At 62.4% G+C, this 56475-nt stretch carries 54 protein-coding genes, 1 tRNA gene and 1 pseudogene (2 of these 56 only partly in view); 21 read left to right on the forward strand and 35 right to left on the reverse strand.

The genetic code is table 11. From position 1 onward, the window contains the following. Positions 1 to 4013 carry the 5' portion of a beta strand repeat-containing protein gene (locus tag LB556_RS01175; protein WP_224562269.1) on the reverse strand. The gene continues 361 nt to the left of window position 1, outside the view, so only the first 4013 of its 4374 coding nucleotides appear in the window; its start codon is at positions 4011 to 4013; the stop codon falls past the left edge of the window. Positions 4014 to 6299: 2286 nt separating this feature from the next. Beyond that, positions 6300 to 6533 (reverse strand): hypothetical protein, encoded by a 234-nt coding sequence (locus LB556_RS01180; protein ID WP_224562271.1) that lies wholly within the window; start codon positions 6531 to 6533, stop codon positions 6300 to 6302. Positions 6534 to 6857: 324 nt separating this feature from the next. Here LB556_RS01180 and LB556_RS01185 point away from each other — a divergent pair, with 324 nt between their 5' ends. The 6 genes from LB556_RS01185 to rimO all read left to right on the forward strand — a co-directional run bounded on the left by LB556_RS01185 (position 6858) and on the right by rimO (position 12237). After that, a complete protein-coding gene (locus LB556_RS01185; RefSeq protein WP_411908557.1) occupies positions 6858 to 7715 on the forward strand; it encodes a sterol desaturase family protein in 858 nt (285 codons plus the stop codon). A 120-nt stretch (positions 7716 to 7835) separates the two neighbouring features. Beyond that, positions 7836 to 8642 carry an alpha/beta fold hydrolase gene (locus tag LB556_RS01190; protein ID WP_224562273.1) on the forward strand — a complete coding sequence of 269 codons (807 nt, stop codon included), beginning with the start codon at positions 7836 to 7838 and terminating at the stop codon, positions 8640 to 8642. A gap of 100 nt (positions 8643 to 8742) precedes the next feature. Beyond that, a complete protein-coding gene (locus tag LB556_RS01195) occupies positions 8743 to 9441 on the forward strand; it encodes a DUF2161 domain-containing phosphodiesterase (RefSeq protein ID WP_224562274.1) in 699 nt (232 codons plus the stop codon). A gap of 55 nt (positions 9442 to 9496) precedes the next feature. Next, the gene (locus tag LB556_RS01200; protein ID WP_224562275.1) at positions 9497 to 9904 is read left to right on the forward strand and encodes a DUF930 domain-containing protein; all 408 of its coding nucleotides are present in this window, start codon (positions 9497 to 9499) and stop codon (positions 9902 to 9904) included. Positions 9905 to 10088: 184 nt separating this feature from the next. Continuing rightward, on the forward strand, positions 10089 to 10775 hold the full coding sequence (locus tag LB556_RS01205; RefSeq protein ID WP_224562277.1) for a TerC family protein: 687 nt from the start codon (positions 10089 to 10091) through the stop codon (positions 10773 to 10775). A 148-nt stretch (positions 10776 to 10923) separates the two neighbouring features. Further along, the gene (gene rimO / locus LB556_RS01210) at positions 10924 to 12237 is read left to right on the forward strand and encodes a 30S ribosomal protein S12 methylthiotransferase RimO (RefSeq protein ID WP_224562279.1); all 1314 of its coding nucleotides are present in this window, start codon (positions 10924 to 10926) and stop codon (positions 12235 to 12237) included. On the opposite strand, the pseudogene LB556_RS01215 reads toward rimO, so the two are convergent. Both LB556_RS01215 and LB556_RS01220 read right to left on the reverse strand, forming a co-directional pair. Beyond that, positions 12234 to 12341: pseudogene (locus LB556_RS01215) on the reverse strand (IS5/IS1182 family transposase); the annotation flags it as partial. The gene rimO and the pseudogene LB556_RS01215 overlap by 4 nt on opposite strands. Positions 12342 to 12469: 128 nt before the next feature. Next, positions 12470 to 12790, reverse strand: a complete 321-nt coding sequence (locus tag LB556_RS01220; RefSeq protein WP_224562280.1) for a YdhR family protein — start codon at positions 12788 to 12790, stop codon at positions 12470 to 12472. 218 nt (positions 12791 to 13008) lie between these two features. On the opposite strand from LB556_RS01220, the gene LB556_RS01225 reads away from it, so the two are divergent. Continuing rightward, positions 13009 to 13962 carry a LysR family transcriptional regulator gene (locus LB556_RS01225; protein WP_224562281.1) on the forward strand — a complete coding sequence of 318 codons (954 nt, stop codon included), beginning with the start codon at positions 13009 to 13011 and terminating at the stop codon, positions 13960 to 13962. A 506-nt stretch (positions 13963 to 14468) separates the two neighbouring features. Here the strand turns inward: LB556_RS01225 and LB556_RS01230 are convergent. From LB556_RS01230 to LB556_RS01265, 8 genes are all read right to left on the reverse strand, one after another. Continuing rightward, the gene (locus LB556_RS01230) at positions 14469 to 15512 is read right to left on the reverse strand and encodes a BMP family ABC transporter substrate-binding protein (RefSeq protein ID WP_411908558.1); all 1044 of its coding nucleotides are present in this window, start codon (positions 15510 to 15512) and stop codon (positions 14469 to 14471) included. 74 nt (positions 15513 to 15586) lie between these two features. Further along, the gene (locus tag LB556_RS01235) at positions 15587 to 16507 is read right to left on the reverse strand and encodes an ABC transporter permease (RefSeq protein ID WP_224562291.1); all 921 of its coding nucleotides are present in this window, start codon (positions 16505 to 16507) and stop codon (positions 15587 to 15589) included. Next, positions 16507 to 17637: an ABC transporter permease gene (locus LB556_RS01240; protein WP_224562293.1), complete on the reverse strand. Its 1131-nt coding sequence runs from the start codon at positions 17635 to 17637 to the stop codon at positions 16507 to 16509. The genes LB556_RS01235 and LB556_RS01240 overlap by 1 nt, the downstream gene beginning before the upstream one ends. Continuing rightward, on the reverse strand, positions 17634 to 19211 hold the full coding sequence (locus LB556_RS01245; RefSeq protein WP_224562295.1) for an ABC transporter ATP-binding protein: 1578 nt from the start codon (positions 19209 to 19211) through the stop codon (positions 17634 to 17636). Before LB556_RS01245 ends, LB556_RS01240 begins: the two co-directional genes overlap by 4 nt. Before the next feature lie 215 nt (positions 19212 to 19426). Continuing rightward, on the reverse strand, positions 19427 to 20404 hold the full coding sequence (locus LB556_RS01250) for a quinone oxidoreductase family protein (RefSeq protein WP_224562297.1): 978 nt from the start codon (positions 20402 to 20404) through the stop codon (positions 19427 to 19429). Positions 20405 to 20431: 27 nt separating this feature from the next. Beyond that, positions 20432 to 21250 (reverse strand): phosphatidylcholine synthase, encoded by an 819-nt coding sequence (gene pcsA, locus LB556_RS01255; protein ID WP_224562299.1) that lies wholly within the window; start codon positions 21248 to 21250, stop codon positions 20432 to 20434. Next, complete coding sequence (locus LB556_RS01260; RefSeq protein ID WP_224562300.1) at positions 21247 to 21861, reverse strand: DUF1326 domain-containing protein; 615 nt, start codon at positions 21859 to 21861, stop codon at positions 21247 to 21249. The genes pcsA and LB556_RS01260 overlap by 4 nt, the downstream gene beginning before the upstream one ends. A 14-nt stretch (positions 21862 to 21875) precedes the next feature. Beyond that, positions 21876 to 22763: a DUF2182 domain-containing protein gene (locus LB556_RS01265; RefSeq protein ID WP_224562301.1), complete on the reverse strand. Its 888-nt coding sequence runs from the start codon at positions 22761 to 22763 to the stop codon at positions 21876 to 21878. 113 nt (positions 22764 to 22876) lie between these two features. Between LB556_RS01265 and LB556_RS01270 the strand changes: the two genes are divergently transcribed. Both LB556_RS01270 and hspQ read left to right on the forward strand, forming a co-directional pair. Continuing rightward, complete coding sequence (locus LB556_RS01270) at positions 22877 to 24091, forward strand: UbiH/UbiF family hydroxylase (protein ID WP_224562302.1); 1215 nt, start codon at positions 22877 to 22879, stop codon at positions 24089 to 24091. Between the two features lie 148 nt (positions 24092 to 24239). Continuing rightward, positions 24240 to 24563, forward strand: a complete 324-nt coding sequence (gene hspQ, locus LB556_RS01275; RefSeq protein WP_224563821.1) for a heat shock protein HspQ — start codon at positions 24240 to 24242, stop codon at positions 24561 to 24563. A gap of 86 nt (positions 24564 to 24649) precedes the next feature. Here hspQ and LB556_RS01280 read toward each other — a convergent pair whose 3' ends face one another. Continuing rightward, a complete protein-coding gene (locus LB556_RS01280; RefSeq protein WP_224562303.1) occupies positions 24650 to 25279 on the reverse strand; it encodes an invasion associated locus B family protein in 630 nt (209 codons plus the stop codon). Positions 25280 to 25512: 233 nt separating this feature from the next. Between LB556_RS01280 and LB556_RS01285 the strand changes: the two genes are divergently transcribed. The 4 genes from LB556_RS01285 (at position 25513) to mgtE (ending at position 32022) form a co-directional block, all read left to right on the forward strand. Further along, complete coding sequence (locus tag LB556_RS01285; RefSeq protein ID WP_224562304.1) at positions 25513 to 27333, forward strand: extracellular solute-binding protein; 1821 nt, start codon at positions 25513 to 25515, stop codon at positions 27331 to 27333. Between the two features lie 15 nt (positions 27334 to 27348). Beyond that, complete coding sequence (locus tag LB556_RS01290; RefSeq protein ID WP_224562305.1) at positions 27349 to 28029, forward strand: DsbA family oxidoreductase; 681 nt, start codon at positions 27349 to 27351, stop codon at positions 28027 to 28029. Between the two features lie 464 nt (positions 28030 to 28493). After that, on the forward strand, positions 28494 to 30386 hold the full coding sequence (locus tag LB556_RS01295; protein WP_224562306.1) for an ABC transporter ATP-binding protein/permease: 1893 nt from the start codon (positions 28494 to 28496) through the stop codon (positions 30384 to 30386). Between the two features lie 271 nt (positions 30387 to 30657). Then, positions 30658 to 32022, forward strand: a complete 1365-nt coding sequence (mgtE, locus tag LB556_RS01300) for a magnesium transporter (RefSeq protein WP_224562314.1) — start codon at positions 30658 to 30660, stop codon at positions 32020 to 32022. Between the two features lie 49 nt (positions 32023 to 32071). Here mgtE and LB556_RS01305 read toward each other — a convergent pair whose 3' ends face one another. The 4 genes from LB556_RS01305 to rpiA form a co-directional block, all read right to left on the reverse strand. Then, positions 32072 to 33229 carry a serine hydrolase domain-containing protein gene (locus LB556_RS01305; RefSeq protein ID WP_224562317.1) on the reverse strand — a complete coding sequence of 386 codons (1158 nt, stop codon included), beginning with the start codon at positions 33227 to 33229 and terminating at the stop codon, positions 32072 to 32074. 51 nt (positions 33230 to 33280) lie between these two features. Further along, entirely contained in the window at positions 33281 to 34672 is a 1392-nt protein-coding gene (gene gor, locus LB556_RS01310) for a glutathione-disulfide reductase (RefSeq protein ID WP_224562319.1), read from the reverse strand. Positions 34673 to 34792: 120 nt separating this feature from the next. Then, positions 34793 to 35389, reverse strand: coding sequence for a DUF2059 domain-containing protein (locus LB556_RS01315; protein ID WP_224562321.1), 597 nt, complete (start codon positions 35387 to 35389; stop codon positions 34793 to 34795). Further along, on the reverse strand, positions 35376 to 36107 hold the full coding sequence (rpiA, locus tag LB556_RS01320; protein ID WP_224562323.1) for a ribose-5-phosphate isomerase RpiA: 732 nt from the start codon (positions 36105 to 36107) through the stop codon (positions 35376 to 35378). Before rpiA ends, LB556_RS01315 begins: the two co-directional genes overlap by 14 nt. Before the next feature lie 255 nt (positions 36108 to 36362). Here rpiA and LB556_RS01325 point away from each other — a divergent pair, with 255 nt between their 5' ends. Next, positions 36363 to 37046: a phosphoglycolate phosphatase gene (locus LB556_RS01325; RefSeq protein ID WP_224562325.1), complete on the forward strand. Its 684-nt coding sequence runs from the start codon at positions 36363 to 36365 to the stop codon at positions 37044 to 37046. 139 nt (positions 37047 to 37185) lie between these two features. Beyond that, positions 37186 to 37260 (forward strand) — tRNA-Val (locus LB556_RS01330). A 123-nt stretch (positions 37261 to 37383) separates the two neighbouring features. On the opposite strand, the gene LB556_RS01335 is transcribed toward LB556_RS01330, so the two are convergent. Continuing rightward, complete coding sequence (locus tag LB556_RS01335; protein ID WP_224562334.1) at positions 37384 to 37674, reverse strand: hypothetical protein; 291 nt, start codon at positions 37672 to 37674, stop codon at positions 37384 to 37386. Between the two features lie 77 nt (positions 37675 to 37751). On the opposite strand from LB556_RS01335, the gene LB556_RS01340 reads away from it, so the two are divergent. Then, positions 37752 to 37991 (forward strand): DUF982 domain-containing protein, encoded by a 240-nt coding sequence (locus LB556_RS01340; protein WP_224562335.1) that lies wholly within the window; start codon positions 37752 to 37754, stop codon positions 37989 to 37991. A 33-nt stretch (positions 37992 to 38024) separates the two neighbouring features. Here LB556_RS01340 and LB556_RS01345 read toward each other — a convergent pair whose 3' ends face one another. The 15 genes from LB556_RS01345 to LB556_RS01420 form a co-directional block, all read right to left on the reverse strand. Then, positions 38025 to 38978, reverse strand: a complete 954-nt coding sequence (locus LB556_RS01345; RefSeq protein ID WP_224562336.1) for a hypothetical protein — start codon at positions 38976 to 38978, stop codon at positions 38025 to 38027. Beyond that, positions 38975 to 39619: a DUF2793 domain-containing protein gene (locus LB556_RS01350; protein ID WP_224562337.1), complete on the reverse strand. Its 645-nt coding sequence runs from the start codon at positions 39617 to 39619 to the stop codon at positions 38975 to 38977. Before LB556_RS01350 ends, LB556_RS01345 begins: the two co-directional genes overlap by 4 nt. A 1-nt stretch (position 39620) precedes the next feature. Beyond that, positions 39621 to 43118: a phage tail protein gene (locus LB556_RS01355; protein WP_224562338.1), complete on the reverse strand. Its 3498-nt coding sequence runs from the start codon at positions 43116 to 43118 to the stop codon at positions 39621 to 39623. Next, positions 43118 to 43960: a hypothetical protein gene (locus LB556_RS01360; protein ID WP_224562339.1), complete on the reverse strand. Its 843-nt coding sequence runs from the start codon at positions 43958 to 43960 to the stop codon at positions 43118 to 43120. The genes LB556_RS01355 and LB556_RS01360 overlap by 1 nt, the downstream gene beginning before the upstream one ends. Beyond that, positions 43957 to 45255, reverse strand: a complete 1299-nt coding sequence (locus LB556_RS01365; RefSeq protein ID WP_224562340.1) for a hypothetical protein — start codon at positions 45253 to 45255, stop codon at positions 43957 to 43959. The genes LB556_RS01360 and LB556_RS01365 overlap by 4 nt, the downstream gene beginning before the upstream one ends. Before the next feature lie 3 nt (positions 45256 to 45258). Next, positions 45259 to 45627 (reverse strand): hypothetical protein, encoded by a 369-nt coding sequence (locus tag LB556_RS01370; protein ID WP_224562341.1) that lies wholly within the window; start codon positions 45625 to 45627, stop codon positions 45259 to 45261. A gap of 6 nt (positions 45628 to 45633) precedes the next feature. Next, on the reverse strand, positions 45634 to 48735 hold the full coding sequence (locus LB556_RS31970) for a hypothetical protein (RefSeq protein ID WP_411908554.1): 3102 nt from the start codon (positions 48733 to 48735) through the stop codon (positions 45634 to 45636). Between the two features lie 6 nt (positions 48736 to 48741). Further along, positions 48742 to 49032 carry a hypothetical protein gene (locus tag LB556_RS01380; protein WP_224562343.1) on the reverse strand — a complete coding sequence of 97 codons (291 nt, stop codon included), beginning with the start codon at positions 49030 to 49032 and terminating at the stop codon, positions 48742 to 48744. A 56-nt stretch (positions 49033 to 49088) separates the two neighbouring features. Beyond that, the gene (locus LB556_RS01385; RefSeq protein WP_224562345.1) at positions 49089 to 49541 is read right to left on the reverse strand and encodes a hypothetical protein; all 453 of its coding nucleotides are present in this window, start codon (positions 49539 to 49541) and stop codon (positions 49089 to 49091) included. 2 nt (positions 49542 to 49543) lie between these two features. After that, complete coding sequence (locus LB556_RS01390; RefSeq protein ID WP_224562347.1) at positions 49544 to 49756, reverse strand: hypothetical protein; 213 nt, start codon at positions 49754 to 49756, stop codon at positions 49544 to 49546. Further along, complete coding sequence (locus tag LB556_RS01395; protein WP_224562348.1) at positions 49753 to 50343, reverse strand: DUF3486 family protein; 591 nt, start codon at positions 50341 to 50343, stop codon at positions 49753 to 49755. Before LB556_RS01395 ends, LB556_RS01390 begins: the two co-directional genes overlap by 4 nt. Positions 50344 to 50583: 240 nt before the next feature. Next, positions 50584 to 50970, reverse strand: a complete 387-nt coding sequence (locus LB556_RS01405) for a hypothetical protein (RefSeq protein ID WP_224562350.1) — start codon at positions 50968 to 50970, stop codon at positions 50584 to 50586. A gap of 106 nt (positions 50971 to 51076) precedes the next feature. Next, positions 51077 to 51883, reverse strand: a complete 807-nt coding sequence (locus tag LB556_RS01410) for a lysozyme (protein ID WP_224562352.1) — start codon at positions 51881 to 51883, stop codon at positions 51077 to 51079. A gap of 123 nt (positions 51884 to 52006) precedes the next feature. Then, a complete protein-coding gene (locus LB556_RS01415; RefSeq protein WP_224563823.1) occupies positions 52007 to 52810 on the reverse strand; it encodes a Mu transposase C-terminal domain-containing protein in 804 nt (267 codons plus the stop codon). Positions 52811 to 52876: 66 nt separating this feature from the next. Next, entirely contained in the window at positions 52877 to 53098 is a 222-nt protein-coding gene (locus LB556_RS01420) for a helix-turn-helix domain-containing protein (protein ID WP_224562354.1), read from the reverse strand. Positions 53099 to 53119: 21 nt separating this feature from the next. On the opposite strand from LB556_RS01420, the gene LB556_RS01425 reads away from it, so the two are divergent. Then, the gene (locus LB556_RS01425; protein ID WP_224562355.1) at positions 53120 to 53548 is read left to right on the forward strand and encodes a helix-turn-helix domain-containing protein; all 429 of its coding nucleotides are present in this window, start codon (positions 53120 to 53122) and stop codon (positions 53546 to 53548) included. Here LB556_RS01425 and LB556_RS01430 read toward each other — a convergent pair. Then, complete coding sequence (locus LB556_RS01430; RefSeq protein ID WP_224562356.1) at positions 53526 to 53807, reverse strand: hypothetical protein; 282 nt, start codon at positions 53805 to 53807, stop codon at positions 53526 to 53528. The two genes, LB556_RS01425 and LB556_RS01430, sit on opposite strands and share 23 nt — an antisense overlap. Before the next feature lie 204 nt (positions 53808 to 54011). Between LB556_RS01430 and LB556_RS01435 the strand changes: the two genes are divergently transcribed. The 4 genes from LB556_RS01435 (at position 54012) to LB556_RS01450 (ending at position 55819) form a co-directional block, all read left to right on the forward strand. After that, positions 54012 to 54230 (forward strand): Arc family DNA-binding protein, encoded by a 219-nt coding sequence (locus LB556_RS01435; RefSeq protein ID WP_224562357.1) that lies wholly within the window; start codon positions 54012 to 54014, stop codon positions 54228 to 54230. 30 nt (positions 54231 to 54260) lie between these two features. After that, positions 54261 to 54707 (forward strand): hypothetical protein, encoded by a 447-nt coding sequence (locus LB556_RS01440; RefSeq protein ID WP_224562358.1) that lies wholly within the window; start codon positions 54261 to 54263, stop codon positions 54705 to 54707. Positions 54708 to 55209: 502 nt separating this feature from the next. Beyond that, positions 55210 to 55431, forward strand: coding sequence for a hypothetical protein (locus tag LB556_RS01445; RefSeq protein ID WP_224562359.1), 222 nt, complete (start codon positions 55210 to 55212; stop codon positions 55429 to 55431). A 130-nt stretch (positions 55432 to 55561) separates the two neighbouring features. After that, positions 55562 to 55819 (forward strand): PepSY domain-containing protein, encoded by a 258-nt coding sequence (locus tag LB556_RS01450; RefSeq protein ID WP_224562360.1) that lies wholly within the window; start codon positions 55562 to 55564, stop codon positions 55817 to 55819. A gap of 253 nt (positions 55820 to 56072) precedes the next feature. Here LB556_RS01450 and LB556_RS01455 read toward each other — a convergent pair whose 3' ends face one another. Continuing rightward, positions 56073 to 56475 carry the end of a murein L,D-transpeptidase gene (locus LB556_RS01455; protein ID WP_224562362.1) on the reverse strand. The gene runs 1487 nt beyond the window's last position, so the window shows 403 of its 1890 coding nt (coding positions 1488-1890); the start codon falls outside the window, past its right edge — the gene reads right to left on this strand; its stop codon occupies positions 56073 to 56075.

Genomic DNA, 56475 nt, shown 5'->3' on the forward strand with positions numbered 1-56475 from the left:
GTGTGGACCCATTCCAGGCTGGCCTGCGGTTCGACGAAGCCCCAACTCGTGGCGACGCGGTAGCCGGTGTCAAGACGCACGCCGATGTTGGTGGCATTGGTGCTCGTCTTGTCGCTGACACGGCCCTGGTCGTCGTTGATGTCGACGTTGAGGAAGTCCGCCTTGACGAGGCCGTCGAGGTAAAAGCCGCCGTTCAGATAAGTGGCATAGGCGCCGACCGTGCCGCCCTTGTAGTCCCAGCTGTCGTCCGTCGCCTTGAAGTCGAGCTTCGAGGTGACGTAGCCGGCCATGACGCCGAACAGCATGTCGCCGCCGGCCACACCTTCCAGGCCCATATCGATGCCGCCAAGGAAGGCGCCAGTGCGCTGCCTGCGATCGAGATTGAGCGTCTCTGTCTGCTGCGAGATCGGATCGGTGTAGCTGGTGTCGCCGTCCTGGCTCGACCAGTTGCCCGAGGCGCGGGCCCAGATGCCGCCCATGCGCGTTTTCAGGTTTTCCTCAGGCATGTCGGCATTGTGCGTGCCGGCCGCCTCCGTGCGCAGATCGGCCATGCGGTCCTGCCAGAAGCCGGTCGTGTCCTGCCAGACATTCTGCGCGCCGGTGATGCCGGCCGGCAGTTCGAAGGCTGCGTTGCCGAGACCGACATAGCGCAGGCCATGCGTCTGGCCTTGCAGGAAGAGGTCATAGGCGAAGAGGCCTGCATTGACCGGAGCAGGGACATCGAAATTGCTGTCCGATGTCGTGCCGGTGACGGTGACGACCGGAATGAAGACTGCGGTAGGGACACCGGGAGCGATAGCGGTGACGTTCACCACAAGATTGGTGTGGCCATAGGAATTGCCGCCGATCGTCAGCGTGTCCGCTGTGTTGTTCGAGAAGTTGGCGTCGACACCGAGTTTCGAATTGCCCTGGCCGGTGAAGTTGCCGCTGGTGGTCAGGCTGTCGCCGACCACGCCATCGATCATCGTCGTCAGGCCAGGGCCAGACCCGAGGCTGCCATTGACGAAGTTTTCGAGGCCGGAAAGGGTAACCGTGTTCGGTGATGAACCGAAATAGCTGCCCGACGCATTGACGATGCCGGCATTGTTGAGCGTGTCGTTGCCGGCGCCGAAAGTGCTGTTGGTAAACGCCCGGAAGGTGCCCTTGTCATCAATATTCATGACGTTGCCGGCGTCGCTCAACTCGACCCTGCCGGCAATTACGCCATTGTCGTTGATCTCGACCGTTCCGATCGTCGATTTGATGGCGAGGTAGTTATCAGCGCCGACATAGCCTGTCGTGCCGACATTGACAGTCGCGCCACCGGTCGAATTGACCTTGATGCCCCCGAGCTCGCCATACACTTCACCGTCAGTGGTGACAGTGATGATGCTCGCCGCGCCGGTCGTCTCGGCAATCACGCCGAAGCCGACACCATAGAGGTTGGAATTCTTGTTGTTGGTGATAACGATGTTGCTGTCGGCGCCACTTGTATAGGCGGCAAGTCCCGCCACGCCGCCATAGGCGTTGACGGATCCTGAATTGGTGACGATGACGTTGCTGTTGTCGCCATTCGATTTGGCGTAGATGCCTTCCTCATTTGTCGAATTGATATCGCCGCTGTTGGTGACAGTGACCGTGCCGTTCGAACCGTAGGTATAGGCGCCGATGCCTTTGCCGCCGGAATTGATGGTCGCCGCATTGGTGACGGTGACGGTGCCGCCATTGTCGGCGTTGGGGCTCTGGTTCTGTGGGTTGACGCTGCCGGCCTGGGCGAAGATGCCAAAGGCGTCGCTGCCCGTAGTGGTGATGTCGCCGCCGGCCTTGTTGTTGACGACGACACTGCCATTGTTGGTGGGGACGATGACATTGCCGCTGCTGACGCCATAGTAGTTTGCGATCGCCGAAATGCCCGCCGCAGTGGTGCCGCTGGTCGTGATCGCCCCACTGTTGGTGACTTTCACCAGGCTGTTGTCGCCGTTGACATCGGCGAAGATACCGGTCGAGCCGCCATTGGTGGTAACGCTGGCCCCGGTCTGGATGGCACCGCTGTTGTCGACCGTGACGATGCCATTGGCGCCGGTCGAGGCGGCCTTGATGCCCGCCGATTCCGCGGCCGTCGTGATGTCGCCTGAATTGGTGACGGAGATGACTAGGCCGGTGTCGTCGAACCCCGGGCCGTTGACGGCTTCGATGCCGACCGACTTGTCGCCACCGCTGGTGGTATCGATGTTGCCGGTGTTGGTGATGGTGATCGTCGAGTCACCGCTGTTGGCCGATGCCTTGATGCCGTCGGAACCACCGGCGCCGCCGGTGCCGGAGGTGACATTACCCTTGTTGTCGATGGTGATGTTGCCGCCGGTGCCATAGGTAAAGCCGGCGACGCCGATGTAGCCGGCGCTGACGGTAGCGGCGTTGGTGATCTTGACCGTCCCGCCGTTGTTGGGGTTAGGAATGTTGTTGCTCGGCGCGATGCTGCCGGCCTGCGCGAAGACGCCATAGGCATCGTTGCCGGTCGTGGTGATCGTGCCGCCGGCCCTGTTGTTGACGACAACGCTGCCATTGTTGCCATTGTAGTAATTGGCGATCGCCGAGATGCCGGCCGCGCTGGTGCCGATCGTGGTGATGGCGCCGCTGTTGGTGACGCTGACCTTGGTGTTGTCGCCATCGGCATCGGCGAAGATGCCGGTCGAGCCACCGATGGTCGAAACGCTGGCGCCGGTCTGGATGGCGCCGCTGTTGTCGACCGTCACCACGCCGTTGGCGCCGGTCGAGGCGGCCTTGATGCCGACCGATTCCGCGGCCGTCGTGATGTTGCCCGAGTTGGTGACGGAGATGTTCAGGTTGGAGCCGGTGAATCCAGGGCCGTTGACGGCCTCGATCCCGACCGACTTGTCGCCGCCGCTGGTGGTATCGATATTGCCGGCGTTGGTTATGGTGATCGTCGAGTTGCCGCTGTTGGACGACGCCTTGATGCCATCGGAACCGTCAGCGCCGCCAGTGCCAGAGGTGACGTTGCCCTTGTTGTCGATGGTGATGTTGCCGCCAGTGCCATAAGTGAAGCCGGCAATGCCCATGTAGCCGGCGCTGACGGTGGAGGCATTGGTGATCTTGACGGTGCCGCCATTGTCGGGGTTCGGCGGGGAGTTGGTTGGTGCGATGCTGCCAGCCTGCGCGAAGATGCCATAGGCGCTGACGCCGGTGGTGGTGATCGTGCCACCTGACTTGTTGTTGATGACGATGCTGCTGTTGTCGCCATGATAGTAGCTGGCGATCGCCGAGATGCCGGCGGCGCTGGCGCCTGTCGTGCTGATCGCGCCGTTGTTGGTTACGTTGACCTTGCCATTGTCGCCGTCGACATCGGCGAAGATGCCGGAGGAGGTGCCGTTCATCGAGGCGCTGGCGCCGGTCTGGATGGCGCCGCTGTTGTCGATCGTCACGGCATTGTTGGAGCCATAGCTGGCGTTGGCGAAAATGCCCTCGGCATTGGGGCCTGCGGTCAAATTGCCCGAATTGGTGATGCTGATATGCGTGTCGCTGCTCGACACAGGGCCGCTCGTGGCGGCGCTGACCGCCTTGATGCTGTCGCTGTAAGAATTGATCGTACCGGTGTTGTTGATGGTGATGTCGGCGCCGATGCCGTTGGTGCCGGCATAGATGCCGCGAGCGCCTTTCGATTGCGAGAAGCTTGGACCAGGAATGAGCGAGGTCGGATTTGTCGTCAGCAGGCCACTGTTGGTGATGTCGACGGTGTTGCCGCTGCCCGTCGTCACAATACCGATCGCGTTGTCGCCGGCCACGGTTGCCGTACGGGCAGCGGTGTTGGTGCAGGAGATCGGTGTCGCCGCACCTGTGACGGTGATCGGGGTCGGTGAAAGTGCCTGCGTGCAACTCCCCGCGAAGGATGGAGAAGCAGAGAACGCTATGAGTGTCGAGCCCAGCGCCGTGCCCAGAAGGAGCAGCCGGCGACGCCTTGGACACAGTTGAACAATGCCACGAGTGAACGCGACTTCTGAACCCGACGTATAAGCCATTGAAAGCCCTCCCGCAGCCATGCCTATCCGTATGGATGGAAATTGCAACGGAACAGGCCGGCGAATTCTTCAATTATACGTTATCTGGATCTTTTTTGTTGCAATCTAGCCACACATTTACTCCAGGCAGGAAGTAGCCATTTTTTTGATCTCCCGATTTGCCTGAATTGGCAAATCTTGGCACGATAATATATTTGCAATAAGATTACACAAAAAATGACTTCGTATTTGTCTACCCAAGGTTGTATCAGATGTACCGCAGAGAAGATCTTTATCTTCGTGGCGGTAAGCAGTCGCCGCTCGAATACAATTGACTGAAAGTCATACAGGCCGGAAGGTTCCGCGCTTGAGCGCGCGCCGGGCGAATAGCCAACGTAGGTCAGGGGACTTTAGGACGACTCCGAATTGCTGCCTTTGGATAGCGTTGGACTGGAGATTCGCTTGGGTAGATAGAGCTGCCCGGACCTCCACGACCTTTCCAAGTCGGATGGATCGTTTCCCATTCAACATGCCTTTGGAACGAGGCCGTCGGCGTTTTGGGGTTCGGATCGGCTTGGCTCAAACAGTTCGATCCAGACTGGAGCATGGCCACTCGCCTTTTCCCAGCCCCGGACATGGCGATCGACATCCGTTGCCAGCAGACGCTTGACTACGGCCAGGTTAAGCACGAAGTGACAGCTTCGAAATTGGCGCACTCAGATCCTTCGTCGTCGAGAAAGACCTCGCCGTTGTCGTCGACATACAATTAGTAGCGTGACATGTCTTTCCGGCGACCGCCAGGACACCATCCAAAGCAGCGTCCCTGACGAAGGTTCCCGCCAATCCCGGCTGGTACTGTCCGGCTTGGCCGCGCCTCTGCGCGACCTCGCACCGTATTTAGAACACGCATGGGTACAATTGCGACTGGTGAACTTCTTGCCGACTTTTGGTTGACAAGCCAGCATACCTTCCCGCCTTGTCCCGTTTATAGAGTCCCTTCGACAGCGGGCTTCTGGGCGAAGTGGGACCTGCAGCATTTGTTATCCGTGATGTCTGCTTCCAGGCAGAGACGAGTTTGCCTCTATGGCCGACCTGTGTTGCGAAGCTGTCATTCGCGTCGTGGAAACGTTCGTCGGCTTCGGGTCAGACTTTCCTGCTCCCCCACCGGTCGTTGCAAACCACCGGTCTTTTCAGCACCAAGACAGGTCCATCACGCCCAACACCGTAGAAAATACTGCAAGTCTTCTGAGGGGGGAAAGGCGGTAGCGCTCTACCGACTCGAACCCCAATAGATGCTTGGATCAAGGTTGCACCACAGCGGATCCAGACACCCCGACTTCCTTCAGTAGCGCGCGCATCTCGACGGGAGCCGCAAGACAGAAAGTTCGAAAAGCTTCCAGGAACCCCAGCCGATGGTCAATTGTAGAACTGTCCGAAGCCCGCTTGGGGGGCCGATTGTGGGAGTTCCGTACGCGCGTTTGCTCGCTGGAACGAATGCAGGATTGGCCGCACGAGATACTGGAGCAGTAGTTCGTACCCCACTCGATCGGAACTTCCCAGGCAGGCGCCTACGGGTTGATCGGCCGTACAATGTCGCGGGGTATTTTTCGGGGTATTGATCCGATATCTATAAAGAATTATGCGTTAAGTTCAATGTGTTAGCATAAATAAAGTGACAGTCACTCCCTCCGCCACAGGTCAATAAAATCAATACGTTTAGGGTGTTTTTCAGGTCTTGCCATAACCGATGACACGCACATGGGATGCCCGCAAATGACGTAGACCGTCCCACGGCTGCGAATGGCGTCGGCGATGGTTCTTCGACCTGATGCGGCCTCAGAATTGAGAAAATTGCCGCGAACGGAATATGTTCCTATTGGCTGAGATTTGGCAAGAGCTGTCCACCCACGGAACCGGCAGCCATCCACCGCGTTCTCTCGCATGCTCAAGAAAATCGCCTTTGCCGCCGTGCTGATCCAGGTCGCCGCCTTCTCGGCCCTCTTGACGCAAACGTTCCTTATGGGATCGACCGCCACGCAAGCGGCCAGTGTGCTAGGCGAGCCCGTCGTGGCCGTTACGGCCACCGAATGCGCCAAGGCTACGTGGCCTGACATTCCTGCTCAATGCCTTGAGAGGGTTGAGGCGAGAGCGCAATAAAAAGACCCGGAAGCTGAAGCATTGTTTCGGCGGCGAGCAAGGGCGGCTATCTGCCCAAGCCCACGCAATCCTGGGGGACGTTCGATGCTGATCAAGGATGACCTTTTCAACCTCGAACCAGACACAAGGGCATTTACCTTAGTCGGTCGGTCAGTCGGACTGCTGCGTGCGCTCCGCGATGGCAAATGCCTGCAGGTTCTTGGCCTTGCCGACGTCCTGATCGGCGTTTGCGATGATCGTGAAGAAGGCTGCTCTGGCAATATCCTTCTTGGAGGCGTTGGGGTGCGCCTTCTGGGCGGCTTTGACAAGCTGCTTGGGAGACATGTCGGGCGTGACGAGCCTCATGAGGGTGTCGCCGATCGCACTCATTTCACTTGCGTTCATGATGCGTCCCTGTGCTGACCGTGTGCCACAATAGCAGGGACAACTCGTCACCGGCAATATGGCTCTGAAACGAAAAACCCCACCGGCAGGGACCGGAGGGGTTAGTCCTGGGAGGACGCGCGTTGCGCTGCGTTCGACAAGCGCGCGTCGAAACAACTACCGCCAGATCGCGACACGGATGTGACAGCGGGTGCGTTTGTCACGTGACAGCCAGGAGCATGACACAAGCGGCCGGCATCAAGCCTTTGGAAAGGAGAAATGTGGTTCTGTTCGGAAGCTGAAGCGCGGGTGGCGCTGGCCAGGGGCAAGGCGACAAGCGGTCGAATGGATATCTTTGGCATCAAGGGACTGTTGATCTGCGCGCTGATCTTCATTCCGTTCGAGCATCTGTTTGCCGAGCGCCCGCAGAAGATCCTGCGCAAGGGCCTGGGTGTCGACCTGATCTATGTGCTGTTGAACGGCCTCATCGTGAAGGGAGTAATCATCCTGATCGCGGCCAACACGCTCGAAGCCGCTGCCATGCTGGTCCCGCGATCGGTATCGCGCGCGGTCGGCGGCCAGCCCATCTGGCTGCAGGTCGCCGAAATCATCCTGATTACCGATATAGGCGTCTACTGGGCACACCGCGCGTTCCATGAAATCCCCGCACTGTGGAAGTTCCATGCGGTTCATCACGGCATTGAGGAACTGGACTGGCTCGGCGCATTTCACTCTCATCCGGTGGACGCCATGGTGACGAAGGCAATTTCGCTGACGCCGATCTTTTTTCTCGGATTCTCGGAAGCCTCGATCGCGGTTTTTTCCGTCATCTACTTCTGGCACACGCTGCTTGTTCATTCGAACTTGCGGATTCCGTTCGGACCCTTGAAGTGGCTCATCGCCAGCCCGCAGTTCCATCGCTGGCATCATGCCAACCAGCGCGAAGCCTATGACAAGAACTTCGCCGGACAGTTGCCTTTCCTCGACGTGGTGTTCGGCACCTACAATGCGACGGGAAACAGGGTGCCCGAGAAGTATGGCGTCGACGATCCAGTCCCCTCCAGCTACTTCGGACAGATCGGCTATCCGCTGCTGCCGCGCGCAAAACGATCGAATCGGGCAGTGCCTGATATCGAAGCGCTCCAGCCGGCGCGAACCAGCCAGGATCAGGCGGCGACAGGTGCGGTCGATATCGTCCGCTAGGCAACACAATCTCCCCTATCGTGTCGCCTGATGGCAGCAGAAATCCCCTCGTGGGTTGGCGTTGGCGTGTCCCGGCAATAAACGTGGGGGCCCGCAGGTTTGCCACGAGGCTGTTTCGGCATGGATTATCGCGACGACGACCTGACGAAATTCGAAGCTCACGGCGCCGCTCCTTTGCCGGACGCGGCGGACGAAGGCCAGGTGGAGCACGAGGGTGCAAAAATCTGGTACGCCACGTTTGGAACCGGCTTTCCCGTGATCTTGTTGCATGGCGGTCTCGGTCATAGCGGCAATTGGGGATTTCAGGTCCCTGCATTGGTCAAGCACGGCTATCTGGTCGTCACCATCGACAGCCGCGGCCATGGGCGCAGCACCCGCGATGGACGGCCATACAAATACGAACTGATGGCCTCGGATGTCCTGGCGGTAATGGACCGCCTGCGATTGGACAAGGCTATCGCGGTGGGTTGGAGCGACGGCGCCTGCGTGGCCTTGATCCTTGGCATGAAGGCCGCCGATCGCATCGCGGGTGTGTTCTTCTTTGGCTGCAATATGGATCCCAGCGGCACGAAGGAATTCAAGGCCAGTCCGGTCATTGAGCGGTGTTTTAGCCGACACAAAAAGGACTATGCCGAGCTGTCCGCCACGCCAGGTCAATTCGATGAATTTGTCGAAGCCGTCGGCCTGATGATGAAGACCGAACCCAATTATGGCCTCGCCGAACTGGGAGAAATCAGGGTGCCCGTGGCGGTCGTGCAAAGCGAGCAAGACGAGTTTATCAAGGACGAGCACGCCGCCCACTTGGCCCGCAGCATACCGGCATCGGAACTGGTCATGCTGCCTGACGTCAGTCATTTCGCACCCTTGCAGCGTCCCGAACGGTTCAACCGCGCGCTGCTGGCTTTCCTGGCGAAAATCCATTCCTGAGCCCTGCCGCACCCCTGCGGAATCCCAGCCCAGGGCTGGTCATGTGGTACACCATTTCGCCCGGGAGGCTTTTCACGTCGAATCGGCTAGACCTTGCCGCATGAACGAAACCTCACTTTACGCGCCGGTGAAGCGGTTCCTGGAAAACCTCGACTTCGTCGTGAAAGGGGAAATCGGCGGCTGCGATATCGTCGCGCTGCGCGAGGGAGAGCCGCCGATCGTCGTCATCTGCGAGCTGAAGCTGCAGTTCAATCTCGAACTGGTCCTGCAGGGCGTAGACCGTGCGCCTGCCTGCGATGAAGTGTGGCTGGCGGCGCGCTTGTCGGCTCGGGGAAAAGGACGCGAGAGCGATGCCAGGTTCCGCAACCTGTGCCGTGGACTCGGCTTCGGATTGCTCGGCGTAACCGCCAATGATCGGGTCGAAGTGCTTCTCAGTCCGATCGCCCTGGCACCGCGCAAGAATGCGCGACGGCGCTCTCGCCTTGTCGACGAGCATCAGCGCCGCCGCGGCGATCCTGCCGTTGGCGGAGCATCGCGCAATCCGATCATGACCGCCTATCGGCAAAGCGCCCTCATTTGTGCCGCCGCGCTTGCGGACGGACCCAAACGGCCGCGCGATCTGAAAACCTTGACGCCAATCGCGCCGAAGATTCTGCGGCACAACGTCTATGGCTGGTTCGCAAGAGTCGAGCGCGGTCTCTACGATCTCACGGATGTCGGCCGCGCCTCGCTGGTGCGCTGGCCGCAGGTTCCGCACGATGAGGCCCGACACGAGATTTTGATTGCGCCGGGCGCCTGAACAGGGCCTTTGCTGAGCATGAACAGCCCCTGTTGGTTGATTGTTCAGACAAAATATGCTGCTTGTCCCGCCCATGAAGACACTCTGCATGATGGCCTTTGCGTCCTTGACGATGGCTTTTCCGGCCAGTGCGATGGACAGCGCTTTGCGTGCCGGGCTGATGAAACTTGACCCGCAGACACGTCTCGAGCAGCGTTGCGATGCCGAGATACTGGACCGGATCACTCACGATGATCGCAAGTTCAAGGCTGATCGTGTCGTCGCATACGCCTTTGCAACGCCAGAGATGAGCGCCGATGCGATCCGGAGCCCCGGTGCGGCGTTCCGCAGCAAGGGACAGTGGTACCGGCTGAAATTCAAATGCCAGACGGGACCGGACCATATGCAAGTGCTGCAACTACGCTACCGGATCGGCGATGAGATCCCGGAAGCCGACTGGGCAAAATACAACCTCTACGATTAGGTTTTCGCGGGCGTACGCCGGCATTTGGTTTGCCGCCGGCGATTGCTGAGTATCTCCTGTCATTCCGTTGCCGCGAAAATGGTTTTCAGCGCTGTCCGGCACGGCGACTTGACGTCAGCGGACCATGTCATTAGGCCCGTTCGGACGATCGCCGACGAACACTCGACGAAGGGCTTCCAGATCGATGGAAATATTAACCGCCGCGGGCTTTTCGGCTCTCCTTCAGGTCATCGCCATCGACCTTGCGCTCGCGGGCGACAATGCCATCGTCATCGGCCTCGCCGCTGCCGGCCTGCCGGCCAGCCAACGCCAGCGAGCCATTCTCGTCGGCATCGCGGCAGCCACCGTTCTTCGCATTTTCTTCGCCCTGATCACGCAATGGCTGCTGACCATTGGTCCGATGCTGCTTATCGGTGGCGGCCTGCTTTTGCTGTGGGTTTGCTGGAAGATGTGGCGCGAATTGTGGGTCAACCACGACGATGAGCGCGACGCCACCGAAGCGTTGTCCAACGACGACTTCGACAAGGATGGGGTCATCGCCGGCAAGAGGCCAGGCAAGACCTTTTCGCAGGCCGCCTGGCAGATCGTCATCGCCGACGTCTCGATGTCGCTCGACAATGTTTTGGCCGTGGCCGGCGCGGCCATGAACCATCCGACGGTGCTGATCGTCGGGCTGGCGCTGTCGATCGCCTTGATGGGCTTTGCCGCGTCGTTCGTCGCGCGCCTGCTGCACAAATACCGCTGGATCGCCTATATCGGCCTGGTCATCATCCTCTACGTTGCGGTCAAGATGCTGCTCGACGGTGCCGTACAGCAATTCCCCGATCATTTCGCCTTCCTGTCACCATGGTTCGGGTCAAGCGGGCATTGACGCAAGCCGGGCCCGGTTTGCCTGATTGTGCAAGCCGTGCTATTGCGCCGCCCGAATTGAGCTCCTGCTAGGAGCCACGCAAACCGTTATATGTTGAGACTGCCGGCCGGATCGGTGTTTCCGGTTCGCGTCCATTGGAAAACCGCTCATGTCCGCCCCGCGCGTCAGCTTCGTCAGTCTCGGATGTCCCAAAGCCCTTGTCGATTCCGAGCGCATCATCACGCGTCTGCGGGCCGAGGGCTATGAGATCGCCCGCAAGCATGACGGCGCCGATCTCGTTGTGGTCAACACCTGCGGTTTCCTTGATTCCGCCCGCGACGAGTCGCTCAACGCGATCGGCTCCGCGCTCTCGGAAAACGGCCGGGTCATCGTCACCGGCTGCCTCGGTGCCGAACCCGACGTGATCCGCGAGAAGCATCCCAACGTTCTCGCCATTACCGGTCCGCAGGCCTATGAGAGCGTGATGGCCGCGGTGCATGAGGCGGCCCCTCCATCGCACGATCCCTACATGGACCTCCTGCCGCCGCAGGGCATCAAGCTGACGCCGCGCCACTACGCCTATTTGAAGATTTCGGAAGGCTGCAACAACCGTTGCACCTTCTGCATCATTCCGGCTCTGCGCGGCGATCTCGTCTCGCGACCGGCGGCCGATGTGCTGCGCGAAGCCGAAAAACTGGCCAAGGCCGGCGTCAAGGAACTGCTCGTCATCTCGCAGGATACCAGCGCCTACGGCATCGACATCAAATACCAGACGTCCATGTTCGGCGACCGCGAAGTGCGCGCGAAATTCCTCGATCTCTCCGAGGAGTTGGGCAAGCTCGGCATCTGGGTGCGCATGCACTATGTCTACCCCTACCCGCATGTCGCCGACGTCATCCCGCTGATGGCCGATGGAAAGATCCTCCCCTATCTGGATATCCCTTTCCAGCACGCCTCCCCGCAGGTGCTGAAGAACATGCGCCGACCCGCCCATGGCGAAAAGACGCTCGAGCGCATCCGCGGCTGGCGCGACGTGTGCCCGGACCTCGCCATCCGCTCGACCTTCATCGTCGGCTTCCCCGGTGAAACGGATGACGATTTCGAGATGCTGCTCGATTGGCTGGATGAAGCCAAGATCGATCGCGCCGGCTGCTTCAAATACGAGCCGGTCAGGGGCGCCCGCTCCAACGACCTCGGGCTCGGGCAGGTGCCGCAGGAGATTAAGGAAGCGCGCTGGCACCGCTTCATGCAGCGTCAGCAGAAGATTTCGGCAACGCAATTGGCCAGGAAGGTCGGCAAGCGCCTGCCGGTGCTGATAGACGAGGCGCAGGGCACCTCGGCCAAGGGCCGCACCAAGTATGACGCGCCGGAGATCGACGGCTCCGTCCACATCCAGTCGCGCCGCCCGTTGCGCGCCGGTGACATCGTTACCGTCAAGGTCGAGCGTGCCGACGCTTATGATCTCTATGGTTCGGCGGTCTAGGCCGTGGACTCATCATTAACGCGCAGCCACAGCCGTATTGACGCGAGTTGGTAATTGGCCGCGATCTGGTCGTAGCGGGTCGTGACACGCCGACAGTGTCTGATCACGTGCACGTGGCCGAGCGGCTTGCCTGTTCGAAACCGCAGACGCTCTGCCGCGCTATGAGCGCAGCAGGGCGGTGGGGCCGCCGATACGGCACGGCCCGCGCCAATCCTGAAGACTTCTTCGCCGGCTACGCCGCCTTGCTGGCCGGCGCCGCGTTGTCGACGATCACCGGCGTGTCGAACCAGGTGATCTGAGGCGCGCCACCAAAGACCTTCGTAACGTGCTCGCGCCACTCCGTGTTGTAGGCGGCCTCGGCCGCGGCGCGCGATTCCCAGAGATAGACGCCACCGGCCGTGTGCCCATCCTCCGCCCGCAGGTAGTATTTCCGGATCAATCCCGGCAAACTGCGGTAGTTCGGGGCGCTCGACTCGAAATGACGCGTCGCCTCCTCGAGGCTGATCGGCTGTGGCAGCCGGAATTGCACCACTGTGGTGATTGTTTTGCGCACGACGTTTCTCCTCTCTGATCGGGTCATGCGACCCGGCATTCATCCTGACCGTAAGGCGCCCGGACACGGCATAGCCAACGTGAGAGACTTGGCATCTGCCTATTTTTGTCCCATCATTGCCTCCCGGAGGAACGTTACGTTAGCGGCAGCAAAGCCTGGGCTGAATTCGCGAATTCTCGACGCGCCTTGTGCAAATTTGCACAGGACAGGGGCTCGCCATGCAGTGGGATGATTTGAGGATATTCCTTGCTGTCGCGCGTGATGGATCGATCAGCGGCGCGGCAAAACGGATCAACGTGCAGCATTCGACGGTCTCGCGCCGTATCAAGGTGCTAGAACAAAAGCTCGGCACGCACCTGATCGAGCGCAAGGCGTCGGGCTACGAACTCACCAGCGCCGGCGAGGAACTGAAGCTCGCTGCCAGCAAGATGGAAGTCGAGGTGCTGGAGATCGAAGGCGCGCTCGGCGGCGAAGAAGATCGTCCAACCGGCGTACTCCGCGTCGCTGCGATCAACAACATGGCCTCGTCGGTGCTGATGCCGATATTCGCGCGCTTCAGCGCAAAATATCCAGAGATCGAGCTGCACATACAGGTCTCGAACAAATATGTCAGCCTGGCCAAGCGCCAGGCCGATGTTGCAATCCGCCAGACCAACACGCCGCACGAGACACTGGTCGGCACGTTGCTCAGTAAGGTCGCCTCTGCCGTCTATGGCGAGCGCAACTATGTGGCCTCATTGCGCTCCGGTGCGCCGCCGAAATGGCTGGGCGTGGAATGCTGCGCCTCCCACCAGTCGTGGACAAATGCTGCGTGCCCCAACCGCGATCACAGCTTTTTTGTCGACGATACTTTGTTGACCGTCGCGGCGCTGCGCGAGGGAATGGGCCTCGCCTATCTGCCGTGCTTCATGGGCGACAATGACGCCCGACTGCTCCGTTATCTCGCCCCGGAGCCGCATCATGATGTCGGCCTCTGGCTGCTCTACCATCCTAATCTCCGACGCACCAAGCGTGTGCGGCTGTTTCGCGAACACATGCTGGCGGAAATCGTGGGCCAGCGGGAGCTGTTCGACGGTTCGAAGCCGCGACGTGACGACCGGAACAATTTCGGCACCATGCCGTCGCCGCAACCGAAACGCCACGAACGACAGGCTGCACCCAGCGTGAAATAGAGTTTGGCCTCCGTTGCCGTTGTGGCGCAACATGTCGCCTTCTGGCCCTTCTTGGGCCTCCAAGCATGTCCGCGTTCATGCTGCTTCCGGTGTACAAGCGGATATCCAAGCGTGATCGTTCCGAACGTCCCAGATGACCCAGAGCGATTTGTTGAGCCGCTCCAGGTCGTCGTTTTTGCGCAATTCCGGACGGAAAACCGCTACGCACTTTTCCTGGAATTGCTGGATTTACCCCATTTGGCGATAGTTGCGGCCATTTACCCTGTTTGGTTGCCGCCCTGCTTTATGGTTTGCGGACCGTAAACGCAGAGGCTTGGCATGGATGCCAGACCTGCCAGGCAGAACTACTTTGCAACGCTGGACCTGCCGAGGTTGGCGGCTGCAGTCGCCGTCGTGCTGTATCACTACTTCTTTCGTGGCCCAGCGGCCGGGCCCCCGCCGCAACGCATCCCGCCGAATGAAAAGGGCGCCCTGCGGCGCCCTTCCCTTTTGCAACTCCGTGCGGCTTATTGCGGCAGCTTGTCGTCGACGCCTTTGACGTAGAAATTCATGCCGAGCAGCGTGCCGTCGTCGGCGACCTCGCCGTCCTTCAGCCAGGGCGTGCCGTCCTGCTTGGCGATCGGCCCGGTGAAGGGGTTCCAGCCGTCGGCGATCTTCTTCTCGGTCGCCTCGGCCATCGCTTTCACGTCGTCGGGCATGTTGGTGTAGGGCGCGAGCTTCACCGCGCCGTCCTTGATGCCGAGCCAGACATTGTCGGGCTTCCAGGTTCCGTCGATGGCTGCCTGGACCCGGCTGATGTAGTACGGACCCCATTCGTCGGTCAGCGAGGTCAGCTGCGCGTGCGGCGCGAACTTGATCATGTCGGACGACTGGCCGAAGCCATGCAGCTTGCGCTCTTCGGCCACCTGCAGGGGGGCGGTCGAGTCGGTATGCTGGACGATGATGTCGGCGCCCTGGTCGAACAGCGCCTTGGCGGCGTCGGCTTCCTTGCCCGGATCGAACCATGAGTTCACCCAGACGATCTTGGCCTTGAAGTTCGGGTTGATCGACTGCGCGCCGAGCATGAAGGAGTTGATACCCATCACCACTTCCGGAATCGGGAAGGAGACGATGTAGCCGGCGACGCCGGACTTCGATTCCTTGGCGGCGATCTGGCCGAGCACGTAGCGGCCTTCATAGAAGCGGGCATTGTAGATGCCGAGATTGTCCCCAGTCTTGTAGCCGGTGGCGTGCTCGAACATCACCTTGGGAAACTTCTTGGCGACCTTCACTTCGGCGTCCATGAAACCGAACGAGGTGCCGAAGATCAGCTTGCAGCCTTCGCGCGCCAGGCGCTCGAAGGCGCGGTCGGCGTCGGGGCCTTCCGAGACGTTCTCCAGATAGGCCGTCTCGACCTTGTCGCCGAGCGCTTTCTCGACTTCGAGGCGGCCCTGGTCGTGTTGGTAGGAATAGCCGAAATCGCCGATTGGGCCGGTATAGACCCAGCAGGCCTTCAACTTGTCGGCGGCCTCCGCTGACGCGGCCAGCGACAAAGCCGCTGTCGTCGTCATCAGGGCAATAAGCAGTTTTATCATTGTGTTACCTCTCTGTGTTAGCCTTGGAGCTTCCCGTCTTTTTGTTGTTGTCAACGATCCGGAACGAATGGCTGCCCCAGGGATGCCGGCGTGTTCATCATCGTCAGACGCTTGTTGCGCGAGATTAGAACGAGAACCACGACGGTTGCCAGATAGGGTAGCGAAGAAAGCATCTGCGAAGGCACCGGAATGCCAAAAGCCTGTGCATGAAGTTGGCCGATCCACACCGCGCCGAAGATGTAGGCGCCGGCCAGCACCCGCCATGGCCGCCAGGATGCGAACACGACCAGCGCGAGCGCGATCCAGCCGCGACCGGCGGACATGTTCTCGACCCACTGCGGCGTATAGACCAGCGACAGATGTCCGCCGGCAAGGCCGGCGCAGGCGCCGCCGAAGATCACCGCGAGGTAGCGGTAGCGGATCACCTTGATGCCAAGCGCATGCGCTGATGTGTGGCTGTCGCCGATCGAACGCAACGTCAGCCCGGTACGCGTCTTGAACAGGAACCACATCACCGCGGCTGTCAGCGCGATTGAAATATAGAACACGGGGTCCTGGCCAAACAGCAACTTACCCACGACAGGGATCGAGCTGAGGCCGGGAATATCAAGGTTGGGCAACCTGACGCCCGGCTGGCCGACGAAGCGCGTTCCCATCATGCCGGAGAGGCCGAGACCAAGCAGCGTCAGCGACAATCCGGTCGCCACCTGGTTGGTGGCCAAGGACAGCGTCATGACGGCAAACAGCAGGGAGAAAAGCGCTCCCACGACGACCGCAGCCAGAAGGCCGATCCAGGGCGATCCGGTCAGATAGCCGGCTCCGAAGCCGCCGACGGCGCCCATGACCATCATGCCTTCCACGCCGAGATTGAGCACGCCGGAGCGTTCGACCACCAGTTCGCCGATCGCGGCGATCAGAAGCGGCGTCGCCGCCGTGGCGATGGTCAGGAGGATGTTGACGGTAATGTCCATCAGCGGGCTTCCTTCAACTTTGGCGCAGCCTCGAGTTTCGCGGGGGCTTGCCGTTTGGTCAGCGCCAGGCCGATCAATCGAATGCGGTAATGAATGAGCGTGTCGCAGCCGAGCACGAAGAACAGCAGCATGCCCTGGAACACTCTCGCCACCTTGTCGGAAATGCCGAGCGCGCTTTGCACCGCCTCGCCGCCGAGATAGGTCAGCGCCAGCACGAGACCTGCGGCGACGATGCCGAGCGGATTGAGGCGGCCGAGGAAGGCCACGATGATGGCGGTGAAGCCGTAACCAGGCGAAATCACCGGCTGCAGTTGCCCGATCGCGCCGGAGACTTCCGAGATGCCGGCGAGCCCGGCAAGCGCGCCCGACAGCAGGAAGGCAAAGAACACCATCCGGTTGAGGCCGAAGCCGGCGAAGCGCCCCGCCCTCGGGCTCGAGCCCAGCACGCGGACCTCGAAACCCTTCAGCATGCGGCCCATCAGGATCCAGATCAGCACCGCGGCAACGAGTGCGAAGACGAAGCCCCAATTGGCGCGCCCGGCGTCCGGCATCAGCTGCGGCAAGGTGGCCGCGTCGCCGAACTGGATCGTCTGCGGGAAGCCATGGCCTTGCGGATCGCGCCATGGACCGCGCACCAGCCAGTCGAGGAAGAGCTGGGCGACATAAACCAGCATCAGGCTGGTCAGGATCTCATTGGTGTTGAAACGGGTTTTCAGGAAAGCGGGAATGGCCGCATAGGCAGCGCCGCCAACCATGCCAAGCAAAAGCATCAGCGGCAGCACCAGCGGGCCTTCGAATTCAGGGAACAGCACCGGAATGGCCGAGCCGAAGATGGCGCCGAAAATGAACTGGCCTTCGGCGCCGATGTTCCAGATGTTGGCCTTGTAGCAGACAGACAGGCCAACCGCGATCAAGATGAGCGGCGCCGCCTTGATCGCCAGTTCGTGCAGCTGCCAGACCTGGCTGATCGGTTCGATGAAGTAGATCCGGAACGCGGTCAGCGGGTTGACGCCGAGCAGCGCGAACATGATGGCGCCGGCGATGATCGTCAGGGCGAAGGCGATGAACGGCGACAGCATTGAGAACAGCGCCGAGCGCTGCGGACGTTTGACGAGTTCCAGGCGCATCATGCTGTCTCCAGCGTATGTTCGGCGTGGCCGGGTTCGGCGCCGCCCATCAGCAACCCGACCTTCTCGAAGGTCGCTTCGGCGATCGGCATCGGTTCCGATAGTACTCCATTGTGCATGACGGCGATCGCGTCCGATATTTCGAACAGCTCGTCGAGATCCTGGCTGATCACCAGCACCGCCGACCCGCTGCGAGAAAGCTCGATCAGCGCCTGACGGATGTGTGCCGCGGCTCCGGCGTCGACGCCCCATGTCGGCTGGTTCACCACCATGACGCTTGGGCGGCGGTCGAGCTCGCGGCCGACGATGAATTTCTGCAGATTGCCGCCCGAAAGCGCTGCCGCTTCAGGATCCGGCGCGCTCTTGCGCACATCCATCGCCTCGATGATCCGTTGCGAGGCTGCGTAGACGGCGCCGCTCTTGACCATGCCGCCGGTGCCGACAAAAGCCTTGCCATCCGTGGCATGGCGCGACAGCAGGAGGTTTTCCGAGAGCTTCATGCGTGGCGCGGCACCGTGGCCGAGCCGTTCTTCCGGCACGAAGGCAGCTCCCAGCAGGCGCCGCCCGGTGATGGTCAGGCCGCCGGCGTCCTTGCCGCGGATACGCACCGAGGTGGCATCCTGCTGCAGAACCTCGCCGGAGACGGATTCGAAGAACTCGCCCTGGCCATTGCCGGCGACACCGGCAATGCCGATCACCTCGCCGGCGCGGACATCGAGGCGGATGTTCTTGAGCGGAATGGAAAACGGCGTTGCCGGTTTGCGGTTGAGGCCGCGAATTTCGAGCAGCGGCTGCGCGGTTTCGATTCCCTCGGCTGGCGCCCGCACCACGGACTTTACCTCGCTGCCGACCATCATGCGGGCGAGCGAGGCGGCCGTCTCCTCGCGCGGATTGCAGTGACCGACCACCTTGCCATGCCGCAGCACGGTGGCGCGGTCGCAGATGCGTTTGACCTCTTCGAGCCGGTGCGAAATGTAGAGGATCGATTTGCCTTCCGCGCGCAAGCGCTCCAGCGTCTCGAACAACTTGTCCGCTTCCTGCGGCGTCAACACCGATGTCGGCTCGTCCAGGATGATGAGTTGCGGCGTCTGCAGCAGGCAGCGGATGATCTCGATGCGCTGGCGTTCGCCGACCGACAGGTCGCCGACCAGCGATTCCGGATCGAGCGGCAGGCCGTAGCTGTAGGAAAGCGCCCTCGCCTTGGCCGCGATGCTGCCGATCGGCGAGCCGTCATCCAGCGACAGCGCGATGTTCTCGGCGGCCGTCAACGCCTCGAAAAGCGAAAAATGCTGGAAGACCATGCCGATGCCGAGCTTCTTGGCAACGCCCGGGCTGGGGATCCGCACCGCCTGGCCGTTCCAGAAAATCTCGCCCGAATTGGGCTCCAGCGAGCCGAACAGCATCTTGACAAGCGTCGACTTGCCGGCGCCGTTCTCGCCGAGCAAAGCGTGGATTTCACCTTTGGCGATGTTGAGGTCGACATGGTCGCACGCCGTCAGCGTGCCGAATATCTTGGTCAGGCCGCGAACCTCCAGCAGGTTCGCCCCATCATGATTTGCACTCACAGTGCCTCCCATCCGGATTACCGGACATGTTCTGTGTTCCCGCAAGCATCGTATGCGCGGCCGGCTCTCGGGCGAAAGCAGCACCCGACTTGAAAGAGCTTCAAGAATTTCAGCGGAAACTCAAGGCGAAAGATTAGCCCTCCTCGCGCAGGGATGCGGTAGCCCGGTTTTCATGCACATCATGCCCGCGGCTGCGGCAGGGCGCTGAAAACCCAGGCAGACCGTCGTCAGGGAACCAGGATGGTCGTGCCTGTCGTCCTGCGTCCCTCAAGATCCTGATGTGCCTTGCCGGCGTCCTTCAGCGCATAGCGCTGGTTGATCTTGATTTCGACCGCCCCGCTGAGCACGACCTCGAACAGTGCGGCGGCGGAGGCGTCGAGGTGCTCTCGTTTGGCATTGTAGACGAACAGCGTCGGCCGCGTGGCGAACAGCGAGCCCTTCTGCGCCAGCAGCGACATCGAGAACGGCGGGATGGGGCCGGAGGACTGGCCGAAGCTGACGAACATGCCGAGCGGTTTCAGGCAGTCGAGCGAGGCCGGAAACGTGTCGTTACCCACCGAATCGTAAACGACGTCGCATTTCCCGCCGCCGGTGATAGCGGCCACGCCGGCGACGAAATCCTGCTCCTTGTAGTTGATGACATGGTCGAAGCCGTGAGCCTTGGCCAGTTCGATCTTGTCGGCGGAACTGGCTGTGCCGATGACCGTCGCCCCGAGATGCTTGGCCCATTGGCCCAGGATGAGCCCGACGCCACCGGCCGCGGCATGAAACAGGATCGTGTCGCCCGCCTTCACCTTGAACGTCCGGCGCAGGAGATATTCCGCGGTCATGCCCTTCAGCATCATGGCGGCGGCCTGTTCGTCGCTGATGCCGTCCGGCACCTTGACCACCTTGCTGGCATCGATGACCCGCTCTTGCGCATAAGCACCCGTCGTCACGGCGTAGGCAATACGATCGCCCGCCTTCAGCCAGTCGACGTCCTGGCCGACTTCCAGCACCACGCCGGCGGCTTCGCTGCCCGGAATGAGCGGAAATCCGCCGGGCGGCGGATAGAGGCCCGAGCGATGATAGACGTCGATGAAGTTGAGACCGATCGCGGTATGCCTGATCAGGATCTGCCCCGAGCCCGGTTGGCCGGGATCGGCGTCCTCATAGATCAGCACTTCCGGGCCGCCATTGGCGTGGATGCGGATGGCTTTGGACATGGACGGGATTCCTTGAAGAGCGGCTGGTCAGGCCTTTTTGGCACCGAGGTTGGGAAAGAACTGCATGATGCCACCAATGCTTGCGAGGTAGAGCCCGGTAACGGTGATGCCGATCTTGGTGAAGGTGCTGACCTGCTCGCCCAACACGCCGATCTGGTCGTAGAAGGCGGCGAGCGCCGCCTGCGCGAGTGCAAGCGCGCCGAAGGCGCACCACAACAGCGTCATGCCGAGATTGATCGGCCGCAGCCGCACCACCCGTACCGGATGGATGAAGTTTATCGGGACAAAAGTCAGAATGCCGGCCACCACCACCACCGCGAACGAAACCCATTGTCCCGGTTCGATGACGAACAGCGTGAACACCACCATGTTCCAGACCACGGGGAATCCCTTGAAGAAATTCTCCTTCGTCTTCATGCCGGTGTCGGCATAGTAGATGGCGCTCGACACCACGATGATGGCCGCCGACAGAAACGACAGGCCCTCGCCCATGAAACCCCGTTGGTAGAGCGCGAAGGCCGGGATCAGCACGTAGGTCACGTAATCGATAATGTTGTCGAGGAGTTCGCCCGACCACGTCGGCAGGATTTCCTTGACCTCCAGCTTTCGCGCGATCGGCCCATCAATGCCATCGACGAACAGAGCCAGTCCGAGCCACCAGAACATTGCCGTCCAGCGCTCCTCGCTCGCCGCCACCAGCGACAGGAAGGCGAGGAATGAGCCGGATGCCGTGAGCAGATGGACCGAAAACGCCCTCGCTTGTGGCCAGGTGACCTTCTTCTTTGGCCGCGGAATCCGATCCGTGATCTTCTTGGCCGCTTTCCTGGCCGTTGTGTTCTTGCTCACGGGCCCCGCCAATCCAGCTTGCATATCTCGGCCGAGCGGCCCGCGAAATTCCAGTTTCGGCCAAAGGCCCGCATCTTGCTCTTGTCGGACCTGGCCACGATGATCTCCGGCGCGATCCAGTATTCGGAATTCGTGATCACCGTATCCTTCTCGCGGTCCTTGCCCGCGATGGGCGTGACCGCCCCGTCGATGATCTTCGGTATCTGGAAAATGCGCGTCTTGTCCTGCGTCTCGTAGCTTATCGGCACCTGTTCGACGCCCAGGAACTTGCCGACGAGGATGGATAGCAGCGACGTGGTCCCGCCGGCTTTGCCGGTGAAGATCTTGGTCAACGCCTTGACCGCGTAGACCGAGGCTCTGTTGTCGATGAACAGGCCCGCGGTCCAGTTGCCGCGGCTCATGTAGCCGGGGATCTCCATGATCAGCCCAAGATTGAGGCCGGAGAGGTCGACATCGCCGAAATGACCGGCGTCGATACGAAACCCCGCCCAGGTCTGGCAATAGCCCTCGGTCGGAGGATGACTGCCAAGCGACAGAACGCAAGGACAAAAAACCGTGCAATTGCAGGAGAGCACGAGTTCTCCTTTCATTGCCCAGCTCTGATCTGCCATCGAATTTCCCCCGGTCACAGCGAGACTACTAGCAGCGCGCCTGCCCAGACAAGCAGTATCGCACCAGCCAGCCGGGTTGGAAGACTGCCCCTAGTCTGTTTTTCAATCAGAGTGAACACCCCGATCAACGCCATCCAGAAGACATTCATCACGCCCACGGCGAACATCACCAGCATCAGGGCCCAGCAGCATCCCAGGCACCAGATGCCTTGCGCGACGCCGAGCCGGAAGACGCGGACGGTTCTGGCGCTCCAGTTCGAAAACAGGATCGAGAACGGGTTCCGGCACTTCGTCAGGCAGGCCTCCTTGAGGCCGCTGAACTGGTAGAGGCCGGCAACCAGCAAGGCAAGCCCACCGGCGATGCCAAGCACCGGATCGAATATGCCGCCGGAGGCGGCGAATGCGTGGACGGCAAGTGTCAGCGCCGCAAACAGAATCGAGGCGGCGAGCCAGACGCAGAGATAGCCGGCAACCAGCACCAGCGGATGGACGGCGGGCTCTCCCTTGATCTGCGCCGTATCGGCGATCTCGCAATAGGTACGGATCATCGGTGCGGCGGACGGCAGCATCGCCGCGATCGCCATGAGGAACCACATGACAATGAGCGCTAGGGCGCGCGGGCCGATGCTTGCGTCCAGCGGCGCCGGTGAAAGGCAGAGTGCGAAGAACCGTTCGAGGATGGCGGGCAGCGGCAGCCGCGGCAAGGTGCGCAGCAAAGCGTCGCCTGGCCCGCCGATCTGGGCCTCCGCGCTGCGAATCGCCATCGCTGCAAGCAGCAGCCAGGCCAGCGCGATGCTTGCACCGACGACGATGGTGACCGTCAAGCGCGGATTGCGCGCGACGTTTGCCGCGGCACGTCCCGCGCGATCGAGGTGGCTGAAATCGTCCTGTTGGCCGGTCATGACACTCGAATGGGCCGAATCGCCGCGTTGATCAAGCCGCATGATCTGCCCTATATGCGTGTCTCGACTGGCAGGTCTGGTGGCCGCCTCGCACAGCAAGCCGGAAGCCGATCTTGGAGCATCAGGGAACAGCGCGGATACTGATCGCAGGCACGGGGCCGGCCGGCTTGATCGCCGCGCTTGCCTTCGCCGATGCCGGCTTTCCGGTGACGATTGCCGGGCCTGAGATTTCGGCTCCCGATGGCCGCACCACCGCGCTCATGACGCCTGCCCTCAAGGTGCTCGAACGGCTGGGCGTGCTCCAGGACATTAGGCCCATGGCCGCCCCCTTGAAGGTGATGCGCATTGTCGACGCGACCGCCCGGCTGATCCGTAGTCCCGTCGTCACTTTCCGTGCCAGCGAGATCGACGAGGAACAGTTCGGCCTGAACCTGCCCAACAACGTTCTTGGGCCGGCGCTTGCCGGCAAGGTGGCCGCGCATTCCGGGATCGAATGGCGCGGATCGATGGTGAAGGACTGGCATCTCGGCGCCGCAGAAGCCCGTGCCACGCTGGCTGACGGTAGCGAGATCGATGCATCCCTTGCGGTCGCTGCCGACGGCCGCCTGTCGCCGGCCCGCGAGGCCGCTGGTATCTCGACGGCGGCGCGCGCCTACCCGCAGGCGGCGCTCGTTCTCAATTTCGGCCATAGCCGCGACCATGGCTTCACCTCAACGGAATTCCATACCGAGACCGGCCCGTTCACGCAGGTTCCGCTGCCGGGCAATCGCTCCAGCCTTGTCTGGGTGGTCAAGCCTGAGACCGCCAGGGAGCTTGCGGCATTGGACGACGCAGCGCTCTCACCGCGCATCGAACGACAGATGCAGTCGATGCTGGGCCGGGTAACCGTGGAGCCGGGCCGTCAGATTTATCCGTTGTCGACGGTGACCCCCCTGCGTTTTTCGGCGCGACGGGTGGCGCTTGTCGGTGAGGCCGCGCACGTGTTCCCGCCGATCGGTGCGCAAGGCCTCAACCTGGGCATCAGGGATATCGACGATCTGATTGGAATCGCACGTGAAAATCGTGACGATCCGGGGGCTGCTTCTGCCCTTGCCATATACGATTTCAAGCGCCGCCCCGATATTCTGGCGCGCAGCAGCGCTGTCAATCTGCTCAACATGTCGCTCCTTTCGGACATGTTGCCGGCACAGATGGCCCGCGGCGCTGGTCTTGGAGCGCTTGGCGGCTTTACGTCGCTCCGCGCCTTTTTCATGCGCGAAGGGCTTCGTCCCGGCAGCGGCTTTGCGGCGCTTGCGGGTGGCCTGCGGAGGCCGACGCGGCAGCAGTAGCGACCTTGCGGATTTTGCCGCGGTATCGCGACGTTTATCAAAAACCTTTGTGGCCGGTATCGCGTATCTTGAGGGCGCTCATACGCTCGGGATTGAATTAACGCCGAGTCTGCGCCAAATAAAGTCAAGGAATTCAGTGGTGAGTACGATGAAAACGGCCAAATTCGCGATCGGACAGGTGGTTCGCCACCGGCTGTTCCCGTTCCGAGGCATTATTTTCGACGTCGACCCGCAATTCGCCAACACCGATGAATGGTACGAAGCCATCCCCGCCGACGTAAGGCCGCGCAAGGACCAGCCGTTCTACCACCTGCTCGCGGAAAACTCGGAAACCGAATATATCGCCTATGTGTCGGAACAGAATCTGCTCGAGGATCAGTCGGGGGAACCGGTCCGCCATCCGCAGATCAAGGAAATGTTCGACAAGAAGCCTGATGGGCACTACGAGCCGAAACGGCATTCCAGGCACTGACTTCCGGTATACGGGTGCGGCCAGGAACGAAAAAAGCGGGGCATGACCCCGCTTTTTCTTTGAAAGATGGAATAATCGACGCCGACTCAGTTGGCGGTCTTCGCCTTGTCCTGCTCGTCCTTGAGTTTCTTGGCGAAATCCTGGTTGTTCTTGGCGACGAAGTCCTGAAGCTTCTTCTGCCTGTCCTCGATGTCCGACTGCTGCAGCGGGGGGCCATCATAGGCGCCGCTGAAACCCTGCAGCGCGATCTTGATCGGGTTGGCCTGGTTCTGGAAGTTGATCGAGGTCAGCGTGATCCCCTGACCCTTCTTGAACGCGGCGACGAGCTGGTCGGTCAGCGGCACTTCCGCCACGCAACGATCCGGGAAGCAGATGACATAGTCGAGCTTCTGCGCCTTACCGGTATCGATCTGCAGGCCGATGCCGGGAGGCACGAGGCGGCCGGTCGGCACTGTCACCTGGAACACCTTGCGGTTCACCTTGCCTTTGAGCTCGATAAGGCTGACGCCGGTCACGAGCTGGCCGTTGCCCGCGGTGACGATGTTCTGGACATTGCAGATGTCGACGTCTTCCTGCTTGGTACAGGCCTTGAACCAGCCCTGCGGAATCTGCGGTTGCTGCTGCGCGGAGGCAGACGGAAGTCCCGCGCAGAGAAAGCCGACCACGCCTGCGGCCATGACCGACAGGCGGTACGCGTTGCTGTTCAGGCTCGTCATGTCGTGCACTTCCTCTCAATAATCCTGGGACCGGCTTCTTCGTGCCTTGTGGTCCAGCTACCTGTTGCCAAAATGAGGCGACAGAATGACTTCGGACCGCGTGTTACACTGCAAGCGGTGTCGAATCCAGCCCGCCCACTTGTATTTCTTGACGACGCCATTGGCCCGCCACGCAGTCGCCCCATGCTAGGGTGCGCACCGAATCATCAAGCCGACCTGTTAAGGAGACGGTCATGAGCCGCGTTCTTGTTTGGCTGGTCACCGCAATATCGTTTTTCGCCCTGTCGTCCCAGTCGGCGCGGTCCGAGCCGAAATACGCGATCGCGATGCAGGGCGAACCGGCCCTGCCGCCGGACTACACGCATTTCAGCTACGTCAATCCTGATGCGCGGAAGGGCGGCAGCATCACCTATTGCGTCGTCGGCAGTTTCGACAATCTCAACCCTTTCATCCTGAAAAGCCTGCGCACGACAGCGCGCGGCATGATGGACACGATCTTCGGCAATCTGGTCTTCGAGCCGCTGATGCAGCGCAGTGCCGACGAGGCTTTTACCCTCTATGGGCTTCTGGCCGACACCGCCGACATGGACCCCGAGCGCAAGAGTATCGAATTCCATCTCAATCCGAATGCCAAATGGTCGGACGGTCAGCCGGTGACGCCGGAAGACGTGCTGTTCACCTACGATGCCTATACGCAGAAAGGCCGTCCGCCCTACAGCGATCGCATGGCCAGGATCGCCAAACTCGAAAAGACCGGCGACCATAGTGTGCGCTTCACCTTCAACGACAAGGCCGATCGTGAGTTTCCGCTGATCATCGCGCTGACGCCGATCATCCCCAAGCACGCTTTCGACATGGACACGTTCGACAGGACGACGCTGAAACCTTTGATCGGCAGCGGACCCTACACGGTCGACAAGGTACAGCCCGGCCAGCGCATCGTCTTCAAGCGCAACCCTGACTACTGGGGAAAGGATGTTCCCGCCAAGCGCGGTTTCGACAATTACGACCAGATCACCATCGAGTATTTTCTCAACGCCAACGCCAAGCTCGAAGCGTTCAAGAAGGGGCTTTGCGCCATCGACGACGACAGCGATCCGGTAAAGCGCGAGCGCGATCTCGATTTTCCCGCCTTCCATAGGGGAGACGTGGTTTCCGAGACCTTTGATACCGGCATTCCGCCCGTCGTGACCGGTTTCCTGTTCAACACAAGGCTGCCGAAGTTTTCCAATCCGGTGGTTCGGCGCGCACTCGGCATGCTTTACGATTTCGAATGGGCCAACAAGAATCTGTTCGGCGGCAAGTACACCCGCACGATGAGCTATTGGCAGAACTCCGAGCTTTCAGCGCTCGGCCATCCGGCGGATGACAGGGAAAAGGCGCTGCTGGCACCCTACCCCGGCCGCGTGCCGCCCGACGTCATGGACGGCACTTGGAAGCCGCCGGTGACAGACGGTTCCGGCCAGGACCGCAAGGTGCTGAAGACCGCTTTCGATCTTCTGAAAAGCATCGGCTACCACGTCAGCGATGGCACGATGCTCGATCCCGACGGTAAACCTTTCGGATTCGAAATCCTGACCGCTTCGCAGGACGAAGAGCGTCTGGCCGGCATCTATCAGCGCACTTTGGAGAAGATCGGCATCAAAGTCGGCATTCGCAGCCTGGACGGCGATCAGATCCAGTCGCGCAAGCAGCGTTTCGATTTCGAGGTGCTGATCGGCTCCAGCGGCTTCAACAATTCATTGTCCCCCGGCATCGAACAGATTGGGCGCTGGTCATCCGAGGCGGCCAGGACCGAAGGATCGTTCAATCTCGCCGGCGTCGCTGACCCCGCGATCGATGCCGCCATCGACGCAATGCTGCGAGCGCGTTCGAAGGAGGATTACGTCGCGGCGGTTCGCGTTCTCGACCGGCTGCTGATCTCCGGCCACTACATGGTGCCGATGCAGTACAACACGCAGCAATGGCTTGCTTACTGGAATTATCTGGAACATCCGCGAAAGACGCCCATATTCGGTTACCAGTTGCCGACCTGGTGGCGCAAACCGAACTGAGGTCCGGAGATAGAGATGAGCGAAGCGAACGCCATAACCGTCGATGTGGTGTCGGACGTCGTCTGCCCGTGGTGCTTCATCGGTCAGAAGCGGCTGGACAAGGCGGTCGCCGCGGCCGGCGATGTCGAAGTGCATATACGCTGGCGGCCGTTCCAACTCGATCCCACCATTCCGCCGCAAGGCAAGGACCGCCGCGAATACATGCTGGCCAAATTCGGCAGCGACGAGCGCGTTCGCGAAATTCACGCCCGCATCGAACCGCTTGGCGAGGCCGAGGGTATTTCCTTTGCCTTCGACGCTATAAAGGTGGCGCCGAACACGCTCGATGCGCATCGGCTGATCCGCTGGGCCGGAGCCGCCGGCGAGGACGTTCAGAACCGGCTGGTGCGCCGCCTGTTCCAGCTGAATTTCGAGGAAGGCGCCGATATCGGCGACTATACCGTGCTGGTCGAAGCTGCCCGCGAGGCCGGCATGGACGCCTCGGTTGTTGAAACCCTCTTGCCGAGCGATGCCGATGTCGAGGCGGTTCGCACGGAAATCGCCACCGCGTCGCGCATGGGGATCACAGGCGTGCCGTGCTTCCTGCTTGAGGGTAAGTATGCCGTGATGGGCGCGCAGGACGCGGACACGCTGGCTGATGCGATCCGTGAGGTCGCGGCGGCCAAGGCTCGTGGAGAGTTGGAGAAGGCCGGCTGAGGCCAGTCCTTCCGCTGACAAAAGACGCTATCTCACTGTCATTTTGGCCTTAAAGGACGTCGTGTTTTCGGGAATTCTGATCAATTCCCGATAAGAAATCCGCCGGCCGATACGATTTTTGATTCACAAAACCGTGCGTGAGGCTTCCCTTGGGGAATATGAGCGCAGCTTCGTTCGTGGGTCACCAACGATCTGAAATCAATAGAGATTTACGGGTTTTCGACGGTCATTGCGACGTCGACCCAATCATTAATCTGTTGCCGCCAGGCAACGGCCGTGGCGGCAATCCGGCTGGCCAGGTTTAAAATTAACGGAAAATGATCAATTGGTGTTACCATCCGTAACAAAACAAAAAAGGTTTGGGCGGGATCGTGATTCGGATCGGCAGACGATCGCAAGAGTCAGTACCGGATGGACTACACGGCGACGCCGCGGGGCAGTCGTATTTGACGCCGGTATCCTCTATGCGCAATTTCTGGGGGCTCATGCGAGCCTACTGGCTCTCTGACCGCTGGAAGGAAGCCTGGACGCTGACGCTGGTGATCGCGCTGCTCACCGCGCTGTCCAGCAAGGCCAGCGTATGGTTTGCCATGGCTTCGGGCGAACTGGTGAATTCGATCGCTTTCCTGCACGACGCCGCCAACACCAGCCCGCTGGAGACAATCCTGACCAATGCCGGCGTGCTGGTGCTGCTGGTCCTGCTCAAGGATGCCGGCTTCACCGGGATACGCAATCTGGTCTCGGCAACCTTGCACCGCAAATGGCGTGGTTGGCTGAACGACCAATTCAACCAGGCCCTGCTCGACGGCAACCATACCCACTTCCATGCTCAACATGGTTCCGCGGACGGCGCAATCGTTGCGCCCGACAACGTCGACCAGCGCATTCAGGAATCGATCAAGGATATGACCGGCGGCGCGATCGGCCTCGCCATGGGCGTGCTGGGGCTGGCGACTTCGCTCTATTTTATCGGCCAGAACCTGCTGCAGTCGTCGGTGGAGGTCAAAGGCCTGGAGTTCCTTGGCAGCTATGGCAGCGCTGTCCTCGCCCTTCTTGCCGTTGCCATTTACGTGCCCCTCAACACCTGGATCGCCGTCAAGCTCGGCAGCCTGCTGGAACGCCTCAATATTCGCATGCAGAAGGCCGAGGGGAGCTATCGTAGCGAGCTGACGACGTTCCTGCGCCGCAGCTTCCATGTCGCCGCCTCACATGGCGAGGGCGTGCAGAAAACGATGCACGACCGGCTTTATGTCGACATCGATCGCACATGGGGACGGCTGAATGTCGTCAACACCAGCTATATGTCGTTCGAGCTGATCTACAATTTCATCGGCGCCCGTATTGTAGCCTATGCTCCAGGCTTGGTGCCGTTCATCCACAGCCGCTTGGACTACAAAGGCTATATCACCGGCTCCGAAATGGTCGCCCAGCTCATCAGCCAGTGTTCGTGGTTCATCCATGTCATGCCCGCCATCGCCACGCTGCGCGCCAACAGCCAGCGTGTGACGGAGCTCGCCAACGCGATCGAGAATGTCCAGCATCCGCAGGAATTCTACAGCCAGAGCGGCCGTTCCGACTTCCACTACGCCAGCCAGAATCCGGTTTTCGGCCTGACCATCCAGAAGCTGGAGCTGGCGCATCAGGGCGAGGATGCTACGCCGTTCCTCAGTTCCGCCAACCTGCGCTTCCGGCGCGGCGAATGGACCTTCCTGAAAGGCGAATCCGGTTGCGGCAAGACCTCGCTGATCAAGGCGATCAATGGCCTGTGGCCCTATGGCCGCGGCACCATCGTCTTTCCCGAGGGCGTGAAGAGCTTCTATGCCGCCCAGGAGGTCAAGCTGCCGCAGGTGTCGCTGAAACAGCTGGTCTGTCTGCCCGGCTCCGAAGACGACCATGGCGACGCCCAGGTCGCGTCGGCGCTGCATAAGGCCGGCCTTGGCGATTTCATCGAACACATGGCCAATGAAAGCCGCGAGGGCAAGAGCTGGGACCAGGTCCTGTCGGGCGGCCAGAAGCAGAAACTGGTGGTGGCTCGCATCATCCTGCAGCAGCCGGGGCTCCTGTTCCTCGACGAGGCGACCGGTGCTCTCGACCCTGAGGGCAAGATTGCATTCCACCAGGCCATCAAGGACAACTGCCCCGAAGTGACGGTGATCAGTGTCATGCACGAAGCCGTGGCGCCGAGATCGGCTGCCGGTACCGAATTCTACCACTCGATGGTCCTGATTGCCGACGGTGTCGCCACGAAGAAGCCGCTCGCACCGAGCCTGCCTCTCGAACTCACCACCATTCTGGCCCAGCCAAGGCCGGTCGAGGACAAATGGACGCGTTTCTCGCGCCGGCTGAAGCAGAAGTAACGATGACGTCACCGGGGCCTGCCGCGTCAAACGGCGGACGGTTATCACAGTCTCGCGATCACGGCGGTTCGACGCTGTTTTCCTCACTCACTGCGATTGACTCGGCAAGGCGCGCTTCTATGTTGCGCCGGCTTGCAGACAGTCAAAAGCGAACCCGCAAGCAGAAAGGTCACCGCGCCATGCCTGGCGACAGTCACAGTCGAACGCAACCGCCGTCCGCCCAGACGTGACCTGAACGGTTCACGTCCTGCCGGATGGCAAGGAGTGAGCCATGAACGAATTTTCCCCCGTAGCGGACGACGAGGCCGTCGCCATCGCCCGCATCCTTGCCAACGATCACGTCGCCGACGTTGTCGAGGCGCTCAATCGTGAATCGCGCGAAACCGCGACGGAGTTGCTTTGCGCCCTGCCCTTCGAACGGTTGGTCGAGATTTTCGATCAGCCTGAGCTCGAAGCCGCGCCAGAACTGGCGGAGGCCCTGCCCCGTCCCAAGGCGAGCAAGCTGCTCACCGCCATGTCCGTCGACCGCGCGGCCGACATTCTGCGCGAGCTTGACGAGCCGGCACGCTCCGAACTGCTCGGCGCATTGGCCCCACCGCTGCGCGCGACCCTGCTCTCCATTCTGGGCTATCCCGAAGGCAGCGCCGCATCGATCATGACGACGGAGTTCGTCAGCGTTCCCTCTGACTGGACCGTCGGGCGCACGCTCGATTACATCCGCAAGGTCGAGCGGACGCGCGAGACCATCTATGCAATCTACATCGTCGATCCTCAGACACACCTCCTGGTGCGGTCAACCGGCTTACGGCGGCTTATCACCGGGGAGCCGGACGACTCGATCCTGTCGGTGGCGCCCGACCGCATGCCCGTGACCGTCAGCCCGCTGACCGATCGCGAAAACCTGGCGCAGACGATCTCCAAATACGACCTGCTTGCCGTCCCGGTCGTCGACCACGGCAAGATCCTCGGCATCGTCACCATCGACGACATCATCGACACGATGATCGAGGAGACCACGGAGGACGTGCATCGGTTCGGCGGCATGGAGGCTCTTGACGAGCCGTATATGAAGATGAGCTTCCTCGCCATGATCAGGAAGCGTGGCGGCTGGCTCTGCGCGCTGTTCATCAGCGAGATGCTGACGGCCAATGCGATGCAAAGCTACGAGGGCGAGCTGGAGAAAGCGATCGTACTGACGCTGTTCATACCGCTGATCATGAGTTCCGGCGGCAATTCCGGCTCGCAGGCGACCTCGCTGGTCATCCGCGCATTGGCGCTGCGCGAGATCGGTCTTCGCGACTGGTGGCGGGTGGCGTTGCGCGAATTGCCCACCGGTCTCGTGCTCGGCGCCATGCTCGGCCTGGTCGGCGTCTGCCGCATCGCGCTCTGGCAATATATGGGCTTCTACGACTATGGCCCGCACTGGGTGCTTATTGCCGCAACGGTTGGTGCTGCACTGGTGGGCATCGTCACCTTCGGTTCGCTGTCGGGATCGATGCTGCCCTTCGCCTTGAAACGGATCGGTTTCGACCCGGCCAGTGCATCGGCGCCGTTCGTGGCCACGCTGGTCGATGTCACCGGACTGGTGATCTATTTCTCGGTGGCGCTGGTGATCCTGCGCGGCACATTGCTGTAACGCATGCCGAATGCCCCGCCGCCGGCAATCGCCGGCGCGGGACCATGTCTCAGGCCTGCCTGCCGTAGATGGCATCCCGCAGCGCATCCGGGAAGGCGCCCGTCATTCCGGCTATCGCGGTGTTGGTGAGCGCCACCACCGACAGGTCCAGCGTCGGGTCGACGAACCAGGAATGGCCATAGACGCCACCCCAGCGCCAGGTGCCGGCGTTTTGCGGTGTTGCCGCCGCGACCGGGTCACGCAGGATACCGAAGCCGAGCCCCCAGCCCCAGCCGGGCAAGGTCGTGTCCAGGCCCATGATCGCATCCGTGGTCATCGCCGCGGCGGTCCGCGCGCTTACGACCGTCCCGCCACCGCGCCGCAGCGCTTCAAGCAGCTTCAGGACATCACCGGCCGTGCCGTTCATCCCGGTGCCGCCGGAGGCGAAGGATGCGGCGTCGAAGGTGCGGCCTGGCGAGAACGAGATCGCGCCTTCGCCAAACGGCACAAGATGATGCTCGCCCATGGCAATGGCCCCGTCGGGACCATCGGCATAGGGCGTCACCAGCCGGGCACGGTCACGAACGACAAAGCCTGTGTCGCCCATGCCGAGGGGCTCGACGACCAGACGATCGACCAACTGCGGCAAGGCGATGCCTGCAGCCCGCGCCATCGCCTCGCCCAGCACGTCCATCGCCACCGAATAGCCCCAGCCCGTTCCCGGTGCATAGGACAGCGGCACCGAAGCGATGCGTTCGAGGTTTGCGGCCATCGACAACCCAGGTTGGTCCAGGCCATCGGAAACCCGCGCGCGACGGTAGGGCCCGTCCGCGGCCTGGCGAAAGCCATAGTCCAGTCCGGCGGTATGGGTGAGCAACTGGCGCAGGGTGATGATCGGCTCAATGCCGTCCGCGAGCCTCGGCCGGAATTCGGGGATGAACTTCGCCAGCGGATCGGCAAGGTTGATTACCCCCGCTTCGACGAGGGCAAGTGCGGCTGTGGCGACGATTGGCTTGGTCACCGAAGCCAGTCGGAAAATCGCATCCAGCGTCAACGGCTTTTGCGACTCGCGGTCGGCCAGGCCGGCGGCGCGGCCGTGGAGGAGTTCGCCGCGCCGGGCGACCAGGATCACGGCGCCGACGATGCGCCCTTGCTCTATCGCCCTGTCGACCACCTGGTCGACACGCGTGCCAAAGTTGCTATCGAGCGGCGCGGCGATAGCAGGCATTGGCGGCTCCCTGGTCGTAAAGATATCGAATTGCCCGATGACGATGAGGCGTCAGATGCGCTCGCCGTCCTTCACCCGATAAGTCGGCTTGTACATGGTGACGAGCTCTTCGGCCGCGGTCGGATGCACGGCCATCGTGCGGTCGAAATCATCCTTGGTCAGCCCCGCCTTCAGTGGGATGCCAAGCAACTGTGCCATTTCGCCGGCATCCGGCCCCAATATGTGGGCGCCGAGAACCTTGCGCGAAGCGCCGTCTACAACCAGCTTTATCAGCATCTTTTCGTCACGGCCCGACAGCGTGTGCCGCATCGGCCGGAAGCTGGCGCGGTAGATTTCGATATCGGCGAAGCGCTTGACGGCGTCGTCCTCCGACAAGCCGACCGTGCCGATTTCCGGCTGCGAGAAGACCGCGGTCGCGATCGTGTCGTGGTCGGGCGCGGTCGGGTTGTTCTTGAACGCCGTTTCGACGAAGCACATGGCTTCGTGAATCGCCACCGGCGTCAGCTGGACGCGGTTGGTGACATCGCCGATCGCCCAGATATTGCCGATGTTGGTGCGGGAATAGTCGTCGACCTTGATTGCACCGGTCGCGGTGGTCATCTCGATGCCTACGCCTTCCAGGCCCATATTCTCGGTGTTGGGGATACGGCCGATGGCCAGCATCACCTGGTCGACCCTCAGCACCTGCCCGCTCATGAGCTGCGCGTCGAGCCGCCCGTCCGGCCGCTTGCTGACCGATTGCGAGACGGCATGGCAAAGGATCTTGATGCCCTTCTTTTCCATCGTCTCATGCAGCGTGCGCCGCAGGTCCATGTCGAAACGGCCGAGGATTTCCTTGCCGCGATAGACGAGCGTGGTGTCTACGCCGAGCCCGTGAAAGATGTTGGCGAACTCGACCGCGATATAACCGCCGCCCTCGATCATGATCGCCTTCGGCAATTCCTTGAGGTCGAAAGCCTCATTGGAAAAGATGCAATGTTCGTGGCCGGGCAGTGCCGGATGCGCCGCCGGACGCCCGCCTGTGGCGATCAGGATCTGATCGGCGGTGACGGTGCGATCCTCGCTCAGGAGATGGATCACGTGCGGGTCGACGATCATCGCCCGCGAGTGGAAGGTCTCGCCGCCCGAGCCCTCGACATTCTTCTTGTAGATCGCTTCCAGGCGGCTGATCTCGCGGTCCTTGTTGGCGACCAGCGTCTGCCAGTCGAAACTGGCTTCCGGCACCGTCCAGCCATAGCCGGCGGCGTCGGCAAAATGCTCGGGAAATTGCGAGGCATAGACATAGAGTTTCTTCGGCACGCAGCCTCTGATGACGCATGTGCCGCCGAACCGGTATTCTTCGGCGATGCCGACGCGCTTGCCGAGCGCCGCCGCGACCCGCGCCGCCCTCACCCCGCCGGAGCCGCCGCCGATGACGAAGAGGTCGTAGTCATAACCGGCCATGAAGCAACTCCGTGAGCGTCAAGAATGTGAGCGACTGGTAGGCCGCAAACCATCAAAAGAAAAGCCCGGACGAGCCGGGCTTCGCAGATGGCCGCAAAGGCCGCGCTTGAGAATTCAGGATCAGTTCTGTGTGCCGTCGGCAGGAGCCGCGCCGTCTGCAGGGGCGGCGCCATCCGCCGGAGCCGCACCGTCCGCGGGCGCGGCGGGTGCCTTGGCCTTGGCCGCGGCGGCAAGCGTTTCGCCGACCTGCTGGGCGAGATCGCGCGCTATGCCGTTCTGCCAGATGTCGGCGGCCTTGACGAGGTCGCGCGTCACGGTCGGGCCGCTGTCGAGCAGTTTCTTGCCGGATTCGGAGCTGTAGAAGGCCGCGATGTCGGTGAGTTCCTTTTCGGAAAACACCTTCGCATAGGCAAGAGCCGCTTCCTTCTCGAGATCCGCGCGGCGCGAGGCAAGCGCCAACGCCTTCTCGTTGATCGTCTTGCCGATCAGTTCCTGCATATCCGGATTCTTTTGGATGAGCTGCGATTCGAGTGCGGCCGCCGCCTGCGGCAGAATGTTGTCGAACGGGTCGGTCGCATGAATTGCCTCGACCGCTGCCCGGGCCGCCTTCAGGTGCGATTCCGTCACGTCCTGCGAAAACGCCGGCGAGGAGAAGGCGAATACGGCCGAAGCCGCCAGAACGGCGCAAAGGCTGCGAACCCGGTTATGCAACATCATGATCGGTAGAACTCCCTGGTTTTCGGGCGGCATGGACGGTTTGGATACCGTCGCCGCCGGCGATGATGGCCGCTGACGCCAGCCCGATGAAAAGACCATGCTCGACCACGCCAGGAATGGCGTGGAGAGCATTCGAAAGCGCTCTTGTATCCGGAATGCGGCCAAAAGATGCATCAAGGATAAAATGGCCGCCGTCTGTAACAAAAGCTTGGCTTCCCGTCATCCTCAATGTCACCGGACCGGAAAGTCCGAGATTTCCAGCCACCACGGCCACGGCGATCTCGGTCGCGCGCAGGCCGAACTGGTTGACTTCGATGGGAAGAGGAAACCGGCCAAGTGTCTCGACCATCTTCGAACGGTCGGCGATGACGATCATGCGCTGCGAGGCCGCGGCCACGATCTTCTCGCGCAACAGCGCACCGCCGCCACCCTTTATCAACGTCAGCTCCGGGTCGACTTCGTCGGCGCCGTCAACGGTGAGATCGAGTTCCGGCGTTTCCTCCAGCGTCGACAGCGGCACGCCGAGTTCGCGGCACAACGCAGCGGTGCGTTCGGAGGTTGGCACGCCGATGATGGTCATGCCGGAGGCGACCTTCTCGGCGAGCAGCCGCACGAACTCCTCGGCAGTGGTGCCGGTGCCGATGCCGAGCCGCATGCCGTCGCTGACATGGGCAAGGGCAGCCCGCGCGGCCTCGACCTTCAATTGCCTCGCATCCATGCTGCTTGCTGCCCCGAAACCTGATGCATGTTGCCCCAAGAGTGACCTCGGTCTTGGGAAAATGACACGCATGAAACAAAGACCCATAGCACGCCGCATGGGTCCGTTTCGACGCGACGCGTTTTAGCGTTTTGGGCTCCTAGCATTTTTGCGGGCCTGGTCAAAGCCCTTGGCGGCCGCCCCACCCGGTGCGCTTGCCTTGACGCGCCGCAGCCGCTATCGCCTGCCGAAGCACAAACCTGCTCAGGATGGATCATGAGTCGCCCGATCATCGTGTTCGACCTTGACGGAACGCTGATTGACACGGCGCCGGACCTGCTCGACAGCCTCAACCACAGCCTGGCGGCCAGCGAACTGGCGGCCGTCGATGAAGCCGGCTTCAAACGCTTCGTCGGCCATGGCGGCCGGGTGATGATCGAACGGGCGCATGCCGCGCAGCAACGATCCCTCAAGGTCGAGGAGCACGATCGGCTGCTGAAATTGTTCCTTGATCACTACACCCACAACATTCCGGGAAAATCCCGCCCCTACCCCGGCGTGATCGAGGCGATTGCCCGCTTTGAGCAGGCCGACTATCTGTTGGCCATCTGCACGAACAAATACGAAGCCAATTCGCTGGCCTTGATCGAGGCGCTCGGCCTGACCAGGCATTTCGCGGCCATTGCCGGGCAGGATACATTCGCTTTTCGCAAACCCGATCCTCGCCATCTGATCGAAACCATCAAACTGGCAGGTGGCGATCCGCACCGCGCCTTGATGGTCGGCGATTCGCAAACCGATATCGACACCGCCAAGGCCGCCGGCATTCCCGTCGTCGCCGTCGATTTCGGCTACACCGACCGTCATGTGCGCGAGTTCGAGCCCTCGGCGGTGATATCGCATTTCGATGCATTGACGCTTGACCTGGCACAACGGCTGATTGGCGCCGCCGCACACTGACCGCCGGAGACGGGAATCTCCGCGGAACAGGGCATGGCGGAACCGCAAATCGGACCTGTGCGAGAACACCAGACACTGCCTTGACTTAACGGGCCGGCCTCCCTTATATCGCGGCTCGCTTGGCCTTCGGGCAACGAGCGGGCGATTAGCTCAGCGGGAGAGCACACCCTTCACACGGGTGGGGTCGCAGGTTCAATCCCTGCATCGCCCACCATTTTCCTTTCCGATTTTACAACACCATTCGGTCTCGAGGTGTAGCGCGCAAAATCATTTGGCACCTCCGCGCAACTTCACTTGGCACCAAAAAGCGCCGGTTGATTGACCTTTAAACGGCCCTTCAACGCCCTCTCTTGGCACCGACGTACGGGCTCGACAGAGGCATCCTTGGCGCCTTGTCGTAGTCGGGCGCGTAGATGAGACCGAACAGCCTGGCATCGTCGTTCCCGCACTTCCTGCAGCGCAGCCTGGCTCGCAGGTCCCACTCCATGGCCGGCGCGTCGGGTCCGAGCTTGCGCTTCAGCGCCTCCAGATCGAGCAACTGATGGTGATGGCATCTCGGGTTGTGGCAGTAGGCCGTCACCTTCATGGTGCCGTCGATCAAGCCCTGAATGGTCCAGCCCTTCGCCATCGGACCGATATAGGTTCGCCCTTGACGGATGCCAGTCCCGCCGCACAATCCGGTAAGGCGATCTTTGGGGACGCGCGATGCACTGGTTCTCACCTTCAATACCGGTAAAGACCAACCAGGCCGGCATCACGCGCCAGGTGAGCAGTGTTGAGGCGGCGGCCGAGGAACTGCTCACCTGGGAGAAGAAGGGTGCTGCCTGGCGCGAAGCCGTCCAGGCGTGCATCGACGCCGGAGAGGGTCGCGCGACGCCAGAGGTGGCCAGGAGAGCGTTCCGGGCCGCCGCGAAGGCTTGTGGCATGTTGCGCGAAAACCTTTAATCGCCCCTCGGCCCTTGCAAGCTCGGGGCCGCTTCAAGTGATCCTGAACTCGGCTTCGACGTTATAAATGCTGGTGGTGGTCGAGCCTGAAGTCTGCCGCAGCTTGTAGTATCTATAGGCTGTCGAATTCGACCATGTGACTTCCGTCACCAGCGCGCCGCCTAGCGTGAAACTGCTGCCAAGGCCGGTATAGCTGCTGTCATCGTTCGAACCTTCGAAAACCCAGGTCCCGTGTGAGCCGGTGGCGTCCTGGATCCAATGCAGACCGGTCAGGATCTTTGTGACACCAGAACCAAAGTCGAACTTGATTTCCTTGGTCGTCTGGCCGTTGCTGAAGATAACGGCATCTGTTCCGCTCGCACCAAGCGCGCCATCGACAAGACTGTCTATGGCGCCGCCTGTCAGTGTCACCGTGGTCGTCGGTGTGATGAGCGCGGTGCGGTCACCATACTCTCGGGCGTCACGCGCTGGGTCGCCCGCTGCCGCGATACGGAACTCGATTTCCTCCAGCCATGGGGTATTGCTGGTCGTGCCCGCGGTTTGGCGCAGGCGATAGTATCGATAGGCTGTCGTGTTCGACCCCGAGAAATCGGTGAGTGCCGATGACGCACCCAACACAACCGAACCACCGATCTGCGTGTACGAGCTGTCGTCATTAGAGCCTTCAAACGCATAGGTTCCCTGGCTGGTGCTTTGATTCTGGAACCAGCGGAAACCGTCGATGATCTTGGCCGTGCCAAAATCGAATTTGAGGACCGTGTTGGTCTGCCCGCTGTTGAAGGCGCAGGAGTCGGTAGAGTTGGCGCCCACCCCGCCATTTACCAGGTTCCCGATCGAACCAACGAGGAGCGAGCCGGACACCAGGGTGGTGGTGATCGACGAAGTTCGATCGCCGCGACCGCCTGCGTTGAAATAGGAGGTCGCGGGGCCAACAGCACCCGCTGCACCCGCCGATGATGGGCTCGGGACAGGGAATGGGAACGTCATTGCATCGCCACCACGTTGAGATGCGACCCGGCGTTTCCGACCGTGATGTAGCATCGAAATTCGTTACCGTTGGTCGCGTCGAAGGCGTCGCCGGTCACCTTGGTGAAGCCCGAGGTCGTGATCGCGCCGGCCGAGCCGTTATTGGTATAATCGAGCACCAGGGAGACGGCATCGCCGCCGCCGGTCGATGGCGGTGCCAGCGTGTGAGCGCCGCCGTTGGTCGCATATTGGAAATTGCCGTTGGCGGGATCAGGCGTGAAGGTGCCGGACGACTTGGTGCCGGCGGAATAGCCCGACGCGGTAAAGCCGGCCGTAAGATTGGCGCTGACGTTCGCTTGAAGCCCGGAACCGGCTGACAGTGACACCCAGACGGAACCATCGAACTGCACGTTCTCGCTGCTGTCGAGGATATAGGCGGTCCAGCCCTCGGTCGGGACGAGATAGATCCAGGCGCCTTCGAACCGAAGCGCGATCTGATCGGGATTTGAGCCAGCGGCATGCGGCACGATATAGATATCGCCATTCGCTGGTGATCCCGGCAGCGCGGTTGTGCGCGACAGCACGATCTTGTCGGTCAACGGCCAAAGCGCCCATTCAAGACGCGGGCCTTTGGTGTCCGGGGCGGTGAGTTCAACAGCCATTCTAGGCTCCTAGAAAGAGGGTTTCGCCGTCGAGCGTGATCGGCTCGCCGTCCAGCACCAAGCCGTAGCCGACCACCACTTCGATCCGGTGCGCCTGCCACTCGCGGTAGCCGTCCCGTTCGGCGCCGACCTGGATGAAGCCGGAGCCATTGCCGCCCAACGAAGCAAGGGGGACGGAATAGGTCGTGCCCGACAGGCCGGCGTGGGTGGTGACGACGCTGGTGCCGGTCGGGTCGAGAACCTCGATGATCGTCGTCGCTCCCGCCTCGGCGGCTACGTCGGCGTCTGTCCAGCCGGGCACCGGCGAGAGTTCCGCCAGCCTGTCGCGGTTCGCCCAGGTCACGGCGAAATCCGTCAGCTCTGGCACTTCCAGGGGCCCGTAACCAATGCCCTCGACCTGGACGTTCGCAGGCCGCAGGGGCCGGATGGCGCGGCTGTCGAATTCGACGGTGTCAGCGGGCGCCGCCGACGGGTCGAGCGTGTCCACGCCCGTCACGGTCAGAAGCTTGACCGAGACGGTGTCTCCCGCCGTGTAGATCTCGAAATCGGTGTTGGAGATGTCGTCGAAGAACACGACGGACGCGCCCTCAGCATGTTCTTGGGGCACCGTGTCGAGAAAACCCCTGGCAATGGTGAGCGTGTTGCCAACGATGGCGTCGACGCGGACGATCTCGCTGGTCCGCGGCGTCGAACCGATGATGATGGCCAGCGTGCCCAGCTCGGCGACGTCGAGATCGATCGCGCCGGTCACGGTGATCGCGGTGGCATCGATCGCCGTGGCGCCGGCGAGGAAGGCGCCAGGCGCGAAGTCGAGCGGCGTGCCCGTTTCGGCATAGCCTGAGCCGGCGTCCACCTCGATCAGCGCGTTGGCGGCGTCCGGCGTCGGCGAGGCGCCGGCGATCTGGAGCACGCCGGCATCGGGATTGCTGCCAAGCGTGGCGGCAAGGTCGGCGGCGCCCATCATCTGGCGCAGCTCGCGGTAGGGCATTTCCGCGACCATCCTGGGCGCGACCGGCAGCGGAGCAGTTGACGGAGGCACCCAGCCGCCGCCCGAGGTGCCGTCGTCGACCAGGGGTGCGGCGGGTAGCTTGAACACGTCCTGCAGGATGCCGAGGCCGATCTTGTTCGAGCGCCCGTCGCCAAACCGCTGGTTGGCGACGCGCATGACCTCGCCTGAAAGCCGGTGGCGCGCCGAGACCATCCTGAACGGGTCGCCGGGGTTGAGCACCGAAGCCTTGCGATTGGCGACGATGCGCCCGGAGATCAGGCCCGAGCCGAGCGCGATGACATCCCTCTGCGCAACGCGAATGGCCAGCGCCGGTACGTTGATGCCCGGATAGTCGCGCGTCGCCGGCGGCTGCACCTTCGTGGCCTGCATGGCCTGGGCGGTGTTGGTCACGCGATGGGCGCCGACCTTGCGCTTTTCGCGGTTGTTGTACTTGACCACCACCGAGCTGATCGCCTCGGAGGGCTGCCGGCGCTTGATCTCGGTGAACTCGATGACGTCGTCTTCGGTCAGGATCGGGATCAGGTCGATGTCGTAGTCGTCCCGGACGGGCTTCAGAACGAACTTGCCGGTCTTGCGCGAGCCGTAAAGGTAGGCGTCGATGCAAGGCAGCACCGTCGTCGAGACGAACTCCCCGATCTCTTCTTCCCGGTACCATTTGAGGCTGAGCCCCATTCCCTCGCTGTAGAAGGTGTCGGCCGAATAGGTGAAGCTGGCGTCGTCGATGTCGTCGTCGTGCCAGCCCAGGCCCCAAACCGGGTCGGTCAGGCACTCCCGGATGATGTGGGCCGGGTTCATGTCGTACGCTTCGGCGAAGATCGGCCAGAAGGAAGCCAGCTGCCCCGGCTGCGGCGCGACGAACAGCCCGCCATTGACCTCGTTGAACGCCGCGCAGTTGTTGACCAGGTCCTTGTTGACGTAATCGGACGTCGGGTAGATGTCGATCGTGCTCAACAGGCTCAGGGTCGTCAGGTCGACCAGATAGACCTTGTTTATCCTGCCGTCCCGGTTCACGAGGATTGCCGTCGACCCGCTCAGCATTCGGTTGGTGATGCCGGCCACATCGCTGTTCAGGAAGGAGCTGCTGACGGGGGTGGCGCTGCGAATGAGCGATGTAAGGTCGGCGTTATAGACCGCGAGAAGTCCGTCATTGTAGACGACGAAGACCTGGTCGGTCGCCGGCAGGTAGGTAGCGGTGTAAACCGTCCTTGAGCCGATGCCGGGAGGCGTGACGAGCGTTTCGGCGAAGCCAGCGGTCCAGTCGACCAGGCCGATCGCGTTCGTGCCCGAGCACAAATAGGCGTATTGCCTGCCGACCGAGAGCGACGTGTAGCCGGCGATCGTCGCATTGTCGGAATGTGCGTAGTCGTGGACCGACCAGTTTCCGGCTTCGGAGGCCTTTTCCAGCATGAGGTAGGGGCCGCGAAACCCGGCGATGTAGGGCGCGACCTGGAAGAATAGATATTTCGTGTCGCCAACCGTGACCTCGCTGGCCGCAAAGCCGGAATTGAACTGGGCGGTATCCAGCGGCCAATAGGGCGTCAGGTCGATCGTCTGCCTGATCGACAGGTTGTCCAGTCCGTAGAAGACCAGACTTGTCGTGGAGCCGCTCGCGCGGACGACCAGCTCGTCATCGCTCGTCACATAGACGTGCCCGCCCAATGTGAGGTCGGCCGTGTAGGTGACGGTCCGATGGCTGCCATCCGTCACGTCCCATATGTGGACGGTCGTGCCGAGGCCTATGACGCCCCAATTGCCGTTGGTGTCGAACCCTCTGAACGAGGAGCTGGCGCCTGCGTCGAAGCTTCTTCCTTTTTCGGACGCGTCGGCGACTGCCGCGGGGATGGCCGCTTTCTCGGGGTACCACTGGGCGCTGCCGTCCGAGCGCTTCATGATGCGCTGGACCCGGAGCTCCCACGGCTTGATGTAGTTGGAGGTGCCGAGGTAGACCTGCCGCAGCACGACGGTGAAGACGCCGCGGAAAGCGGAAATCTTCTCGCTGAGCTTTGCCTGGAGGTAGTCGTTGCGCGGCTGGTCGGGCGCGCCCATGCAGATGTCGACGTCGCCCTGGATGCCGCCCTCGCTCTGGTCGCCGCCGAATAGTTTTGATTTGTTGATGGTGATGCGGCCGCCGGCCGATTTGCCCTTCCATGCCAGCTTGTCGCCGACCGTCACGCGCAGCACATAGTCGGGCACGCCATGACAGACGCTCAGCTGCATTCCGAGCCGATATTTGTAACCAAGCACCTGCCGGGGGCCGAAAAAGCCGTAGCGTCGAGCCCCCTTGATCGCGTCCTTCTTCAGGTCGCCGTGCCAGGTCGAGTTCGGGCTCTGGTCGTCATTGGTGCCGAAGAACACCGGAATGGAGCGGCCTTCCTCGCCGGTCGGGGCCTGGAAGTCCTCAAGCGATTTCGGCTTCGCGTTCTGCGGCTTGGGCGCAAAGATGAGCTGCGCCGCGAAGGATAGGACAGCGAGGATGATGTTCCAGAACATCAGGTGATGCTCTGCGAGAACGGGTTGACGTCGGCCATGAATTCGAAGCCGCCGTATTCGATGGTGTTGTCGAACTTGTCGCAGCCGGTCGGGCCGCTCGACAGGTCGCAGCCTGGCGCGATGAAGACCGCCGCCGATCCATCTGCCGCGATCCTTTCGGCCAGTCCCTCGATGCCGCTGGCAATCAGCGTGACCTGGTCGCCGATCTGGTCGCCGACCCAGCCATAGAGGCCATCATAGATGACGACGCCGGCTTTATACCATTGGTCGGTTTCAGCGGCGGCCTCGGCGATGGTCAGCAGCAGTCCGCCGGTCACCGCCGAGACGGTGGCCGGGATCTTCCAGTCATCGACATTGAGGTTGCAGCCGGGAAAATAAAGCGCGTGCCGGCAGGGGCGCATATACTGGGCCGCGCAGCCGGTCCGGCGCATCGATGTCGAGGCGTGCTCGACCGTGACCTTGATGTTGAGCTTCTGATCCGCCGTGTCGACGACGCGGCCTTTCCAGAACACCTCCAGCTCGCCATCGGGATCGGTGTGGTGTCCGCGCCAGATCGTCGCCGTGACGACTTCGCTGCCCGGCTTCTGCAAGGTCCGAGCGTACGGGTCCGACAGCGGGAAGGTGATGTCGACCGCGTTCTTCTCGATGTTGCCGGTCTGCTCGATCTCGGTGTGGGAGATCGACGACGGGTACCATTTCTGCGGCGTCCCGGTTTCCTCGGGATCGGCCATAAAGGCGTCGGCGTCGGACGTGAAGCGGTGCTTGGTCACGCCATTGTTGAACAGATAGAGAAAATACGGCTCGCCGTCGTCGACCGAGCTTTCAGGGGTGTCGTAACTCATGCCGGCACCTCCATGACGGGAACCGAAAGCGTGGAGACCAGCGGCCCGTTGCGACCCGAGGCCGGGAAGTTGAAGGTCACGGCGTCGGCGTCCAGGCGCACCTTGCTGAGGTAGCAGAACCACAGGATCTGCGTTGCTGTGACGGCAGCACCGAGGGCGGCGTTTAGGGTGACCTGGTCATTGGCGCCGACCTGGGCGGCCGCCGTGATCTGCCGGAAGTAGCGCGTGCCGTCCTTGAGCTCGATCATCACGTGGCGGTCGAGATAGCCCGCGAGCAACCCAACGCGCTTGACCGTCACCACCGTGTCGGCCGAGCCGATCGGCGCCAGCAGCTTGAGGTCTGAATTGAAGCTCGGCAGCCAGAAGGCCTTCTGCTTGCCGTTGCGGGCATGCACCCAGTTGCGGCGCCGCCAGATGGCCGCCGCGCCCTCCTCGAGGAAGGCGATGCTCTGGCCGAAATCGACATAGTTGCGCTGGCGCTCGAGCACGACGGGACCGAAGCCGTTGTCCTCATACTCGCCGGCCTGGACGATGGTCTCGGAGATGTCGGAGACGCGAGCTGTCGGCTCGGTCAGCACGTCGAGCGACAGGTATTGCGGATAGCCGGAATCGCCTTCCAGCCTGATATTGTCCTCGACCTGGAAACGCGCGGTGATCTGGTTGACCAGCTTGCCCCGGCTGATGGTGAAGCCTTCCACCGGCCGGGCGACCCGCACCGGCACGACGGTCGGCGCGGTGAAGTCGGCGCCGATCGGCGCCAGCAGCGTCACGCTGTCGTCGGCAACGGCGGTGATCAGCGCCAGCGCGTAATTGTCTTCGTCCTGCCAGACGATCAGCCGGCCGCCTTCGCGCCAGTCGCCGGCGGTGGTGTCGATCGCGATCTCGGTGTCGGCCGCCGAGACGTTGCCGGCAAGGCGGATGCCTTCCCACCAGATCGGAACCGAGATCATCGTCCCGGCCCGGCGGCGGGCAAAGTCCTTGGCGCGGCTGAACTGCGCCGGGTCGAGCTTCACCGTGTAGCGCGGGTTCTGGCGCGGCGCCCTGCGCAGCGCCAGGCGCTGCTCCTCGGTGTAGGACTGCATCACCTCCGACAGCTCTTCCAGCGTGTCGCTGGCGCCGATCAGCGGCCGGAACGGCCACGGTTCGTGGAGCAGCACCATTGCGGGCGAAGCGAGATCCGGCGCGCCGGCGTCGAGATTGCCGGTCGACAGATGATGGATCAGCCCGAGCGCCAGCGAAGGCAGATCGGGCGTGCCCGCATCGAGATTGCCGGTCGAGAGCGCGACGGTGGCCATGGATCAGGCCGGGCCTGGAATGCCGATGTCGAACGCCGGCAGCGTGAAGGTGTCGCCATTGTTGACGGCCAGCACCGCATCGAGCGCCTCGGCGGCGAGCAGCCGGGAATTGACCGTGTCGACAAGCGCCCAATGCGAAGCGTCGCCGTTGGCGCTGATCACCCCGTTGGTGATCGCCGACACCGTGACCTTGCGGCCCGAAGGCGAGCGCGCGGCGATGGCGCTGATCGTCGGCGTGTTCTTGGTGCCGAGCGACACGGCCAGCGTGCCGGCGTAGTCGGCCGGCTCGGCCGAGCAGATATGCAGCTTGTTGGCGTTGGCGACGAGGATGGCGAGGCCGCTATCGAGGACGAGGGAATTCAGGAATGACATCGAGCGCTAGCCCCCCGTTCCGTTGCGCCTGTTGACGACGGCGACGGTGGCGTGGCCGTCCTCGGACATCAGGTACCTCTTGATGTCGCTGCCGTCGTTCAGGTTGATGATGTTGGCGTTGAGCTTCAGCTTGTCCGCGATCGAGTTGACGATGCCCTCGATGTGGTCGCGCGTCAGGCCGCCCGAGCCGCCGCCGGAGCCGTTGCCGTTGGCGGCGGCCCTGGGCGCGCGCAGCGGCTGGTGGTTGACGACGCCGAGCCGGCCGTCAGGGCCGCGCCGCAACGGCATGATGGCTTCCTCGCCGTCCTCGCCCATGACGCCGGCCTTGCCGCCCGACATCGGGAAATAGGTCGGCGTCGAGAACACGTCGCCACGCGCGAAGGGCACCACGTTGCCGCTCCGGAAGGCCGCGCCCTTGGCGAACAGGCCCCATGAGCCGGACAGGATATCGGCCGTCGCCATCGGCGAGATGGCGTTCATCGACGAGACGCTCGCACCACCACCGAACAGGCTGCCGAACAGATTGCCCAGCCATCCGCCGCCACCGCCGCCGCCGGAGGGCGCGGCGGGGAACTGGCTCAGCATGCTGCCGAGCTTGCCGGCACCGCTGCCGAGGGCATTGAGCCCGCCGGCGGCCTGGCCGGTCGAGGACACCAGGTTGGAGAGCGCGCCGGTCGACGCGCCGCCGAGCTGGCCGACATTCTGTGTCGCCTGGCCTACCGCTTCGTTGAACTTGCTGAGTGCAACTGGTGAGGCACCGCCAAGGCCCTCCCAATTGCCTACGCCTGCAGCCCGCGCTCCATACCACGAACCCCAGCCGCTCGTGGCCGCATGGTTCAAACCGAATTCGATGTTCTGGCGCCATGTGGCAGGATCACCGACGTTCAGCCCAGTTTGGCGTTGGAATGCGTCACCTAGGCCACCGCCCTTGAGAAGCTGCATAGGGCCGTATGACGTTTCGCGCAGGCCAGCCGAGTTGATGACGTTCGACTGCCAGACACCTGGATTGAGCCCTTCCGCTCGCATGACCCGCAGTGCGATATTCGGATCAATGTTCCGCGAAATGGCCGCGGCACGGGCAAACGAAAGCATCTCGGAGAACGGCGCTCTGCCCATCACGCTGCTCAATGAGCCCGTGACGGCTTTGTCAACGCCGGCCCCGAGTGGCGATCCTAGACCCGCCAGCAGCTTGGCGGAACTTTCGGCAGTATTAGGCCCTGTGATGGGCGAGCCATTGGGGTTGATCAGATTGCCTATCGAACCAAGCCCAGGAACGCCCAACGGCGACCCGTTGATGAACACGGACGCCGCCTGCACCTGCATCGACGCCACGGCCTTGTCCGCGCCCAGCATCTGGCCGAGCACGCCGCCGAAGCCGCCACCCTTGCCGCTGGTGGCGCCATTCCCGAAAATTCCGAGGTCGGCGATGGTGTTGAAGTTGCCGCCGGTCAGCCAGTTCTTCAGCGGGTTGGTCACCGACATGTCGAAGACGGTTTTGGCGAGCTGCTGCCCGGCTTTCTTCAGCGCATCGGTGATCGAACCGCCGCTGAACAGCGCATCGCTGATGCCGTCGATGCCGTCATTGACCGTGGAGAAGATGTCCTCCCAGGCGGCCTTGGTCTGCTTGAGCTGCTCGTTGTAGCGGATCTGCTGGGCGATCGCCGAGTTCGGGTCGTAGTCGAGCCCGGCGCCCTGCATCGTCGAGGCGACGGTCTGCTCCGTGGGCGAACGGAACATCTGGTCGCGATCGAACTGCAGCTGCTTCTGCAGGGTGGCACGAGCGGTCGCGTCGGCCAGCGCCGAGGCGGCGGCCGTGTTGGCCCGCATGGCCTCGGCCTCCTGGCCATAGACATCGATGCCGAGCTTGCGGATCTGCTGCTCGGTTTTCAGAGCAGCGATGATGCGGTCATGTGCGAGTTTACTCTGGCCAACGAGGCCGAGTTCCGCACGCTGCACTTCAAGATCGTCCTGCTGGCTGACGATGGCCGCGCGGGCCTGCTGCAGGGCGACCAGCTTGCCATACTCGATCGCCTTCTGGTGAATGCTCTGGATCTCGGCCTGGTCGACGGCAACGTGGTTGCGTGCCGCCTCTTCCTGGACCTGGGCCAGCAACTGGCTTTCAAGCCGAAGTCCTTCAGTGGCAGCGGTCGTCTGCCCAACCAGGTCGACGTTCACCTTTGCTGCGGCAACCGTCTGCTGAAGCGAGCGAGCGCGTTGCTGCTGGGCTTCGTCCAGCTGATGCTGTGCCTGGGCCGCTGCCAAGGCCGCAGCACTTTCCTCGCGCAGTTGGCGAACCGCAAAGCTCTCGCCGGTGATCGGCTTCGCCCGCTCGGCCGCTCGCGCAGCGTCGGCCAGCTCCTGCGGCGATCGCGCACCGATGCGGCCGAGAGCCACCTCCTGATCGCGCTTCAGCTGGTAAGCCGTCTCAGCGTTCTTTATCAGGTCCGCCTGCATGGCAGCGCCTTCGCCGAAGTCGGGGCGGCCACCCTTCACGACAAGGGCGTTGACGGCTGCCTGGGCGCCTGGAAGTGCCAGGGCCGCCCGTGCTGCGGCGTCGGTCAGCTTGTCCAGCGCTGCCGCCTGTTTGGTCAGCTCCTCGTTGGTCGGGTCAAGCTTCCAGCGCTCCTCAACCATCTTGCGGAAGCCGAGCACGTCCGGCGCGCCCTTGGCGATCGTGCCCCGAAGGTAGTCGATCTCCTTTCCGAACTCGGAGAACTGCGATTTGGCGATCACGCCGAACTGCGAGCCACCGGCCAGCCCGTTGTCATTGGCGATCATCGCCTTGGCGGCTTCCTGCGCGGCCTGCGCCAGGGACAGGCGCAGTTCCAGCTGGGTCTCCACCGATCGGACCGAGAGAGCCGTGGTGCCTTCGTTCTCGTAGGCCTTGATGCCGGCCGTCGCGTCGCCCGCCCAGGCCTGTTTCAGGTCCTTGATATTGGCTTCGTGGTCTTTCAGCACCTCGTCGACCGAGCGGATGCTCTCGCGGGTGACGCTCGCATATCCGAGCAGGACCTTGGGCAGCCCGACGCTCTCGATGACATGGTCGAGGTTCGCCATGCTCTCGCGGCGAACGCGCTCCCATGCCTCTTTCGAGATCGGGCCGCTCATGGACCGTCAACCTTCGACGGTGGCGACGGTCGCCGTAGTGCCGGTGGCCATGACGCGCCGCACGCGGTGCGGCGACACCCAGCCCGCCGGCAGGCCGGTGAAGTCGACCGTGTCGCCATCGGCATTGTTCGGCGGCAAATACGAGACGTCGCCGTCCGTCAGCAGCACGATGGCGCGGGCATAGGCCGCGAGATCGACGGTGTCGGACGGATCAACGACAACCGCCTTGGCGCCGTTGGCAAGCAGAGTGTCGGGGTGGACGGTGGCGTAGGGGTCCTTGGCGGCATCATAGGGCATGTCGGGTTCCTTTTTTCAGGATGGAGCGCAAGATCGCACCTCAGTCGCTCGGGCCGTCAGGAGAGATCGATGACCGTGTAGGCTATAGACACTTTGGCAGTGCCGTCGCCATCGAGAAACGCAGCGCTGGCCTTCATGACGATGGACTGGTTTTCGAAGACCGTGAAAACCGCTCCAAATGGACCCGCGATCAGAAATTGATCGTTGCTACCAAGCAAAGGGGAACCGGAGGAAGAGATTCGCAGGTAAGTGACTCCGGAAGCGCCGTACTGGAAATAGATATGTCCACCTCCAGTGTACTCTATCGTGCCGAATGAATATTTAACGACAATAGAGTCAATACGACAAACTTTACCAGCCCCCGGTGCGGCCACAAGCTCCTTGACGACGCTATCGAGCGCCAAGATGTCAGCGCTGGTGATGTTCACATCAACGTTTCTCGATACCCCGAGCGCCGTTTGCCATGCCGCCTGATTTTCCGCGCTCATTCCCACGACTTCGAAAGCCATCGTCATTCTCCGTTAAGGGTTACGCCGTCACCCTGATAGGTGACGCGCTGTCCGTTGAAGAGCCAAAGGTCCGGCGAGTAGGTCACGTCGTCAGCCTCGAAGGTGACGGCCATGCCGTTGAAGGTGACGCTATCTGCGCCTCCACCACCACCGCCCACCCCAGACATCTGGGCGCGGCGCTGGGCAAGCCCGACCGAGATCCCCAGCAAGCTCATGCCTTCACCCCGAGGATCTGAGCCTTGATCGCCTCGGCGGTGTCGGCCGACATGCCCTTGGCCTTGGCGACGGTGTCGACGGCCTTCTCGACATCGGCCTTGAATTCCTTCGCCACCTTGGTGCGGCGATCGCTGGAGACGCTCTGCGCCTGGGCCGCCATCTTGAGCGCGGTGGCGAGCTGCATGGCGCCGATCGGCGCCAGCCCGCTCTCGCCGGCATCGGTCAGCAACTCGAAGACCAGCGTCTTGATCGCCTCGGCCGCAATCAGCGTGAGGTCGTCGGAGCTTTGCGCGTCGAAGCGTTTCGAGATGGTGGCGGCGATCTCGCGGGTGTCTTCCAGCCTCCTGGTCATCATCGCCAGCTTGATCGAGTAGCGGTTGAACGCCGAAAACGACGGGATGGCGAATTCCAGCTCGCCCTTGTGCTCGGCCTGCAGCGCCTGCATTTTCAGGAAGAACTCCTGGTAGATCTCGGTTTGCGTGCGCTCGCGGTCCTGCAGGGCGGTGGCCGCCCAGGTGATGATCGGGCCGCACTCGTCCGGCAGGCGCTCGATCGCCGACAGCTGCCCCCGGCCTTTGCGTGCCATGTCAGGCCTCCGGCGAAGGGCGCGCCACGCCTTCGATGATGGCGCGGCGCTCGACATGGTCGACGCCGCTACGGGTGATGGCCGCCACCATGATGGTGCCGACCTCGGTGATCCTGACCGCGCCCAGCTCGGCCAGCTTGCGCAGCTGGGTGCGGACCCACTCGCGCGAGCGGTTGTGGCCGAACGCGTCCAGCGTCTTGGTCAGCAGCGCTTCGTTTATGCTCCTTCACTGTCACCACCTTAACGAGCACCTGCGGCTTTGGGCTTGACATACAGCCGCCGCAGGTCAGGAGGGACAGGCTGAGCAAGGAAGTTGCGAACGTCCGCATTGGCTTCTTTCAGGGCGGCGACCGCCGCGTTGTTGTCGATGAGGGCCTGGTTCGAGGCGGCGACCTGCACGGCAAGCTCGGCGGTCAATTGGGCGTCGTGCTCGGCCTGGGCTTTCATCCGGCCGATCGTCGCCTGGTTGGCGTCGTTGACGGCCGAGGCCGTGGCGAGGTCGGCCCTGGCCTGCTTCGTCTCGGCTTCTGCCGCAATGGCGTTGCCCCGGTAGATGGCGGCCGTGGCGACAAGCCCGGCGATGATGATCGCCACGATCGCGCCGATGGCGAGCTGCAGGGTGTTCATCCTCACCCCCGCGCCAGGCTGAAGGCCAGCAGGCCGATCAGCGCGCCGCCGCAGGCAGCCAGGCCGTAGGGCCGGAAAGCGTCCCAGTGGGCCAGCAGCGCGCTCATCAGTGCAAATCCTGCATGCACAGCGCCTTTTCGCGCTGGCGCCGCTCGAACAGGCCGCGCAGCCTGCGGTGGCCGGCCTTGTCGAACCAGGTCAGCGCCTGGCAGCCGCCGGCGATATCACCGGCGTTGAGGCGGCGGGTTGCCGTGCTCTTCCCCGCGCCGGCAGGGCCGACATTAAAGGCTAACGAGGTGTAGGCCGCGTCGCGCGTCGGCGGCAGTCGAACTGCAATCGTTGCAGGGGTGAAATACCGGTGCAAGCCGTTCCGATGCTCTGCCACCTCTATCTTGAACAGGGCAAGGCATTCGGCGTCCGTCTTATACATGCCGAGCTTCACGCCCCGCGTTGAGCCAATGCAGATCGTTGGCACGCCGACAGCATCAAGGTATGCCCAGTTCCGCATGCCCTCTTCCTTGGCGATGAAGGGAACCGCGATCTGCAGCGTCTCGGCCTCGGTTGCCGCCGGCCCCGCCGGCACGGCAGCATGAGACGGGGCGGCGAGCATGACCGCCAGGACGAAGGCGATGGCGGCGACGGCGACGATGCGCAGCCATTCCTTCCACAGCGAGACGCCCTGCTGGAAGACGCGGCCGCCAAGGCCGAACAGCAGCAGCAGCACGGCAAGCCACCAGGCGATGTTCGGGTCGTAGTCCTGGTCGGTCAGCCGGTACCAGGCCTCCGGCAGGATGAGCAAAGCGAGCCCCGCCACCTGCATCCAGAAGCTGAGGGACAGCGCGATCACCCGGCGCGCGTCAGGAACGAGGCTGGGCGTCGCACGATCCAGGATGTTGCGGAAGAAGCGCAGCATGAGGTGATCCCGCCTGTGAAAATCGGCCGGAGGAAATCTCCGGCCGGCCAGGCATGATCATCGCATCGGGGGGCCGGGATGGCATGGCGACCATGGTCGCCATTGGCGTCGCCATCGGGCACTTCAGCCGAAGAGCTTCAGCTGTCGCGGGTCGCCGCTGCCCTTGACGGGGACGTTGGCCATCCGTTGGAAGAGGCGGTTGACGGCACTTTCCGACAATCCGAGCTTGCGCGCAATATCCGCGTTCGACATGCCCGAGGACCGATAGTGGCGGGCGCGCAGCTCGCGCACCAGCGGCACGCTGATGTAGTCGGGGCCGAAGCGGCGCGACAGCTTCTCGGCGGCTTCGAAGCCCAGCTCGTCGGCGAGCTTGCCCGACAGTTCCGGGCACACGACCTCTTCCAGGAACTCCGCCCCGTCATGGGCGAAGGCGTAGGCGCGGCCGGCGTCGTTCGGATCCATGCGCACGAAGACGGCGGTGCCGACCATGATGGTCGCCGCCAGGTAGTGGTAGCCGTCGACGCGGATGCCGAGCTTGGTGACGGTGCGCTGGCCGTCCTGGCCGGCGACCGGCATCAGCAACAGGTCGAGGGCGCGTGCGTCGACCTTGCGCACCGGCCTGTCCGACGCCAGCGCGGCGTTGAACGGCGTGACGCCCTGCAGGCCCTCATGCGGCTTGTGCTGGTAGATCGTGGCGGCCCAGTCGTCGATCCGCTTCTGCAGGTCGAGCCCGGTCAGCGACACGCCGAACGTTTCGGCCTCGCTCTCGCCCAGCCGCTGGGCGAACGACTTGCGGTCCTCGATCGCCTTGCGGTCGGCGACCGAATGGCCGACGAAGCCCGGCAGCAGCGGCCCGAGATCGTGCTGGAAGGTCTTGATGACGCGCTCGACATGGCCCTTCTGCTGCGGCGAATAGGGTGATGTCATGGTCAAGCAGCTGCAGCCGCTCGCCGATCCGGTCCGAAACCGGAAGGTATTTCGAGCCTGCCTGGGTCATGCGGCCTGCTCGGGTACCTCGAAGAACCAGCGGTCATCCCAAGGGAGATCGCGGCGGAGGGCTTCGGCGCGAATGCGCTCCATCTCTCTTAGGCTTGGCCGCCTGACGCCGCGCTCCCAGCGCGACACCTGGCTTTGGTTCACGCCGGCGATGGCAGCCATCTCGGTCTGAGTGGCGTGGAAGATGGACAGCCGAAGCTGCAAAAATGGTGTGGTCATGCCACAGAGCATACCAATGGTATGTCGAAACGCAAGCGGTTTATGCCATTGGAATTATGCCTCCGTCATGTCGTATGGCATAATCTGGCCATGACGATGCAGTCGAGCGCGCTCCTTAAGCAGTTGGTGGACCATGGCTTTACGCAGGCCGAGCTGGCCGAGCGGCTGGCCACCACACAGCCGTCGATATCACGGTGGATGGAAGGAAGCCGCCAGCCGAGCGGTCCTGCCAAGCGGCTTATCGCCGAGTTGGCTGCCGAATCAGGAATTGGCGCGACGCCCACAATGGGTAGTAGTGCCGCGCCCCAGCACGGGGCAAAGCCTCACGGCGCCGATCTCAATGCGGATCTCTACCAGGTCTTTGCCGATGTGCTGAAGGCGGATGAGCCGGTAAAGCGCAGGGCTCTATTCGCCCTGCGCGATGCGCTCAGAGGCCAGGCGCGATCATAACGATTTGGACATCGTGATCCACGGCCGTGTGCCAGGCACCGCCGTGCATTTCCTGCATGAGTGCCGCCAGCTCGGTCGCCAGGGCGGAGATCCTCTCCGGTAGGCTGCTCTGCAGCGGCCTGGTCGTCGCCCCATTCGTGCCGATCGCTGCTGCCGCGACCATGCCGGCAAGCAAGGCGCGCCGGTTGACTGCGGGTTGATCGTCTTCATGGTCCGCGCTGCTGCGCGAGACCCGTAGTTCTGCTGCCGCCACCGCCATGAATCCCCCTGTAAACCCGTTTTTATTATTGTTTTAATTGGTTGTTCCACCCCCCAGCACCTATGAACATTTCTGGGGTTGCCAGGATTGTCCAATCACGTCTTTCCTGCGGCCGAAAAGACTGTGGAAATCCGCACCTGAGCGGCATTTGCCGCTGATGTGCGGCCATTTTCGACGCCGGGTTTTTCGGCCATAAGCAGGCGCATGGCTCCGATCGACCTCAAGGATGTGCGTGTGCGCTTGCCGGCCCAGCTGCGCAAGCTCGTCAAGCTCGCCGCCGCCGAGAGCGGGCGCTCGATGAACGCCGAGATCCTCGCCAGGCTGGAGCGCTCGTTCGGCGATGGCGACGAAGACCGCCGACGCGCCGTCCGGCTGCTCACCGAGGCGCTCACCATTGTCGACAAGGGCGGCGGCAGCCGGTAGATTCCCAAAATAGTTAGGAGGGGGAAACCTATGGGACGCTATCGGGGCTCGTTGCTTGGCTGGGCTGCATTCTTCCTCGCTGGCTGTGTGGCACCATCGCAGACGCCGGCCGGGTATAGTGGGTTCCAGCCGCCGGCGCCTCCGGCGGCTGCGCCAAACACATACCGGCCCTATAACTTGCTGGCGGGCGATATCGAGGTGGTAAAGCGGTTCACCGCCGAGTCACTCAAGGATCCGTACAGCGCGATGTTCGGCCCGATCGTCTCGTCGATGTCGGACAAGGGGGTGGTCGGCGTCTGCGGTACGGTGAACGGGAAGAACAGTTATGGCGCCTACATCGGGCAGACGCCATTCGTTGGCGTCCTGGCCACGAACACCTCGGGCCAGCGTGTCTTTGCTGTGTCCGGCATGGGCGGCACAGCTGACCAGAATTGGGTTGTTCGCACGCTCTGTGAGCGCCAGGGCATGGCTGTTTGACGACTTCCGACCACGATTTGCTAAGTGGTTGATTTTCCTACATTCGATGGTCGGAAGTCATTTCCGACCATGCCGCGCCGCCGATTTTGCCGGAAATCCTTGTTTCCTGCGGCTTTGCGGCCCCTTTTTGGTGCCATCCGAAGTTGCGCGCGCGGCGCCGGCGGCCCGTTTTGGTGCCAAATGAAGTTGCGCGGCCGGTTTCTGGCTTTCTGGGCTTTCCGGCCCCGCCGTTTTCCGTCAAACCCGTTGTTTTCCGGGCTTCTGGCGGCCCTTCCCGGCGATTATCACCTTTTCCCGGCTGTCCCCGGCTGATGCCATCCGATCTTGCGCGGTACACGAGGGCTTTTGCCGTTTTCGGCTGATGGCGCTGACGGGCGCGTTCTCTTCGCTCGAAAGCAGAAGCGTGGCGCTGGCGGTCGTTTGAGCCGCATGCTGGGCGGCTTCGCCGGCGACACGGGAACATTTCCAGCCCTGTGGTGTTTGCCTGCGAAGGAGAACTCTCGTGAATAGAACGGACACCATTTGGGCGCTGACCATTATCGGGCCTGTCATCCTCGCAGCGGTAATCATCTATGCTCTGGCGAACCAGAGGAGGCTTTCGCGGCGGGCCAAGGCTCAACAGGACGAATCGGTAAACGACCTCTATGACGACCCCGAAGGGCACTCGTCACCGGCGGGCGAAGTCCGGGCGGCGGAGGCAAAAGTTCGTCCCCCTCAGAAATAGGCGGCCTTCTCTTCCTTGCGATCGAGGCGCCTTATGCACGCGGCCCCCCACGAGAGGTTGAGGGCAATCGCTTCCATCGGAACAAACCGCTGCTGTCGGGCGTTTCTTCCCGTCAAATATGAGGGACCTCATGTCCAGATTGCTTCTCGTTGCCGGCGTGGCGCTGCTTCTTGGTGCCGGTTCGGCCTTTGCCGCCGATGACAACCCGTTGCCGCCGCCCAATGCCAAGAAATTGTCTGAAATCCTCGCCAAGGTCGAACAGCGCAACGGCTTCCGCTATGTCAAGGAAGTCGATTGGGCAGATGGCGCCTACACCGTCACCTACTACACTTCTGACAAAGCGAAGGTCGAGATCAGCTACGACCCGGTAACGGCCGAGCCCAAATAGGCCGCAGGTAAGCCGTCGCGGACGACTCGTTTCCTCGCGCTTCCCGCGAAATCCGCCTCTTGCCTCGCCGCCTCGAAGGTCGGAGAACCCGTCGTCATGTGCCTGATCTCGATCCCCTGGGACTGCCCCAGGGACAGGCTCCTGGACCCTACCGGATTCGCAGCATATGTGCGGCGGCGCCTGAGCGGCGCAACTCCGAGATGCCCATGTTCTTTGGCGCGGCCGCCGGCGCCCGCGGCCGAAGCATTGACCACTAGCTCGAGGGCGTGCGCACCGCCTCGGTCGCATCCAGGGCCTGCTTTAGCCGTGAGTCGCGGTCGTAGATGTCGCTGAAATACTCGACCTTGCCGGACATGTCGGGCCAGGCGGTGAAATAGGCGACATAGACTGGGATCTTGCGCGTCACATCCTCGGTCGAGTGCCCGTGCTTCAGCTTCTCCGCGATGTAATCGACAGAGGTGCCCAGCACTGCCGCCGCCATGCCGCGCGGATCCTGCAGGCGCACGCAGCCATGGCTAAGCGCGCGCATATCCTGCTTGAAGAATGATTTCTGCGGCGTGTCGTGCATGTAGATCGCGTGCTTGTTGGGGAACAGGATCTTCAATTCGCCCAGCGCATTGGCCTCGCTCGGCTGTTGGCGCACATTGTAGGGAATG

The organism is Mesorhizobium sp. ES1-4 (assembly GCF_020164745.1).
In the GTDB taxonomy this organism is placed as follows: Bacteria; Pseudomonadota; Alphaproteobacteria; order Rhizobiales; family Rhizobiaceae; genus Mesorhizobium.

Excerpts from the sequence above, each read along its gene's own strand:
- LB556_RS01180 (WP_224562271.1), bottom strand. The coding sequence starts at position 6,533 with ATGAACGCAAGTGAAATGAGTGCGATCGGCGACACCCTCATGAGGCTC.
- LB556_RS01185 (WP_411908557.1), top strand. The coding sequence starts at position 6,858 with ATGGATATCTTTGGCATCAAGGGACTGTTGATCTGCGCGCTGATCTTC.
- LB556_RS01190 (WP_224562273.1), top strand. The coding sequence starts at position 7,836 with ATGGATTATCGCGACGACGACCTGACGAAATTCGAAGCTCACGGCGCC.
- LB556_RS01195 (WP_224562274.1), top strand. The coding sequence starts at position 8,743 with ATGAACGAAACCTCACTTTACGCGCCGGTGAAGCGGTTCCTGGAAAAC.
- LB556_RS01200 (WP_224562275.1), top strand. The coding sequence starts at position 9,497 with ATGCTGCTTGTCCCGCCCATGAAGACACTCTGCATGATGGCCTTTGCG.
- LB556_RS01205 (WP_224562277.1), top strand. The coding sequence starts at position 10,089 with ATGGAAATATTAACCGCCGCGGGCTTTTCGGCTCTCCTTCAGGTCATC.
- rimO (WP_224562279.1), top strand. The coding sequence starts at position 10,924 with ATGTCCGCCCCGCGCGTCAGCTTCGTCAGTCTCGGATGTCCCAAAGCC.
- LB556_RS01225 (WP_224562281.1), top strand. The coding sequence starts at position 13,009 with ATGCAGTGGGATGATTTGAGGATATTCCTTGCTGTCGCGCGTGATGGA.
- LB556_RS01230 (WP_411908558.1), bottom strand. The coding sequence starts at position 15,512 with ATGACGACGACAGCGGCTTTGTCGCTGGCCGCGTCAGCGGAGGCCGCC.
- LB556_RS01235 (WP_224562291.1), bottom strand. The coding sequence starts at position 16,507 with ATGGACATTACCGTCAACATCCTCCTGACCATCGCCACGGCGGCGACG.
- LB556_RS01240 (WP_224562293.1), bottom strand. The coding sequence starts at position 17,637 with ATGATGCGCCTGGAACTCGTCAAACGTCCGCAGCGCTCGGCGCTGTTC.
- LB556_RS01245 (WP_224562295.1), bottom strand. The coding sequence starts at position 19,211 with ATGGGAGGCACTGTGAGTGCAAATCATGATGGGGCGAACCTGCTGGAG.
- LB556_RS01250 (WP_224562297.1), bottom strand. The coding sequence starts at position 20,404 with ATGTCCAAAGCCATCCGCATCCACGCCAATGGCGGCCCGGAAGTGCTG.
- LB556_RS01260 (WP_224562300.1), bottom strand. The coding sequence starts at position 21,861 with ATGGCAGATCAGAGCTGGGCAATGAAAGGAGAACTCGTGCTCTCCTGC.
- LB556_RS01265 (WP_224562301.1), bottom strand. The coding sequence starts at position 22,763 with ATGACCGGCCAACAGGACGATTTCAGCCACCTCGATCGCGCGGGACGT.
- hspQ (WP_224563821.1), top strand. The coding sequence starts at position 24,240 with ATGAAAACGGCCAAATTCGCGATCGGACAGGTGGTTCGCCACCGGCTG.
- LB556_RS01280 (WP_224562303.1), bottom strand. The coding sequence starts at position 25,279 with ATGACGAGCCTGAACAGCAACGCGTACCGCCTGTCGGTCATGGCCGCA.
- LB556_RS01285 (WP_224562304.1), top strand. The coding sequence starts at position 25,513 with ATGAGCCGCGTTCTTGTTTGGCTGGTCACCGCAATATCGTTTTTCGCC.
- LB556_RS01290 (WP_224562305.1), top strand. The coding sequence starts at position 27,349 with ATGAGCGAAGCGAACGCCATAACCGTCGATGTGGTGTCGGACGTCGTC.
- LB556_RS01295 (WP_224562306.1), top strand. The coding sequence starts at position 28,494 with ATGCGCAATTTCTGGGGGCTCATGCGAGCCTACTGGCTCTCTGACCGC.
- mgtE (WP_224562314.1), top strand. The coding sequence starts at position 30,658 with ATGAACGAATTTTCCCCCGTAGCGGACGACGAGGCCGTCGCCATCGCC.
- LB556_RS01305 (WP_224562317.1), bottom strand. The coding sequence starts at position 33,229 with ATGCCTGCTATCGCCGCGCCGCTCGATAGCAACTTTGGCACGCGTGTC.
- gor (WP_224562319.1), bottom strand. The coding sequence starts at position 34,672 with ATGGCCGGTTATGACTACGACCTCTTCGTCATCGGCGGCGGCTCCGGC.
- LB556_RS01315 (WP_224562321.1), bottom strand. The coding sequence starts at position 35,389 with ATGATGTTGCATAACCGGGTTCGCAGCCTTTGCGCCGTTCTGGCGGCT.
- rpiA (WP_224562323.1), bottom strand. The coding sequence starts at position 36,107 with ATGGATGCGAGGCAATTGAAGGTCGAGGCCGCGCGGGCTGCCCTTGCC.
- LB556_RS01325 (WP_224562325.1), top strand. The coding sequence starts at position 36,363 with ATGAGTCGCCCGATCATCGTGTTCGACCTTGACGGAACGCTGATTGAC.
- LB556_RS01335 (WP_224562334.1), bottom strand. The coding sequence starts at position 37,674 with ATGGCGAAGGGCTGGACCATTCAGGGCTTGATCGACGGCACCATGAAG.
- LB556_RS01340 (WP_224562335.1), top strand. The coding sequence starts at position 37,752 with ATGCACTGGTTCTCACCTTCAATACCGGTAAAGACCAACCAGGCCGGC.
- LB556_RS01345 (WP_224562336.1), bottom strand. The coding sequence starts at position 38,978 with ATGACGTTCCCATTCCCTGTCCCGAGCCCATCATCGGCGGGTGCAGCG.
- LB556_RS01350 (WP_224562337.1), bottom strand. The coding sequence starts at position 39,619 with ATGGCTGTTGAACTCACCGCCCCGGACACCAAAGGCCCGCGTCTTGAA.
- LB556_RS01355 (WP_224562338.1), bottom strand. The coding sequence starts at position 43,118 with ATGTTCTGGAACATCATCCTCGCTGTCCTATCCTTCGCGGCGCAGCTC.
- LB556_RS01360 (WP_224562339.1), bottom strand. The coding sequence starts at position 43,960 with ATGAGTTACGACACCCCTGAAAGCTCGGTCGACGACGGCGAGCCGTAT.
- LB556_RS01365 (WP_224562340.1), bottom strand. The coding sequence starts at position 45,255 with ATGGCCACCGTCGCGCTCTCGACCGGCAATCTCGATGCGGGCACGCCC.
- LB556_RS01370 (WP_224562341.1), bottom strand. The coding sequence starts at position 45,627 with ATGTCATTCCTGAATTCCCTCGTCCTCGATAGCGGCCTCGCCATCCTC.
- LB556_RS31970 (WP_411908554.1), bottom strand. The coding sequence starts at position 48,735 with ATGAGCGGCCCGATCTCGAAAGAGGCATGGGAGCGCGTTCGCCGCGAG.
- LB556_RS01380 (WP_224562343.1), bottom strand. The coding sequence starts at position 49,032 with ATGCCCTATGATGCCGCCAAGGACCCCTACGCCACCGTCCACCCCGAC.
- LB556_RS01385 (WP_224562345.1), bottom strand. The coding sequence starts at position 49,541 with ATGGCTTTCGAAGTCGTGGGAATGAGCGCGGAAAATCAGGCGGCATGG.
- LB556_RS01390 (WP_224562347.1), bottom strand. The coding sequence starts at position 49,756 with ATGAGCTTGCTGGGGATCTCGGTCGGGCTTGCCCAGCGCCGCGCCCAG.
- LB556_RS01395 (WP_224562348.1), bottom strand. The coding sequence starts at position 50,343 with ATGGCACGCAAAGGCCGGGGGCAGCTGTCGGCGATCGAGCGCCTGCCG.
- LB556_RS01405 (WP_224562350.1), bottom strand. The coding sequence starts at position 50,970 with ATGAACACCCTGCAGCTCGCCATCGGCGCGATCGTGGCGATCATCATC.
- LB556_RS01410 (WP_224562352.1), bottom strand. The coding sequence starts at position 51,883 with ATGCTGCGCTTCTTCCGCAACATCCTGGATCGTGCGACGCCCAGCCTC.
- LB556_RS01415 (WP_224563823.1), bottom strand. The coding sequence starts at position 52,810 with ATGACATCACCCTATTCGCCGCAGCAGAAGGGCCATGTCGAGCGCGTC.
- LB556_RS01420 (WP_224562354.1), bottom strand. The coding sequence starts at position 53,098 with ATGACCACACCATTTTTGCAGCTTCGGCTGTCCATCTTCCACGCCACT.
- LB556_RS01425 (WP_224562355.1), top strand. The coding sequence starts at position 53,120 with ATGTCGAAACGCAAGCGGTTTATGCCATTGGAATTATGCCTCCGTCAT.
- LB556_RS01430 (WP_224562356.1), bottom strand. The coding sequence starts at position 53,807 with ATGGCGGTGGCGGCAGCAGAACTACGGGTCTCGCGCAGCAGCGCGGAC.
- LB556_RS01435 (WP_224562357.1), top strand. The coding sequence starts at position 54,012 with ATGGCTCCGATCGACCTCAAGGATGTGCGTGTGCGCTTGCCGGCCCAG.
- LB556_RS01440 (WP_224562358.1), top strand. The coding sequence starts at position 54,261 with ATGGGACGCTATCGGGGCTCGTTGCTTGGCTGGGCTGCATTCTTCCTC.
- LB556_RS01450 (WP_224562360.1), top strand. The coding sequence starts at position 55,562 with ATGTCCAGATTGCTTCTCGTTGCCGGCGTGGCGCTGCTTCTTGGTGCC.